Origin of the sequence: Bacteroides xylanisolvens XB1A (genome assembly GCF_000210075.1) — a bacterium.
Lineage (GTDB): Bacteria > Bacteroidota > Bacteroidia > Bacteroidales > Bacteroidaceae > Bacteroides > Bacteroides xylanisolvens.
This window is the reverse complement of record NC_021017.1, coordinates 2,344,706-2,402,376: the sequence shown is the minus strand read 5'-3', so window position 1 is coordinate 2,402,376 and position 57,671 is coordinate 2,344,706. Positions and strand designations below refer to the sequence as shown.

General features: G+C 41.5%; 34 protein-coding genes, 1 tRNA gene and 1 pseudogene (1 of these 36 cut by a window edge). 25 read left to right on the top strand and 11 right to left on the bottom strand.

What is annotated here, in order from left to right; all coding sequences use genetic code 11:
* The 7 genes from BXY_RS09720 to BXY_RS09690 form a co-directional block, all read left to right on the top strand.
* Positions 1–124, top strand: partial view of a beta-glucosidase gene (locus BXY_RS09720; RefSeq protein ID WP_015531778.1) — the 3' end only. It extends 2,327 nt beyond the left edge of the window; 124 of the gene's 2,451 nt are visible here — the last part of the coding sequence; the start codon falls outside the window, past its left edge; it ends in the stop codon at positions 122–124.
* Between the two features lie 29 nt (positions 125–153).
* On the top strand, positions 154–1,266 hold the full coding sequence (locus tag BXY_RS09715) for a glycoside hydrolase family 88/105 protein (protein ID WP_008023255.1): 1,113 nt from the start codon (positions 154–156) through the stop codon (positions 1,264–1,266).
* A gap of 53 nt (positions 1,267–1,319) precedes the next feature.
* Positions 1,320–3,188, top strand: coding sequence for an FAD-dependent oxidoreductase (locus BXY_RS09710; RefSeq protein ID WP_015531776.1), 1,869 nt, complete (start codon positions 1,320–1,322; stop codon positions 3,186–3,188).
* 7 nt (positions 3,189–3,195) lie between these two features.
* Entirely contained in the window at positions 3,196–5,262 is a 2,067-nt protein-coding gene (locus BXY_RS09705) for an alpha-galactosidase (RefSeq protein ID WP_015531775.1), read from the top strand.
* A 234-nt stretch (positions 5,263–5,496) separates the two neighbouring features.
* Positions 5,497–6,795 carry an acetylxylan esterase gene (locus BXY_RS09700; RefSeq protein ID WP_015531774.1) on the top strand — a complete coding sequence of 433 codons (1,299 nt, stop codon included), beginning with the start codon at positions 5,497–5,499 and terminating at the stop codon, positions 6,793–6,795.
* Between the two features lie 114 nt (positions 6,796–6,909).
* Complete coding sequence (locus BXY_RS09695) at positions 6,910–8,706, top strand: glycoside hydrolase family 2 protein (RefSeq protein ID WP_015531773.1); 1,797 nt, start codon at positions 6,910–6,912, stop codon at positions 8,704–8,706.
* A gap of 21 nt (positions 8,707–8,727) precedes the next feature.
* Entirely contained in the window at positions 8,728–9,582 is an 855-nt protein-coding gene (locus BXY_RS09690; protein ID WP_015531772.1) for a DUF4886 domain-containing protein, read from the top strand.
* 146 nt (positions 9,583–9,728) lie between these two features.
* On the opposite strand, the gene BXY_RS09685 is transcribed toward BXY_RS09690, so the two are convergent.
* Entirely contained in the window at positions 9,729–10,934 is a 1,206-nt protein-coding gene (locus BXY_RS09685; protein WP_015531771.1) for an ATP-binding protein, read from the bottom strand.
* 166 nt (positions 10,935–11,100) lie between these two features.
* Between BXY_RS09685 and BXY_RS09680 the strand changes: the two are divergent.
* A pseudogene (locus BXY_RS09680) lies at positions 11,101–11,223 on the top strand (N-acyl-D-glucosamine 2-epimerase); the annotation flags it as partial.
* Between the two features lie 274 nt (positions 11,224–11,497).
* Here BXY_RS09680 and BXY_RS09675 read toward each other — a convergent pair.
* Together BXY_RS09675 and BXY_RS09670 are read right to left on the bottom strand one after the other, a co-directional pair.
* Positions 11,498–12,508, bottom strand: a complete 1,011-nt coding sequence (locus BXY_RS09675; RefSeq protein WP_008642470.1) for a 2-oxoacid:ferredoxin oxidoreductase subunit beta — start codon at positions 12,506–12,508, stop codon at positions 11,498–11,500.
* Positions 12,509–12,511: 3 nt separating this feature from the next.
* Entirely contained in the window at positions 12,512–14,362 is a 1,851-nt protein-coding gene (locus tag BXY_RS09670; RefSeq protein WP_004317185.1) for a 2-oxoacid:acceptor oxidoreductase subunit alpha, read from the bottom strand.
* 203 nt (positions 14,363–14,565) lie between these two features.
* On the opposite strand from BXY_RS09670, the gene BXY_RS09665 reads away from it, so the two are divergent.
* Positions 14,566–14,637: transfer RNA gene (locus BXY_RS09665), tRNA-Arg, on the top strand.
* A 173-nt stretch (positions 14,638–14,810) separates the two neighbouring features.
* Here the strand turns inward: BXY_RS09665 and secDF are convergent.
* From secDF to BXY_RS09640, 5 genes are all read right to left on the bottom strand, one after another.
* Positions 14,811–17,822: a protein translocase subunit SecDF gene (gene secDF / locus BXY_RS09660; protein ID WP_004317186.1), complete on the bottom strand. Its 3,012-nt coding sequence runs from the start codon at positions 17,820–17,822 to the stop codon at positions 14,811–14,813.
* Positions 17,823–17,987: 165 nt separating this feature from the next.
* Positions 17,988–20,072, bottom strand: a complete 2,085-nt coding sequence (locus tag BXY_RS09655; RefSeq protein WP_134993088.1) for a M3 family metallopeptidase — start codon at positions 20,070–20,072, stop codon at positions 17,988–17,990.
* 31 nt (positions 20,073–20,103) lie between these two features.
* A complete protein-coding gene (locus BXY_RS09650) occupies positions 20,104–21,189 on the bottom strand; it encodes an endonuclease/exonuclease/phosphatase family protein (protein ID WP_015531769.1) in 1,086 nt (361 codons plus the stop codon).
* A gap of 4 nt (positions 21,190–21,193) precedes the next feature.
* Complete coding sequence (locus BXY_RS09645) at positions 21,194–22,099, bottom strand: rhomboid family protein (RefSeq protein WP_008642546.1); 906 nt, start codon at positions 22,097–22,099, stop codon at positions 21,194–21,196.
* Complete coding sequence (locus BXY_RS09640) at positions 22,080–22,754, bottom strand: rhomboid family intramembrane serine protease (RefSeq protein ID WP_008776855.1); 675 nt, start codon at positions 22,752–22,754, stop codon at positions 22,080–22,082. Before BXY_RS09640 ends, BXY_RS09645 begins: the two co-directional genes overlap by 20 nt.
* 221 nt (positions 22,755–22,975) lie before the next feature.
* Here BXY_RS09640 and BXY_RS09635 point away from each other — a divergent pair, with 221 nt between their 5' ends.
* From BXY_RS09635 to BXY_RS09625, 3 genes are all read left to right on the top strand, one after another.
* A complete protein-coding gene (locus BXY_RS09635; RefSeq protein ID WP_004296482.1) occupies positions 22,976–23,248 on the top strand; it encodes an HU family DNA-binding protein in 273 nt (90 codons plus the stop codon).
* Positions 23,249–23,331: 83 nt separating this feature from the next.
* On the top strand, positions 23,332–25,149 hold the full coding sequence (gene argS, locus BXY_RS09630; protein ID WP_015531768.1) for an arginine--tRNA ligase: 1,818 nt from the start codon (positions 23,332–23,334) through the stop codon (positions 25,147–25,149).
* A gap of 63 nt (positions 25,150–25,212) precedes the next feature.
* Positions 25,213–26,400 (top strand): low temperature requirement protein A, encoded by a 1,188-nt coding sequence (locus BXY_RS09625; RefSeq protein ID WP_004296480.1) that lies wholly within the window; start codon positions 25,213–25,215, stop codon positions 26,398–26,400.
* A 236-nt stretch (positions 26,401–26,636) separates the two neighbouring features.
* On the opposite strand, the gene BXY_RS09620 is transcribed toward BXY_RS09625, so the two are convergent.
* The 3 genes from BXY_RS09620 to BXY_RS09610 all read right to left on the bottom strand — a co-directional run bounded on the left by BXY_RS09620 (position 26,637) and on the right by BXY_RS09610 (position 35,288).
* Positions 26,637–28,661, bottom strand: a complete 2,025-nt coding sequence (locus BXY_RS09620; RefSeq protein WP_134993083.1) for an LruC domain-containing protein — start codon at positions 28,659–28,661, stop codon at positions 26,637–26,639.
* A gap of 72 nt (positions 28,662–28,733) precedes the next feature.
* Positions 28,734–31,079, bottom strand: a complete 2,346-nt coding sequence (topA, locus tag BXY_RS09615; RefSeq protein WP_004317201.1) for a type I DNA topoisomerase — start codon at positions 31,077–31,079, stop codon at positions 28,734–28,736.
* Between the two features lie 156 nt (positions 31,080–31,235).
* Positions 31,236–35,288, bottom strand: a complete 4,053-nt coding sequence (locus tag BXY_RS09610) for a hybrid sensor histidine kinase/response regulator transcription factor (RefSeq protein ID WP_015531766.1) — start codon at positions 35,286–35,288, stop codon at positions 31,236–31,238.
* 448 nt (positions 35,289–35,736) lie between these two features.
* On the opposite strand from BXY_RS09610, the gene BXY_RS09605 reads away from it, so the two are divergent.
* The 13 genes from BXY_RS09605 (at position 35,737) to BXY_RS09550 (ending at position 57,602) form a co-directional block, all read left to right on the top strand.
* Positions 35,737–36,336 carry an HU family DNA-binding protein gene (locus BXY_RS09605; RefSeq protein WP_004317206.1) on the top strand — a complete coding sequence of 200 codons (600 nt, stop codon included), beginning with the start codon at positions 35,737–35,739 and terminating at the stop codon, positions 36,334–36,336.
* Between the two features lie 549 nt (positions 36,337–36,885).
* Positions 36,886–37,974, top strand: a complete 1,089-nt coding sequence (locus BXY_RS09600; protein WP_004317208.1) for a hypothetical protein — start codon at positions 36,886–36,888, stop codon at positions 37,972–37,974.
* 12 nt (positions 37,975–37,986) lie between these two features.
* Positions 37,987–39,318, top strand: coding sequence for a DUF6055 domain-containing protein (locus BXY_RS09595; RefSeq protein ID WP_004323096.1), 1,332 nt, complete (start codon positions 37,987–37,989; stop codon positions 39,316–39,318).
* Between the two features lie 384 nt (positions 39,319–39,702).
* On the top strand, positions 39,703–41,844 hold the full coding sequence (locus BXY_RS09590; protein WP_004323098.1) for an alpha-L-fucosidase: 2,142 nt from the start codon (positions 39,703–39,705) through the stop codon (positions 41,842–41,844).
* A gap of 159 nt (positions 41,845–42,003) precedes the next feature.
* Positions 42,004–45,114, top strand: a complete 3,111-nt coding sequence (locus tag BXY_RS09585) for a SusC/RagA family TonB-linked outer membrane protein (protein ID WP_004317214.1) — start codon at positions 42,004–42,006, stop codon at positions 45,112–45,114.
* Positions 45,115–45,134: 20 nt separating this feature from the next.
* Positions 45,135–45,941 carry a RagB/SusD family nutrient uptake outer membrane protein gene (locus tag BXY_RS23535; protein WP_243442487.1) on the top strand — a complete coding sequence of 269 codons (807 nt, stop codon included), beginning with the start codon at positions 45,135–45,137 and terminating at the stop codon, positions 45,939–45,941.
* A complete protein-coding gene (locus BXY_RS23530) occupies positions 45,919–47,118 on the top strand; it encodes a RagB/SusD family nutrient uptake outer membrane protein (RefSeq protein WP_243442486.1) in 1,200 nt (399 codons plus the stop codon). The genes BXY_RS23535 and BXY_RS23530 overlap by 23 nt, the downstream gene beginning before the upstream one ends.
* A 21-nt stretch (positions 47,119–47,139) precedes the next feature.
* The gene (locus tag BXY_RS09575; RefSeq protein ID WP_004314235.1) at positions 47,140–48,570 is read left to right on the top strand and encodes a DUF1735 domain-containing protein; all 1,431 of its coding nucleotides are present in this window, start codon (positions 47,140–47,142) and stop codon (positions 48,568–48,570) included.
* Between the two features lie 26 nt (positions 48,571–48,596).
* Positions 48,597–50,720, top strand: a complete 2,124-nt coding sequence (locus BXY_RS09570) for a DUF1735 domain-containing protein (protein ID WP_004314236.1) — start codon at positions 48,597–48,599, stop codon at positions 50,718–50,720.
* Positions 50,721–50,756: 36 nt separating this feature from the next.
* Positions 50,757–52,427, top strand: a complete 1,671-nt coding sequence (locus BXY_RS09565) for a DUF6055 domain-containing protein (protein WP_015531763.1) — start codon at positions 50,757–50,759, stop codon at positions 52,425–52,427.
* A gap of 120 nt (positions 52,428–52,547) precedes the next feature.
* Entirely contained in the window at positions 52,548–54,581 is a 2,034-nt protein-coding gene (gene lacZ4, locus BXY_RS09560) for a beta-glucuronidase LacZ4 (protein WP_008016636.1), read from the top strand.
* A gap of 82 nt (positions 54,582–54,663) precedes the next feature.
* Positions 54,664–56,859 (top strand): alpha-galactosidase, encoded by a 2,196-nt coding sequence (locus tag BXY_RS09555; protein WP_004315086.1) that lies wholly within the window; start codon positions 54,664–54,666, stop codon positions 56,857–56,859.
* Between the two features lie 20 nt (positions 56,860–56,879).
* On the top strand, positions 56,880–57,602 hold the full coding sequence (locus tag BXY_RS09550) for a gamma-glutamyl-gamma-aminobutyrate hydrolase family protein (protein ID WP_004315087.1): 723 nt from the start codon (positions 56,880–56,882) through the stop codon (positions 57,600–57,602).
* The last annotated feature ends 69 nt before the right edge of the window (positions 57,603–57,671 follow it).

The window sequence follows — 57,671 nt, the reverse complement described above, 5'->3', positions numbered from 1 at the left end:
TGAGGATGCATTCTCTTTTTACGATATGAATCAACACCGCTTTGTAGTGGAAAAAGGAGACTTTGAGATCTTAGTCGGGCCTGCTTCCAGTCAATTGCCTTTAAAGGCTACAGTTGAACTGTAATGACCGAATGATAAACAAATAAATATATAATGAAAAAAACACTTTTATTGGGAGCGTCTCTGTTATGTTCCGTTTTTATAATGGCAACAGAGATTCCTTTTCAAAAAGCAGAAATAAAGTCTATTATGCGAAAGGTGGCGGATTGGCAGATTGCCAATCCACACCCCGCTCCTGAACATGACGACTTGAACTGGCCGCAAGGTGCTCTTTATGTCGGCATGGTGGATTGGGCAGAATTGGCTGAAAAAGAAGACAATGATGATACATATTATAAGTGGCTGACTCGTATCGGGCGGCGGAATTGTTGGCAGCCGGACAAACGGTTTTACCATGCTGATGACATCGCTGTATCACAGTCCTTTTTGGATTTATACCGCAAGTACAAAGACGAAGCAATGATTATCCCTACGCTCGCCCGTACGGAATGGATTGTCAATCATCCGTCCGAAGGCAGTTTCAAGCTGGTGGAGGGAGACTTAAAGACCTTGGAACGTTGGACTTGGTGTGATGCTCTCTTTATGGCTCCCCCTGTATATGCCAAACTGTATATGCTGACCGGAGAGAAAAAATATATCAAATTTATGAATCGTGAGTATAAAGCGACTTATGATTACCTGTTCGATAAAGAAGAAAACTTGTTCTACCGTGACTGGCGTTATTTTGATAAGCGCGAAGCCAATGGCAAGAAAGTCTTTTGGGGACGTGGCAACGGTTGGGTGCTTGGTGGTCTGGTTGAAATATTAAAGGAACTGCCCAAGAAAGATAAGAACCGCAAATTCTATGAGGAATTATTTGTAAAACTGGCTACACGTGTTGCCGGATTGCAGCATCCGGACGGTTTTTGGCATGCCAGTCTCTTGGATCCTGCCTCTTATCCATCACCGGAAACGAGTTGCACTACTTTCATTGTCTATTCCATTGCTTATGGAATAAACGAAGGTTTATTGGATAAGGAAATTTATCTTCCTGTAATGATAAAAGGCTGGAATGCATTAGTCTCGGCTGTGGAACCGAATGGGAAACTGGGTTATGTGCAGCAAATCGGTGCCGATCCGAAGAAAGTGACTCGTGACATGACGGAGGTTTATGGAGTTGGTGCTTTTTTGATGGCAGGCAATGAAATTTATAAAATGGCGAGATAATCTGTTCCCTCTGTGAAGATAGTAGACAATAATCATAAAAACGCTGTACTGTGATGAAAAAATTCTTATTGACATGCATAGCCGTAGCCTGTAGCCTTGTGGCTGTAGCCGAAGAACTGCTCATCGAAGCTGAAAGTTTCAGCCAGCGAGGCGGCTGGGTGCTCGACCAGCAGTTCATGGATCAAATGGGTTCGCCCTATCTCATGGCACATGGCATGGGCATCCCTGTGGCGGATGCTACGGCAGAAATCAACATTCCCCAGGCGGGCACTTACTACGTATATGCCCGTACCTACAACTGGACTTCACCTTGGACCGATGCCGAGGGCCCCGGAAAGTTCCGCCTGGCTTTAGGCGGCAAATTGCTGAAAGCTACATTAGGACATACCGGTAATTCCTGGCAATGGCAATTTGCCGGAAAGACAGTATTGAAAGCAGGGACTACCACCCTTGCCCTGAAAGACCTCACCGGTTTCGATGGTCGTTGCGATGCCATTTACCTTACGACCGATGCGAACACGCAGCCTGCTACCTGGGATGCGGCAGAGACAGCCGCACTTCGTACCCGCTTGCGACAACAACAGACGGTACCCGCTCATCAATACGACTTTGTGGTAGTAGGAGGGGGAATAGCCGGAATGTGTGCTGCCGCATCGGCCGCCCGGTTAGGCTGTAAGGTGGCACTAGTGAACGACCGTCCTGTATTGGGCGGCAATAACTCGTCAGAGATTCGTGTACATCTCGGCGGTATTATTGAAATGGGGCCTAATCAGGGATTGGGGCGTATGATACGTGAGTTCGGTCATGAACGTTCCGGTAATGCACAACCGGGTGACTACTACGAAGACCAGAAGAAAGAAGACTTCATAGATGCCGAAAAGAACATTACTCTTTATGCTTCTCAGCGTGCGGTAGCCGTGAAGATGCAAGCAGACCGCATTGCGTCAGTCACTATCCAGCATATCGAGACGGGCGAACAAACCGAACTTACCGCTCCTCTCTTTAGCGACTGCACAGGCGACGCTACCATAGGCTATTTAGCCGGTGCCGATTGGGCTATGGGACGTGAAGGTCGCGATGAATATGGCGAGAGCCTTGCTCCCGAACAGCCCGACTCATTGGTCATGGGCGCCTCTATACAATGGTATAGCAAGGACATGAAGAAGAAAACCTCATTCCCTCATTTTGAATATGGCGTGCGCTTTGACGCTGAAAACTGTGAGCCTGTAACCATGGGCGAGTGGAAATGGGAAACAGGTATGAACCGCAATCAAGTCAGCGAAGCTGAACGTGTACGCGACTATGGACTTTTGGTGATATATTCCAACTGGAGCTATCTGAAAAATCACTATAAAGACCATAAGAAGTATGCCAACCGTTCCCTCGACTGGGTGGCGTATGTTTCAGGCAAACGTGAATCACGCCGTCTCTTGGGCGACTACGTACTGTCACAGGACGATATAGACAAGAATGTGGCGCACGAGGATGCTTCGTTCACCACTACCTGGAGCATCGACCTTCACTTCCCCGACAGCGTGAATAGTGTACGTTTTCCCGGCAATGAATTCAAGTCGGCTACGGTGCATCGTTGGATTCATCCTTATGCCGTTCCCTATCGCTGCCTCTATTCTCGCAATGTGGACAACCTCTTTATGGCAGGCCGCAATATGAGCTGCACCCATGTAGCTTTGGGTACGGTACGTGTGATGCGTACTACCGGCATGATGGGTGAAGTAGTAGGTATGGCAGCCGGACTCTGCCACAAGCATCGTGTAGAGCCGCGCGACATCTATCATCATCACCTGCCGGAACTGAAGCAACTTATGCAAGCGGGTCTGGGCAAACGCGATGTGCCCGATAACCAACGCTTCAACGAACCCAACAAATTGTTGGAAGTTCCGGGAGCTTACATCAAACCGTAGACAAACTATGAGCAAAAAAAATATTATTACGATATTTCTATCGGCAATATGTACCTTGCCGCTTTGGGGAGGACAACAGTATTACGCTTTTCTGAAAGGTGACACGCTACGTATGGGCAATAACTATATGGAACGCGCCATGCTGTGGAATAACGGTGCGCCTGTTACCATCAGCCTTACTGACAAGCAACACGGAAAAACCATTCCGGCACAGGGCAAACAACCCGATTTCTCGATTGTGAAAGGTATCCCTACGGATGCTACACTTACCGTGAACGAGATACCGACGAACGGCATCCACGCCAGTTATCTGCAGGCTACCGTGGCTTGCACTATCGGTTCGCTGAATATAGAGCGTCGCTATCGCATTTATGCAGACTGTCCCGCCATTGCTTGCGACACCTATCTGAAAGGGCAAGTGGAACTTTATCAGAATAAGGAGGATAACCGCTCTAACGCCGACCGCAAAAATATAGAGCACACGGCCGATATGGCTACGGGGGTGAAAACTCCCACGCTCGACAGGTTGCAACTATCCGGCAATCATTGGAGTGCCCGCACAATCGAGTTTTTCGACTACACCGATTGGAACGACAATCTGGTGACCGGGCGTACCTGGCTTCCTTACCGTCGCAATACGTATCGTGGTAATTTGCTTTTTGCTCATGACGTAGTTACGCGTCAAGGCTTCTTTTTTTTGAAAGAGGCTCCTAGCAGCAGTACCCAATTACATTATCCGGGTTCTGACTTCGTGGCGGACTTTAGTGATTTTATGGTAGTGGGGCTGGGCATTGCGTCTCATGATGTAAAGCCGGATAGCTGGACCCGCGTTTATGGATGCGTTACCGGCATCTATACCGGTGGCGAGCAAGAAGCGCTTACTGCCCTGCGCCTCTATCAGAAACAACTGCGCCACCACACCGCCGCACAGGATGAGATGATTATGCTCAATACCTGGGGCGACCGTAGCCAGGATGCCAAAATAGATGAGGCTTTCTGTCTGGCAGAACTAGACCGTGCCGCACGCATGGGCATTACCCTCTTTCAACTGGACGATGGCTGGCAGAGCGGAAAAAGCCCTAACTCGAAGACTGCCGGAGGTAGTTTTAAGGATATCTGGAAAAGTGGCGATTACTGGACGCCCAACCCCACAAAGTTCCCTCATGGGCTGAAACCTATTGTAGAGAAAGGCAAGAAATTGGGTATTCGCATCGGATTATGGTTCAATCCCAGCATACAGAATGATTTTGCCGATTGGCAAAAAGATGCGCAAGCCATTATCGGACTTTATAAGAAGTACGGCATCTGCTGTTTTAAGATAGACGGCCTGCAGATACCTACCAAGACAGCTGAACAGAATCTACGCCGACTGTTTGATACCGTGTTGGAGCAAACCAACTATGAAGTGATTTTCAACCTCGATGCCACTGCCGGTCGTCGCGGTGGGTATCACTATATGAACGAGTACGGCAACATCTTCTTGGAAAACCGCTATACCGATTGGGGCAACTATTACCCTTATCGCACCTTGCGCAACCTCTGGATGCTGTCTCGCTATGTACCGGCGGAGAAGATGCAGATAGAGTTCCTTAATAAATGGCGCAATGCCGACAAGTATGACGCTGCCGACCCTTTTGCCCCCGCCCGTTACAGTTTCGATTACCTCTTTGCCATCACCTTGGCGGCGCAGCCGTTGGCTTGGATGGAGGCTTCGAACCTGCCCGAAGAGGCTTATATTACGGCATCTCTGCTCAAGAAATACCAACCTTTGCAACTCCGGTTTCATCAAGGCGTCATACTGCCTATTGGTGAAGAACCTTCGGGACGTTCGTGGACAGGATTCCAATCGACCGTCTCCGGCACGCAAGGCTATCTTGTGGTTTACCGCGAAGATAATGAGCAAGCCAGGGGGACTATTGACACTTGGCTTCCTGAGGGTAAGAAAGTTACTTTTACTCCTGTGATGGGAAGTGGCAAGAAGTTTGCTGCAAAAGTCGTCGCACAGGGTAGAGTAAGTTTCGAGCTAAATGACAAGAACTCTTTTGCACTCTATCAATACGAAGTAAAACCATAAAAAGGCGGCTATCTGCATTTTACGCTAATCACGAATGATGTGTTAACTTCTGATTCGCAGAGTGTTATGATGTGTGGAGAGGAGCATTAATATCTCTGCTGTTGGATGTTAATAGTTGAGTTGTCAGGTATTAATAGTTGGGCGGATAGGTATTAATAGTTGAGACAATGGGTATTAATAGCTGATAAATGGAATATTAATATAGCAATGACAAATGAAATAAAATAGGGAACTATGATAAAAAGTGTACGTTTTCTTCTTTTCCTGATAGTATTTGTCTCCATGCAGATAGTTGCATGGGGGCAGCCACAGGAAAGACTGGTTCAAGTGCAGGTCACTCCCGACCACACCAATTGGCTGTATAAACCGGGAGAAAAAGTGAAATTCAAAGTAGTGGTATTGAAATGCAATATCCCGCAGGATAATCTGGAAGTGCGCTATGAGATTTCGGAAGACATGATGAAACCTCATCAGACAGGCAAACAGCCTTTGAAGAATGAAAAGCTTGAAATTAACGCAGGGACTATGAAAAAAGAAGGATTCCTGCGTTGCCGCGCTTTCGTCACTTGCCAAGGGCGTGAGTATGAAGGCGTGGCTACCGTCGGCTTCTCTCCTGAGAAATTACAACCGACCACTCCGTTGCCCGCCGACTTTCTGGAATTTTGGAAAAGCACCAAAGAAGCCGCAGAAAAGTGGGCACTGGAACCGATAATGACTTTACTGCCGGAAAGGTGCACAGATAAGGTGAACGTATATCATGTCTCCTTCGCGAACAATGACTATGCGTCCCGTATGTACGGCATCCTTTGTGTTCCGAAGGCTTCCGGGAAATATCCGGCGATTCTGAAAGTGCCGGGGGCAGGTATCCGTGCCTATAACGGAGAAGCCGAACGTGCCGGAAAAGGTTTTATCATTCTGGAAATCGGTATTCACGGCATTCCGGTCAACCTGACGGGAGATGTGTATCATCGGCTTTATAACGGAGCTTTGAAGAATTACCACTCGTTCAATATGGACAATCGGGACAAGTACTATTACAAACGGGTTTATACAGGCTGTGTGAGAGCCATTGATTTCATTTACACACTTCCCGAATTCAATGGTAATCTGGCGACCTTTGGAGGAAGCCAGGGCGGTGCGCTTTCCATTGTGATTGCCGGACTCGATGATCGTGTCAAGGGATTGGTTTCTTTCTATCCAGCCTTGTGTGATATGGCGGGTTATACCCACGGTCGTGCAGGCGGTTGGCCGCATATGTTGAAGGATGAGAAGAACCGGACACCGGAAAAGATTAAAACCGTTCAGTATTTTGATGTGGTGAATTTTGCCCGACAGGTCAAAGTTCCGGGATTCTATACTTTTGGTTATAATGATATGGTCTGTCCGCCTACCACCACTTACTCCGCTTACAACGTGATTAATGCTCCGAAAGAGCTGTTTGTAGCTGAGACGACCGCTCATTATGCCTATGCCGAACAGTGGAGCGCAGCCTGGAACTGGGTAATGAATTTCCTGAAAAATAAATCGAAATAGCACGGATTACACGGATTAACACTGTTGTTTTACCTATTCTATTCTAAAAACCATGAAATCCGTATAATCCGTGCCTGAACTTATTATATACACTAATTATAACAACATACTTAAATGAAAACAGGTGAGAAATTAAGTCTATGTCTATTGTTGCTAATCGTTTTTGCTGGAAGCGTTGCGGCACAGGAGCTGATAACGAATGTATATGGTCGCAACATCCATTCGCTGAATGGTAAATGGAATGCTATCATCGACCTGTACGACCAGGGGCAACGGATGAAAATCTATGAGAACCGGCAACCGGAAGGAAATATTGATTTCTACGAATACGCGTTTGAAGGCGGGTTGCGTCTTAATGTTCCGGGTGACTGGAACTCTCAATCGCCCGAATTGAAGTATTACGAAGGCACTGTATGGTATGCTCGTCACTTTGATGCCAAACGCTTGGCAGACAAACGCCAGTTCCTTTATTTCGGTGCTGTCAGCTATCGTTGCAAAGTCTACCTGAACGGAAAAGAGATAGCAGAGCACGAAGGCGGTTTTACTCCTTTTCAAGTGGAAGTGACAGACCTGTTGAAAGACGGTGACAACTTCCTGGCGGTAGAAGTGAACAACCGCCGTACCAAAGACGCCATTCCCGCTATGGCATTCGACTGGTGGAACTATGGCGGCATCACAAGAGATGTGCTGCTGGTGAAAACTCCCCGGACATTTATAGAAGATTATTTTATCCAACTGGATAAAAATGCTCCCGACCGGATAATTGCCCGTGTGCGTCTTTCTGATGAAAAGGCAGGTGAGAAAGTAACAGTTGCCATCCCCGAACTCAAAATCAACGCGGAGCTCACCACCGACGCGGAAGGAAAGGCGGAAACCGTATTGAATGCGAAGAAGCTGCAACGCTGGTCGCCGGAAGAACCGAAACTCTATGGCGTGACTGTATCTTCAAGTGCCGACCGCGTGGAAGAGCAAATAGGCTTCCGCAATATCACCGTGAAAGGAACTGATATTTACCTGAACGGGAAGCCGACATTTATGTGCTGTATCTCTTTCCACGAAGAAATCCCGCAACGTATGGGGCGTGCTTTCTCGGAAGCCGATGCAGCTATGTTGCTAAATGAAGCGAAAGCACTTGGTGTGAACATGATTCGCCTGGCTCATTATCCGCAGAATGAGTACACGGTACGCCTGGCGGAAAAGATGGGTTTCCTTCTCTGGCAGGAGATTCCTATTTGGCAAGGCATTGATTTTACAGACGATGATACCCGTAAGAAAGCGCAGAGGATGCTTTCTGAAATGATTAAGCGCGATCAAAACCGCTGCGCGGTAGGTTATTGGGGTGTTGCCAATGAAACACAGCCTTCCAAAGAACGGAATGAATTCCTTACTTCCCTGCTCGAAACGGGAAAACAGCTGGACACTACCCGCTTGTATGTTGCCGCTTTCGACCTTGTGCACTTCAATAGCGAAAAACAGCGTTTTGTAATGGAAGATTCTTTTACTTCCCAACTGGACGTCGTAGCTATCAATAAATATATGGGCTGGTATCATCCGTGGCCTGTGGAACCGAAAGACGCTATATGGGAAGTCGTGACGGACAAACCGTTGATTATCTCGGAATTTGGCGGCGAAGCATTGTACGGTCAGTCTGGTGATGAGAATGTAGTCAGCTCCTGGAGTGAGGAATATCAGGCACGTCTGTATAGGGATAATATCCGTATGTTCGACAATATCCCGAACCTGCGTGGTGTATCTCCCTGGATTCTGTTCGACTTCCGTTCGCCGTTCCGTTTCCACCCCACCAATCAGGATGGCTGGAACCGCAAAGGACTCATATCCGACCAGGGTATGCGTAAGAAAGCGTGGTATCTGATGAGAGATTATTACATGAAAAAGAGAAATAACCGATAAGTTTAGCTATATTTGAATGTGATGAAGCAATATAAGATTGTAGTGATTTGTATGTGCATACTGCTCCTTCTTGCCGGAGGAGTGTATGCGCAGCAAAAAACGGTCAGGATACTTGCTATCGGCAACAGTTTCTCCCAGGATGCCGTGGAGCAATATCTGCATGAACTTGCCGAAGCCGAAGGCATTTCAACCATAATCGGCAATATGTTTATCGGCGGTTGTTCTCTAGAACGTCATGTGAAAAATGCCCGTGACAATGCTCCTGCCTATGCCTACCGGAAAATCGGTACGGATGGAAAGAAACGGGAAAAGGGCAAGATGTCTTTGGAAGCGGTGCTGGCAGATGAAGACTGGGATTATGTCAGCCTGCAACAGGCAAGTCCTTTTTCGGGAATGTATGAGACGTATGAAGCCTCTCTTCCCGAGCTCATAGAATATGTAAAAGTACGTCTTCCAAAAAAAACAAAGCTGATGCTGCACCAAACCTGGGCGTATGCGTCTACTTCCAAGCATAGTGGATTTAAAAACTACAACTGCAATCAACTGACCATGTATCAGGCTATTGCCGATGCAGTGAAGAAGGCGGCTAAGGTGAATAAGATAAAGATTGTCATCCCTTCGGGCACTGCTATACAGAATGCCCGTACTTCTTTTATCGGCGACCATCTGAACAGGGACGGCTATCATCTGGATGTGAAGATTGGACGTTATACCGCTGCCTGTACCTGGTTCGAACGTATCTTCAAACACAATGTAGTCGGGAATCCTTATGCCCCGGAAGGGTTGGATGAGGCGAGGAAAGCTGTTGCTCAGAAAGCTGCCCATGCGGCAGTAAAACATCCGTATAAGGTAACCGAGCTGTCTATTACTAACTAACAATAGACATTGCCGCCCGTCTTGCAGCAGAATCCATGGCATTATCGATGACTTGATTCAAATGTAAATGCAGCACACCAAAGGCGATTTGATTGCTCGTGGTAACCCGATGGTGTACTGCATTTATTTTTCGTATATCGTATGGTTTACTCCATTAAGAACTGGCGTATGGGACAATGGCGTATACCCTCGTAGCTGTTTCCGCTGAATGTATCTTCTGTTACCACTATTTTGGGATAGTTGTCCTGTATCTTTAGCAGGTTTCCAAATTCTCTTTCTGCTGTCTTGTCGCTATCTATTTTTAAAGCGACCTGTATATATAGTTTTTCTCCATTCTTTTCTCCGATAAAGTCAATTTCCTTATCTCCGTAATAGCCAACCTTAATATCGTAACCTTTGTATAAAAGGTGGTTATACACTAGATTTTCCAATATTTTGGCTTTGTCTGTAATGCGATATCCGATGACAATGTTCCGGATTCCCATATTTTCGAAATAATATTTCTCTCCTATCTCAAATACGCGTTTCCCAATTAAATCATACCGCTCTACCCGGTGGATCAGGAAAGCATTGTTTAAATATTCCGTATAGCTTTGTATTTGGTTAACTGATATGGTGGTATGTTGTGATTTTAAATAATCACTGATATTCTTTGCCGAAAAGAGATTGCCTATGTTTTCGGATAAAAATTGAATCAGTTTCTCAAGGAACAAAGTATTGCGTAACTTGTATCTACTGACAACATCACGAAATACAATCGTGGAATATACACTCTTCAAATATTCATTGACCGTTTCATCTTCGAGAGGGAGATTTAATAAATAGGGAAGTCCGCCATAACGGCTATATAATTCGTAACTCGTTTCACTTTCAGTTAATCCGTGGAATTCAAGAAACTCAGAATAGGAGAGACTATATATTTTGAATTCGATATATCTGCCACTTAAATAAGTGGCGAGTTCTCCTGAAAGCATCTTGGCGTTACTACCTGTAATGTATATATCATTATCTTCATTGAGCAGGAGCGAACGGATGACTTTTTCAAACCCGGGAATATCTTGTATTTCATCGATAAAGATATAATTCTTAGCTTTTTCTTTGCTATGAGAAATGATGTACGAGTGTAAATCTTCTGCTGTTTGCAGAGAACTGAATGTAAAATCTTCAAGATTGACATAGATAATATTCGCATCCGGTTCTTTTGCTAAAATTTCTTCAATAAGCTGGTAAAGGAGGAAACTTTTGCCTACACGGCGTTGCCCTGTTAACACCTTGACTACAGATTTTTGCATAAAAGGTTTTATTCGGTCAATATAACCTTTTCTTTTTTTGAGGATTCGAGGGAAGTTCATACGCCTGAAAGTTTTAATTATACTTTAAACTCTTGCGAATATACGGAAAAGTTTTAATTATACTTCAAACTTTTATAGATTTAATGAGATGTTTTAATCATACTTCAAACTCAGTGAAATGATGTAGGAGGCTTGAGTAACTCAAGTACATGGCTCGGCTTGCTTCGGTGAATGGTACTGGAGCCTTTCGGCTGATGGGACTGTCAACCGTGAGGATGATAAAGCCGGATTTTGGAAATGTCCTTACCATAACGGGCGTATGTGTATGGAGATAATGGAGCGCTTTTGATTTCATCGCAGTCGTTTAGTTCCAACCCTGTTTGGAACTGTTTGTTTCTCGGCGTGAAACACTTTGTTTCCCTGCTTGAAACATTTCGTTTCTCGGTGAGAAACAAATGGTTTCATGGCATGAAACAAATCACGGCTTGTGGGGTGACGCCCAGTATGCTGTGGGATGACTGAAGATGACCTTTAAGCAAACTTGAGGTGTATTTATAATGAAAGCTGGAGAAAGGGATTGTTTTATCCTTCCTCCAGCTTTTATATTATTGATGAGCAGTGAATTACTTCACTTCCCAAGTATCATTAGTCATCAACAGCTCCTGGAAATTGTGATATTTCTTCTTGCCTTTGATTTCTTCGATTTGTTCAACGACAGCATCGTTGTAAGTCGGAGCGTCTACATCACGGATTACACCGAGTGCAATCGGGAAGTCGGGACCTTCCATCAAAGCCAGCTTCAGTTGAAGCGTATTATCTTGGCAGTGTGCGTCGTGGATAAGGATATCCTTTTCTGTGATACCGTTCTCACCCAGTTTCACTACCTTCAGCCCGAAGCCTTCCTGCATCAATCCGAACTCCTTGTTTTCACCAAATAACATCGGTTTGCCATGTTCCAGATAGATAGCATTCTTGGCACGTCCTTCTTTGGTGGCAACGCTGGCGTGAGTTCCGTCGTTGAAGATCACGCAGTTCTGTAGAACTTCTACAACAGAAGCACCTTTGTGATTGGCTGCTGCTTTCAACACTTCTACAGAAGCGGCACCATCTACTGCAATGCAGCGTGCAAAGAAACGTCCGCGGGCGCCAAAAGCCAGCTCTGCCGGATGGAACGGGTCTTCCACTGTTCCGTAAGGAGATGATTTGGTGACAAGTCCGCGTTCTGAAGTCGGTGAATATTGTCCTTTTGTCAGACCGTAGATACGGTTGTTCAGAAGAATCATATTCAGGTCGACATTACGGCGTAATGCGTGGATGAAGTGGTTACCACCAATTGCAAGGCCGTCACCATCACCGGAAATCTGCCAGATAGTCAAATTGGGATTGGCTACTTTAGCTCCTGTTGCAACAGCAGCGGCACGTCCGTGGATAGTGTGGAACCCATATGTATTTACATAGTAAGGCAGACGGGAAGAACAACCGATACCGGAAATGACGGCAATATCATGCGGAGCTACTCCCAGTTCGGCCATAGCTTTGTGCAGTGAGTTCAGGAAAGCGTGGTCACCGCATCCCGGACACCAGCGTGGTTGGCCTGATTTATAATCTTGTACGGTATATACTTTATCGCTCATCTTTTATTCCTCCAATAATTTAGTGAATGCATCTATCAATTCTCTCGTAACGAAAGGCTGTCCTTTCACTTGGTTGAACTGGCTGATGTTCAATCCGGGCACTTTCATGCGCAAATAACCTGCGAATTGTCCCAGATTCTGTTCAGCTACCACGATTTTCTTGTATTTATGCAATACATCGGCTGTGTTCTTCGGCAGCGGGTTGATGTACTGGAAGTGAACGAAAGCCACTTTCTTTCCATGTTCGCGCATATAGTCCATAGCCAGACGGAGATGACCGTAAGTACCACCCCAACCCACAATCAATAAGTCTGCATCTTCGTCACCCAATACTTCGAGTTCGGGGATATAGTCTGCAATTTTATCCACTTTGGCCTGACGCAGATGAACCATCTTATTGTGGTTTTCGGGTTCGGTAGAGATAGCGCCTGTTTCGTTGCTCTTTTCAAGACCACCGATGCGGTGCATGAATCCTTCAGTTCCCGGAGTAGCCCAGTAGCGTACGCCTGTTTCCGGATTACGTTGGTAAGGAGTCCAGTTGCCGGCCATATCCGGGGTCACATACGGAGGATTGATGGCAGGATATTCATCCAGATTAGGGAGTTTCCATGCGGCAGAACCGTTAGCTACGAAAGCATCAGTCAGCAATACAACCGGAGTCATGTGTTCCAAGGCAATCTTGCATGCCATATAAGCGGCGTCGAAACAGTTGGTCGGCGATGTTGCAGCGATTACAGGCATCGGGCTTTCGCCGTTGCGTCCGTAAAGGGCTTGTAATAAGTCGGTCTGTTCTGATTTAGTAGGAAGACCGGTAGACGGACCGCCACGCTGTACATTGACAATCACCAATGGAAGTTCACCGATTACAGCAAGGTTCATCGCCTCACTCTTCAGGCAAACACCGGGGCCGGAAGTCGTAGTCACTGCCAAAGCACCGGCAAAAGCGGCACCAACTGCAGAAGCACAACCTGCGATTTCATCTTCGCACTGTACGGTTTTGATTCCCAATGATTTATGTTTAGCTAATTCGTGCAGAATATCAGTAGCCGGAGTGATAGGATAAGAACCTAGGTAGAGCCCCAGACCTGCTTTTTCAGCTGCGGCAATCAGTCCGTAGGCGGTTGCTTTATTACCGTTGATATCTGTATAAAGTCCTTTTGATTTCGGAGCTTTGCTTTCAATCTTATAAGTAGAGACAGAAGCATGAGTGTTTGCTCCGTAGTTGAAGCCATCGTTCAATACCTTAATATTAGCTTCTGCTATTTCGGGTTTCTTGGCGAATTTCTCGCGCAGCATTTTTTCAGCAGCAGCAAGGTTACGGTTGAACAACCAGCAAACCAATCCGAGTGCAAACATATTTTTGCAACGGAGAATCGATTTGTTATCTAATCCGGAGTCTTTCAGGCTCTCTTTGCACATGGAAGAGATAGGAACTTCCAATACTTCCTGTTTTATTCCTAATTCTTCAAAGGGATTGTTGGTTTTAAATTGTGCCTTTTCCAAATCTCTGGCTTCGAATGAGTCGGAGTCGGTGATGATAAGTCCTTGCGGTTTACAGAATTTGATTTGTGTTTTCAGTGCGGAAGGGTTCATAGCCACCAATACGTGGCAACGGTCTCCGGGAGTGTAAACTTGTCCGGCGCCGATGTGGACCTGGAAACCGGAAACACCGGTTAGCGAACCTTGCGGGGCGCGGATGTCTGCCGGATAGTCAGGGAATGTACAGATGTCATTTCCCACTGTAGCCGACACGTTCGAGAAGATGTTGCCGGCCAGCTGCATACCGTCGCCGGAGTCGCCGGAGAAACGTACTACTACTTCCTCCAATTCTTTAACCATCATTTCGTCTGCCATAACTTTAATTACTATATTTAATTTAAAAACTGATTTTACTTTCAATTTGTGAGCGCAAAGGTCGGAAAGTTAATCGAATTATCAAAATAAATCCTACTTTATTGTCCTATTGACGCCAATTATTTGAAATATCTGAAAGGAACCTGCATTTTTATTCTTGTTAAATCGACAGAAACCGTTATCTTTGCAAGCAAATTTGAAGCGGCCTTGTAGTTCAACGGATAGAATAGAAGTTTCCTAAACTTTAGATAGGGGTTCGATTCCCCTCGGGGCTACTACAGAAGAATCTATGAGAGTGGTGTTGTTTTGCTTTCATATTGTATCAAGTTTTAAGTGTAACAATAGCTTCTTTTAAGATGAACGTCTTATAGCTTCTATTTGTTTTAATAATCAATAGAAAAAGCCTCTACCGAATGTTCGGAAGAGGCTTTTCTATTTGTGGAGTTTATTATTCTTCCGTAGCTGGTACTACGACTTTCTTGTTCTTCATCATGTTGTATGCAATCGGAGATGCAATAAACAGTGAAGATAATGTACCGATAACAACACCCAGGATCATTGCGAATGCAAAGCTGCGGATTGAATCACCACCAAGGATGAAGATACACAGCAATACGATCAATGTACTCAATGATGTATTGATGGTACGAGCCAGCGTTGTGTTCAGAGAGTCGTTGAACAATACTCGTTTGTCACGTTTCGGATATAAACCGAAGAACTCACGTACACGGTCGAAGATTACCACCTTATCATTAATAGAGTAACCGATAGCTGTCAAGATAGCACCAATAAATGTCTGGTCGATTTCCAGAGAGAATGGCAGGATACCCCAGAACAGTGAATAGGCACCGATAATCATAATGGTGTCGCAACTCAAAGCTACGATAGAACCGATACTGTAAGCAATGTTGCGGAAACGGAGCAAGATATACAAACCGATGGCGAGCAGTGCCAATACTACAGAGTAGATAGCGCCTGTCTTGATGTCATCTGCGATACTCGGACCTACTTTCTGTGAGCTTACGATACTACCACCTGTGTGATTGTCACGGTCGATGAAAGTTTCCAATGTGATATTCTGAGTCAATACCGGCTTCAAGGTTTCATATAGATATGATTCGATTTCAGAGTCTACATTGTTGCCTTCATCTTCGATACGGTAGTTTGTACTGATACGTACGGTCTTTTTGTCTGTACCGATAGCAATAACGCTTACGTTGGCGTCGCCAAATTTGCTAGAGATCAATTCACGAACTTGTTCCGGTTCTACAGGATTCTCAAATTGTACCTTAAAGTTACGCCCACCAGTGAAGTCGATACTCTGACTCAAACCACGGATGGCAAATGAACCGATACAAACAACGATGATTGCACTGACGATAATAAGGGACTTTTTGTTTGTACCCATAAAATCGAAATGTGTATTGGTCATCAGATTCTTTGAAATCTTGGTTGTGAATGTCAGGTTCAACCACTTGTCTTTGTTCATGAAGTGTTCATAAACAATACGAGTAATGAACACTGCAGTAAAGAAGGATACCAAGATACCGATAATCAATGTCGTAGCAAAACCACGAATTGGACCGGTACCAAAGTTAAACAGGATGATACCTGTGATGATAGATGTTAAGTTAGAGTCGAAGATAGCCGAGAATGCATTTGAATAACCGTCGGCAAGTGCTTTCTTCACACCCTTACCTGCACGAAGCTCTTCTTTTGTACGTTCATAGATAAGTACGTTCGCATCCACAGCCATACCAAGTGACAATACCATACCGGCTATACCGGACATTGTCAGCGCAGCCTGGAAGGATGAAAGAATACCTAGCGTGAAGAAGAAGTTGAGGATTAACGCGCAGTTAGCAACCATACCTGGGATGAAGCCGTACATAGAGCACATGTAAATCATCAACAGAATCAGGGCTACAACGAATGAGAAAATACCCGCATTGATTGATTCTTGACCCAGTGACGGACCAACGATATCTTCCTGTACGATGTGAGCCGGAGCCGGCATCTTACCTGATTTCAATACGTTAGCTAAGTCTTTTGCTTGTTCAGGAGTGAAATGACCTGTAATCTGTGAACGTCCACCTGTAATTTCAGAGTTTACGTTTGGTGCAGAATATACATAGTTATCAAGAACGATAGCAATGGAACGGCCAATGTTCTGCTTAGTCAACTGAGCCCAGCGGCGTGCACCGTCAGAGTTCATTGTCATGCTTACAGCCGGTTTGCTGTATTGGTCGAATTCATCTTTCGCATCTGTTACTACGTCACCTTCCAACGGAGCTTTGCCGTTACGTTCGGTAGACTTGATAGCGTATAATTCGAAAGTCTGTCCTTTCTTGTCAAATTCAGAAGGAGAAACACCCCATTTCAGACGAAGGTCTTTTGGAAGATCAGCTTTGATTTCCGGCATAGCCAGATATTTGTTGATGTCAGCAGTATCTTTGTAGTTGGCATAACCAATAACGGGACCTTGTCCGCTAGAATTCAACTGAAGTATGGACAGCAAAGGATATTGCTTTTTGATTTCTTCCATATTTGCGGCAGACTTATCTTCAGCAGTTACGTCACCTTTCAGGGCAGCTGCAAGGCTGTCGGCAGCACTTACAGTTTTTTTCTCAACCGGAGTGGCTTCGGTAAGGACTGCTTCAATAGTATCTGTATCAGCTGTTGTTCCTTCAGCTAAAATAACACGCAATTTGGCGTCTGCAGATTGCATGGCAGGGAGAACTTCTCTAGCTGTATAAGTTTCCCAGAACTCCAGATTGGCAGAACCTTGGAGAAGTTTTCTCACACGTTCCGGCTCTTTGATACCCGGAAGTTCCACCATGATACGTCCCATTTTGTCTTCCAGACTTTGGATGTTCGGTTGAACAACACCAAAACGGTCGATACGGGTACGAAGAACGTTGAATGAGTTTTCAACAGCAGCTTTTACTTCTGCTCTCAGCACTTTTTCAACTTCTGCATCTGATGATTTCTGGTTAACTTTATCTTTCAACTGTTGTGTTGCGAAAAGTTCGGAAAGTTTTGCGTCCGGAGCAATTTTGTGGTATTCTCTGATGAACAGGGTGATAACATCATCCTGACTGTTGACAGCCTGTTTTGCAGCTGTCGCCAATGCGTTGTTGAAAGCTTCGTCAGGCTTGTTGTCTGCCAATGCTTTGATAACATCAGGTACGGAAACTTCAAGGATAACGTTCATACCACCCTTCAGGTCCAAACCTAAACTAATCTCCATCTCACGACATTGTTTCAGTGTCCAGTTCCACAGCATTACTTTCTCGTTAGAGAGAGAGTCGAGGTAGTCTTGTTCCACTTTCGGGTCGCCGTTCGCAATTTCTTTCGCCTTGTTGGTATAATGGCGTGTTACGAAGGAGAAGGAGAGGTAGAACACGCATACCAGCGTGAGTAATACCGCAAAAACCTTTACAAATCCTTTGTTTTGCATTTTACTTTTAATTTATGATGATTACTTTTTTAATTTAATTTTCAGTTAAATTCTGTCGTACACAAGTTCTTTTTGCCGTATACAAGGCTGCAAATATAGTTTTTTTTTCACATTCATGTGTAATAAGCCCTCAAATATTTGATGTTTAAGGGCTTTTTTACTGAATTATTTCATTCCTCTGTTTTTCAGTAGCGGTTCCAAGCTTGGTTCCGCTCCACGGAAATTCCGGTAAAGCACCATCGGGTCTTCGCTGTCTCCCTTCTCCAATACGTTGTGACGGAAGAGGTCGGCGGTGTTTTTATCAAAAATACCATGTTCTTTAAAGGCTTCAAAAGCATCATTATCCAGTACATTGGCCCATAGGTAGCTGTAGTATCCGGCTGCGTAACCACCAATGATATGATTGAAGTAAGTCACGCGATAACGCGGTGCTATTTCGGGGATGAGACCGAGCTTGTCCATGGCTTCTTTTTCGAATGCAAGCATGTCTATATTCTTTACATCTGTTACGGTGTGCAGGTTCATGTCGAGGATGGCGGCAGCCAGTAATTCGGTAGTCATGAAGCCCTGATTGAAAGTCTTCTGTTGCAGTATCTTTTCGATGATTTCGTCGGGTATCACTTCTCCTGTCTGATAATGTTTGGCATACATTTTCAGTACTTCCGGTTCAGTAGCCCAGTGTTCATTGATTTGAGAAGGAAGTTCTACAAAATCGCGTACTACATTAGTGCCTGATGTTCCTTTGTATTCACATTTTGTCAGCAGTCCATGCAGAGCGTGGCCAAATTCGTGGAACAAAGTTTCTACTTCATCCATTGTCAATAGAGAGGGAGTATCGCCTACCGGTTTGGTAAAGCTGCAAACATTGCATACTAACGGACGGGTATCTCCTTGTTGTTCGCGGTAGTTGCTCATCCATGCGCCGCCACTTTTTCCGGAGCGTGGGAAATAATCGACGTAGAAGATACCGAGTTGCGAACCGTCTGCGTCTTTCACTTCAAAGACTTCCACATCCGGATGATAGGTAGGGATACCTTCGAGCTTGGTAAGGGTGATGCCATATAGTTTGTTGGCTACGGCGAAAGCACCATCGCGCACATTCTCCAATTTGAAGTAAGGTTTTGTATCCTCTTCAGACAGGTTGTACTTTTCTTTTCGTAGTTTTTCGGTATAATACCACCAATCCCATGCTTCCAGTTTTTCTCCTTTGCCTTCCTTATCCATTAATTTTTGAAGTTCGGTAGCTTCTGCCTTTGCTTTTGGCAGTGCATAGCTCCAAAGGTTGTTTAGAAGGCTCATTACGTTGTTGGCGTTCTTTGCCATCGTTTCGTCGAGAACGAAGTTTGCATAGCAGTCGAAACCTAATAATTTAGCTTTTTCCAGGCGGAGAGAAACGATCTTACGGATATTTTCCTTGTTATCGTTTTCGTCGTTGTTGTTACCGCGGTTGATGTAAGCTTTGTATATTTGTTCCCGAAGCGGGCGATTTTCTGAATATTGCAGGAAAGGCAGGCGGCTGGCATTATGCAGGGTGAATAGCCATTTTCCGGGTTGTCCGGCTGCTTTTGCTTCTTCCGCGGCGCTTTGGCGGAACCATTCGGGCAATCCTGCCAGATCTTCTTCTTTGTCAACGAAGAGTTTGAAAGCATTATTCTCATTCAGTATATTGTTGCTGAAAGTAATGCCGAGTGTAGAAAGTTCCTTGTTGATTTCGCGGAGGCGGGTTTGGTCTTCGGCATTAAGGTTTGCTCCGGAACGGACAAATCTTTTATAAGTCTTGTCCAGCAGACGTTCTTGTTCCGACGTCAGGTTCAATGAATCTTTCTTTTGGTAGACATCGTTCACCCGTTTGAATAGTTTCCCATTCAGGGAGATATTGTCATTATGTTCCGAAAGAACCGGTGCCAGTTTGATGGAAAGTGCGGTCAGCGAATCAGTAGTTTCCGCATCTGTCATATTGAAGAAAATGATGCTTACCCGGTCTAAGATGGGTGCGCTGTTATCCAAAGCCACAATCGTATTTTCGAATGTCGGAATTTCCGGGCTTTCGATGATGGCTTCGATATTTTGATTCTGTTCTTCTATACCTTTTAGAAAGGCAGGTTCATAGTGCTCTAATTTAATCTTGTCGAAAGAAGGAACACCATACTCGGTTTGAAACTCTGTAAAGAAAGGATTGCTTTCTGTTTTCGTAGCACAGGAGTACATCATACAACTTACTGCTAAAATGGTTAGTGTCTTTTTAATCATCATAAGTGTTTTTTATTAGAGTTTTCAGTTCTTATCGTTTACTGATATAGCACCAGATCGGGTAATGGTCTGATGCCTTGATAGACCGGTCTACCGTGCAATTGTAGGCTTTCAGGTTGGGGCTGATCAAGATATTGTCTATGCGGAAATAGAACTTGTTCTGATTGTAGGAAATACCCAATCCTTTACCGGACTGTGTGAATGCATCGTCTAGTTTTTGAGTCAGGATGCGATGGGTATATGAGATAGAACCGTCGTTGAAATCGCCGCATACTATGGTTGTCGGATATTTACTTTCTGCAATGGTTTTAGCCACAGAATCTGCTTGTGTAGCCCGGATAGCCGATGCTTCCGCCAGTTTTCTTATTAATTGCCTAAGTCCGGTTTTTACTTTCTTGGCATTCGGGTCTTTAATCATATCCTCATACATCCCTCTGTCTTCTTTGGTGAGTTTGTTGGATTCCAGGTGGTTGTTGATTAATGTAAGAGTGTCGTTATTCACATTCAGTACATATTTCATGGAGCCGTTATAATTACTTTCATATTCGATGGGATGTATCGAGAGTATGGGGAACTTAGAGAAACAGGCAAGTTGCACATCTCCTTTCCCTTGTTGGTGGACGGATTGGTAAGGATAGGCTTTGAATGCTTTTTTAATGTCCTGTTCCGTCAGGTATTTCTTGTTGGTAGCGGTGTTATATTCTTGCAGACAGATAATATCGGCGTTACTATCTACAAGATAAGACAATACCGGGTTTTTCCCATCTTTCTTCTCCAAATTGTTGAAACTCATTACGTTGTAGGATAGGATTTTGATGCTTCCTTCCGGTATGGTTTTAGTGGTGGAGTTAAAAGGAATATAAGTCCGTATCTGCGGAATACAAATTAGAAAACCGATGGCAGGCAAGAGCGCATAGCGGTAATTGACAAATGCCCAGAAGCCGATAAAAATCAGATTAATCGTCAGGAATATCGGAAATGCAAGTCCCAAGCTGGAAGCAAGTGGATTTATTTTCGGGTTAAGGTAAGGGCTATAAGCGCTTAATATCAACGTTCCCACGAAGAGAGCGTTGACAGCAAGTATCAGATATGCGACAAATTTGCCAATATGTTCCATTCCTTTATCTTTTGCTTGCGTCGAACAAGCTTTTCTTTTCTTCAGTTGTCAGACTGTCGTAACCGGATTTCTTTAGTTTTTCCAAAATACGGTCCACTTCATCAGACTGTGCTTTTTTGTGGGCATTGTAATCATAATCCTTCTCGCGACCGGTGGCACTGTTTCCATAGTGTACCTTCATTTTCGGTTTCCGTTTCCATGTTTTCTTTTGAAACAAGGAGGCGAAACCATCCAGAATCCAGTTGATCCAGGAAGTCAAATCAGTTCCTTTACTTAGGCTGGCGGCAAACCAAAGTCCTGCAAGAGCACCGCCCAGGTGGGCGATATGTCCTCCGGCATTACTTGAGGTGATGGATAATACATCGATTCCGATAACAACCAGTGCCAGATATTTGAGACGGATAGCACCGAAAAGAAAAAGTTGCACCCTGTAATTTGGTTCACGATAAGCCGTAGCAGCTACGATGGCTAATACGGAAGCTGATGCTCCTACCAATGTTGCACCCGCCACTTGCGAACTGAATAAAGGAAATACATTGTAGGCAACCATATACAGTAAACCTCCACAGATACCTCCTAATACATATAGTCCTCTTAAATGCTTGGCCGAGAAAAAGTAGAGAAACAAACTTCCGAACCAATACAGCCAAAGCATATTGAATAGAATATGCAGGATACCGGCATGCATAAACATATAAGTAAATAACGACCACGGCTGATGAATAAATCCGATAAAGGATGCCGGCAGGGCAAATATACCGAATATATCGGGGGTACTTACTTCAAACAGTCGCAAGAAAACGTTAATCAACGTGCCGATCAGAAAGATGCCTACGTTGATATAAATCAGTTGGATGAAAATATTTCCTCTTCTGAATGTCTCCTTTAAATCAGCTATAATATGTCCCATTGTTATTGCTTTTTTTTCTCCAATACAAAATCAGGATCAATCCAAATAACATTCCTCCCAGGTGAGCAAAGTGAGCGACATTGTCTCCGGCGCTATTGGCAAGTCCTGACCATAATTCAATCGCGGCGTATCCTATCACGAAGAACTTCGCTTTGATAGGAAATGGCAGCGGGAAGATAAACAACCGGTTATTGGGAAATAACATACCGAATGCCAGCAATATGGCGTAAACGGCTCCCGAAGCACCTACGGTGGTCATCATGTTCAGATACTCTTCCATTGGGATAACACCTGTACCTATATTCACTTGTGCGTAGTGGCTAAGTTCCGTTACATATTGAATATACTGTACCCCTTCCTGGATAAGTCCCGCACCGATACCGCAGAGAATATAGTAAAAGAGGAAACGTTTGGGTCCCCAGGTTTGTTCGAGAATCGGTCCGAACATAAAAACGGCAAACATATTAAAGAAAATGTGGCTGAATCCGCCGTGCATGAACATATAAGTGATAAGCTGTGCCGGATTAAAGTCACTTGCGAGGAAAAAATGTAATCCTAGATAATTCGTTAAATCCAGGCCGTAACGTTGGGCTACGATTGTCCCGAAAAATACTAGTACATTGATAATTATCAGGTTTTTAGTTACAGTTGGCATCATTTTAATTTCTGAATATTTAGATAATAGACGCAAAAGTACGAATAAATTCTGTTTTAAAGCATGAAAAACGCTTCCTATTAGCTCTTTTTCAATAATTTGCTGCGTTTTTTTTATGTTTTTATTTGATATGTTGTTTTGTTCGGCTATATTTGTGGAATCAATCCATTGTGGGATAATCTTTTGTGTAACAAATATATTAATTAATCATTTTACGTATTATGAATAAGTCTGATCTTATTAGCGCAATGGCTGCTGAAGCTCAAATGAGCAAAGCCGATGCAAAAAAAGCACTTGATGCTTTCATCACTTCAGTTACTAATGCTATGAAAGCTGGTGACAAAGTATCTCTCGTAGGTTTTGGTACTTTCTCAGTAAGCGAAAGAGCTGAAAGAACTGGTATTAACCCTTCTACAAAGGCAACTATTACTATTCCTGCTAAGAAAGTAGCTAAATTTAAAGCTGGTGCTGAATTATCTGCAGCTGTTGAATAAGATAGATAGTTGAAAGAAATTAGGAGAGGAGACGCGATGCGTCTCCTTTTTTTGTATCTTTGCGCGCAAGAAATAACTTGATTATGAAGATAGAAGATAAACTTGTAGCGTCCGTTATCAGCGGACTGAAAGCACTCTACGGTCAGGAAGTCCCTGAAAAAATGGTGCAGATGCAAAAAACGAAGAAAGAATTTGAAGGACATTTGACACTGGTCGTGTTCCCTTTCCTGAAGATGTCAAAAAAAGGACCGGAGCAAACGGCACAGGAAATCGGTGAATATCTGAAGGCAAACGATCCGGCTGTAGCAGCGTTTAATGTGATAAAAGGGTTCTTGAACCTGACTATTGCATCGGCTACATGGATTGAGTTGCTGAACGAGATTCAGGCAGATGAACAGTACGGCTTAGTGCAGGTCACTGACGCTTCTCCATTGGTGATGATTGAATATTCTTCTCCGAATACAAATAAACCGCTTCACTTGGGACACGTGCGTAATAACCTTTTAGGTAACGCATTGGCTAACATTGTAGCGGCAAACGGCAATAAGGTAGTCAAAACAAATATTGTAAACGACCGTGGTATCCACATCTGTAAGTCCATGCTGGCATGGAAGAAATACGGAAACGGTGAAACTCCTGAAACTTCGGGTAAGAAGGGTGACCACCTGGTAGGTGATTATTATGTATCTTTCGATAAGCATTATAAAGCGGAAGTAAAGGAGCTGATGGCTAAATTTACAGCGCAGGGAATGAGTGACGATGAAGCGAAAGCAAAGGCTGAAGCTGAATCTCCATTGATGCAGGAGGCCCGCGAAATGTTGGTGAAGTGGGAAGCCGGTGATCCGGAAGTACGCGGATTGTGGGAAATGATGAACAACTGGGTATATGCAGGATTCGACGAAACCTACAAGAAGATGGGTGTCAGCTTCGACAAGATCTATTACGAATCCAATACTTACCTCGAAGGAAAAGAAAAGGTAATGGAAGGTCTGGAAAAAGGTTTCTTCTACAAGAAAGAAGACGGTTCCGTATGGGCCGACCTGACTGCCGAAGGACTGGATCATAAGCTCCTTCTCCGTGGTGACGGTACTTCTGTCTACATGACTCAGGATATCGGTACGGCTAAACTTCGTTTTGCCGATTACCCGATTAATAAGATGATTTATGTAGTAGGTAACGAACAGAACTATCACTTCCAGGTGCTTTCTATCTTGCTCGATAAACTTGGTTTCGAATGGGGTAAGAGTCTGGTACACTTCTCTTACGGAATGGTGGAACTGCCGGAAGGTAAGATGAAATCCCGTGAGGGTACGGTAGTTGATGCTGACGACTTGATGGAGGAAATGATTGCCACTGCTAAAGAAACTTCACAAGAACTAGGCAAACTGGATGGTTTGACACAGGAAGAAGCTGATGATATTGCCCGTATTGTGGGTCTGGGAGCATTGAAATATTTCATTCTGAAAGTCGATGCCCGTAAGAATATGACATTCAATCCGAAAGAATCTATCGACTTCAATGGTAATACAGGTCCGTTTATTCAATATACTTATGCACGTATCCAGTCTGTACTTCGGAAAGCTGCCGAATCAGGTATCGTAATTCCTGAACAGATTCCGGCTGGTATTGAATTGAGTGAAAAGGAAGAAGGGCTGATTCAGATGGTTGCCGACTTTGCTGCTGTTGTAAAACAAGCCGGTGAAGATTACAGCCCGTCTATTATTGCTAATTATACTTATGACTTGGTGAAAGAATACAATCAGTTCTATCATGACTATAGTATTCTGCGCGAAGAGAATGAGGCAGTGAAAGTATTCCGTATCGCTCTGTCTGCTAATGTAGCTAAAGTTGTTCGCTTGGGAATGAATTTGCTGGGTATCGAAGTTCCTTCCAGAATGTAAGACTTTCTCTGAACAAAATAGACTTCTGCGGGGTTTCTTTTATATATATAAAAGGAACCTCGTATGTTTTACTCCCCCCATCCATTGCTTCGGAAGAGAGAAACGGAAACTGCTACTGTCTCTTATTCCGAACTGCTGTTTGACCTGATTTATGTTTTCTCGGTCACGCAACTTTCACATTATCTGCTTCATAATCTCACTTGGGAAGGATTATTGAAAGAAACAATCCTGTGGTTTGCAGTCTGGATGTTGTGGCAACATACCATCTGGGTGACTAACTGGTTCAACCCGGATACCCGGCCGATACGTATTCTTCTTTTTATCAGTATGCTGGTGGGGCTGGTGATGGCGGCTGCCATTCCTTATGCCTTTACTTACCGGGGATTGATATTTGCTGTCTGCTATGTTCTGATACAGGCAGGGAGAACACTTTATATTATCGGGGTGTTAGGAGATCATCATCTGGCTGCTAATTTTAAGCGAATTATGGGCTGGTTCTGTATATCTGCCGTCTTTTGGATTACGGGTGCCATATTGCAGGGAGAATGGCAAATTCTACTGTGGATTATAGCCGCCATCTGTGATTATACAGCCCCGATGCACGGATTTGCTTTACCTCGTCTGGGACGTTCGGACAGTAGCAAGGAATGGACTATTGAAGGGCATCATTTGGTGGAACGTTGCCAGTTGTTTGTGATTATTGCTTTTGGAGAAACTCTATTGATGACAGGAGCTTCTTTGAGTGAAGTAGAAGAATGGACGCCTCTCGTGATTATTTCTGCTGTCATATCTTTCATTGGTAGTTTGGCTATGTGGTGGGTTTACTTTGATGTGAGCAGTGAAGCCGGTAGTCGGAAAATACAGGAAGTGAAAGATCCCGGAAAGCTGGGGTTGATTTATAATGCAATTCATATCGTACTGGTGGGAGCATTGATTATTTGTGCGGTAGGAGACGAACTGATTGTTGCCCATCCCGAACAAGAAATGAGAGCGGAAGTTGTTTTTGTTCTGATTATCGGACCAATCGTTTATATTCTGGCAAATAGTATCTATAAATATGTCACGTGCCGTATGCTTCCTTTATCACATATTATTGCTGTAATAGCTTTGGCTTTACTGCTTCCCTGGCCTTATCACATTTCTTTATTGACGATGAATATCTTGGTAACATCTGTTTTTATATTCGTGATTGTGTTTGATATGCTATTCCCTAATAAAGGTTTTAAGATAAAATGGGAGCCGAAGATTTAATGATGAAAGCCCATTCATAACGGATAATACTTATATCCTATAATATTGTGGCTTAAAATAAAAACACAGTTCACACGAATTCTTGGTGAGTATTCAAGAAGTTGTGTGAACTGCGTAATTCGCGCCTTTCTAAACGGATGTCTATTATGTCTTTTTCATCGATGGTTCGCAATGCGAAGTCCCGATAGCGATTCCGTACAATATCCGGGCTGCTCTTATTTAAATCGTATCAATCTTTATTTGTACCAATCTTTATTTTGTTTCCCATTCGATGATACCCATCCAGAGAACTTGGGATATGATTGATCGATTCGTTTCCCTTCCTCTGGAACCGGGAGATTACTTACTGGCATATTGATAGCAAACGGCATCAAGTCTGCAGAAACATAATACATCCCTTCTTCTGGTCTGTAGATGTCTTTTCCGGTTCCCAGTAACGATAAGTCGGCTTTGTCAGTCGGGGGATAATTTATCAGATGTAATTCTTTGCCTCTACCCTCGTTGGAACTGATGAAGATAAACGGGTTGTAAGGAGGTACCACCTCTTTCTCACTAGCTCCATCAAGCGTGATGGTTACAGTATATTCTTTCTTTGATTCATCAGTGATATTTTTGAATTTTGTCATGTCGTCATACAACAATATGGTTGGGTGAGACTGTCCAGGCTCTGTTTCTTTTCCTTCCATGTATATAGAACTTGATAAACCACTGGCATCAGGCCCCGTTATTTTTACACTCTTGACATTGCTGTTTGAGAGCTTGTGTAATTGATATCCAAATCCGTTTTGCAGATAACCGCCACAGTGCTGTAAGATAAACTTGTCTTCTATTTCGTAAATGCGATTGTCAAGAGCATTTCGGGTCATCGTACTGGTGTACTTTACCATTACGTCATTCATATCGTAATCACCTAACTTAGGCCATAAGTCTTCAAAAGCCAGTGTACCGGAATAAGAAATTTTATATTGCTCGGGGATTGCTTCGGGGTCTTCAGGCAATGGAGGCAATGTCGGGTCAATAGCATTCTTTTCTGACGTATGAATATAGAAGATGGCATCTGCATAATCGAAGTCAATATTATCTTCGAATCCTACTGCTACAATCTGCCCGGACTTGGAATCACGGAGAGATACAGTTCTTTGTGTATTATTCGTGTTTAGATTCCTGGTGGAGTAGCGTGCCCCCATACCTTTTATGATATCGCCCACTTTGTCTTTATCTGTTTCTGAGGTGAGTTTGCTCTTGAATCCCATACCTTGCAGGCACCAGCCAATTGTGACTCCTGCAGGAAATTTGTCTTCGTATTCCTGCGTGTCTTCATTCCAATATTTGAGTTTTATTTCTTCGCCACACACTAATGCTCCTGTTCCTAAAGTCTTGTAAATAGGAGAGGTGTTTGGAAATGCGATTATTTGTTTTATATCACTCGCGCTCTGGGGCGGATTGTTGGTAGGGTAGGTGTAATATCCAACTGTATTGTACCATGCAGCAGAGCTGGTTATAAATACGAGACTCACTTCAGTCGGGTTAACAATTGGAATATCTGAAGTCATTTTGATGGAACCATCAAAAAACTCCGGATAATTCTGACTGATGTTCATAACCTTGCTTTTACCGCTCTCATCTTTGACTGTAACCTTTCTGAAAACATACTTGATGTTGTATAGTACGTCTGCCGGAGGTATATTTATTTTAGGTTCCAGGTTGGTTGGTCTTCCGCTGTCATCCCAGTCTGCATCGGGAAGAACATGCCATTCTTTTAGATAGGTATGTTGGTTCACGGTCACTCCTCTGGTTTTTGATGCCGTTTGTGAACGTAAGGTAGCGATATATGCATCTTGATTAAATGAAAGCCGACGACTGTCGTCAATCGTTAGTTTAAGAGGAGATACGGTGGCTAAATAGTCCGATGATAACCATACTTCCGAGAGGTCCGCCGGAATATTCATCTCTCCGCTGAATTTGCCTTCTTCGTCTGTAACTGCACGGTAGATAGGCTCTATGTCCTTTTGGGACACGCTGCCGTCAGCTGAGTATTCAATGGGATCCTGATCGTAAATGTCAAAAAGGACACGATAATTTTCGCTTTTGAAACAATAATTGATATCCAAAGCAACAGCTTGGGTCATGTTGAAGTCGAAGTATGCTTCTTTTGGCATATGCCTTCTCTCCCAAGATAAGTCACGCTCTTTGTCCATACAACTGATGGAAGCTATGGTAAGCACTCCTATCATTAAATACTTTAAATTTGTTTGCTTCATAAGTTTGTGTATTAAAAGATAAAGAGCAAATATATACATTTAATTATATAATTTGCTCTTTTTCTAGTTTTTTTATTTCTTTTTTGCGAATCGTCCTTTTTTTGTGGTCGCTGGTCCTTTTTCATCTTGTAATTTGATGAGTTCCAAACAGCTAGCCAAACTCAAATCCTGCGGGACGATATCTTTAGGAATTTTATAATTGGAACCCTTATAGGTAATATAAGGTCCGTAACGTCCGTTCAGAATCTCAAGTTCCGGCTCCTCTTCAAACTTCTTGATGTGGCGTTCCGTTTCTTTTTGGCGTTTCTCCAGAATCAGCTGTTCTGCCTCTTCCAAAGTAATTTCCATTGGATCAAGTGTTTTCGGGAGCGATACATATACCTTATTGTGCAGGACATACGGACCGAAACGGCCTACGCCTACACTGACTGATTTTCCTTCATATTCGCCCAGTGTACGAGGTAATTTGAATAATTCCAGTGCTTCTTCCAAAGTGATGGTTTCCATGGATTGACCTTTCTTCATTTGTGCGAAGCGTGGTTTTTCTTCATCTTCTACAGTACCAATCTGTACAACAGGACCGAAGCGACCAATCTTAACAGAAACAGTCTTGCCTGTTCCCGGTTCTTCTCCCAGAATACGTTCGCCTACTTTATGTTCCGTCTTGATAGCCAATGTGTTTTCTACAGATGGGTGGAATTTATCATAGAAATTCTTCATGATAGAAGTCCATTTCACTTCTCCTTCTGCAATCTCGTCAAATTCCTTTTCTACACTGGCGGTAAAGTTGAAATCCAGAATGTCTGGGAAATATTCGGTAAGGAAATCATTTACCACAGTGCCGGTATCCGTTGGGAACAACTTCGCCTTTTCTGCACCGGTAATTTCAGTATGGTTTTCATCCTTAATCTGACGATCTTTCAATGTCATGACATTAAACTGTCGTTCTTCCCCGTCTTTATTACCTTTCTCCACGTATTCGCGTTGTTGGATGGTAGAGATAGTAGGTGCATATGTAGACGGACGTCCGATACCCAGTTCTTCCAACTTGCGTACAAGACTTGCTTCCGTATAGCGTGGAGGACGTTGGGTGAAACGTTCGGTTGCGATAATAGGCCCATGTTCCAACTTTTGGCCTTTTTTCAGAGGAGGAAGCAGGTGACTCTCATCTTCTTGTTCGTTGTCATCATCATAAGATTCACGGTATACGCGCAAGAATCCGTCGAACTTAATCACTTCACCGATAGCTGTAAATACATCGCTGCTGCCACTTATTGTTATGGTAGCAGTTGTCTTTTCCAGTTCCGCATCTGCCATTTGTGAGGCAATGGTGCGTTTCCATATCAAGTCGTACAGTTTCTTTTCCTGTGCTGTTCCTTCAACGGACTGGTTTTCCATATAGGTAGGACGGATAGCCTCATGCGCTTCTTGTGCACCCTTAGTCTTTGTTTCGAAATGACGGAGGTGTACGTAGCGGTCACCCATCATTTTGATGATAGCGTCTTTACTGCCTGTTGTCGCAAATTCCGAGAGGTTGACAGAGTCCGTACGCATATAAGTGATGAATCCCGATTCGTATAAGCGTTGCGCGAGCATCATGGTCTGCGCTACGGTATATCCCAGTTTGCGTGCGGCTTCCTGTTGCAATGTAGATGTTGTGAACGGAGCAGGAGGCGTTTTCTTGACCGGGCGGGTAGTAATATCGTCGATAGCAAAGCTTGCTCCCTGACATGCGTTGAGGAAGGCTTTTGCTTCTTCTTTTGTTTTAATGCGGCGAGCCAGTTCAGCTTTCATTTCTACCAGTTTTCCATCCGTGTCCGGGACGAGGAATACGGCAGTGATGCGATAAGCAGCTTCCGTTTGGAAAGCATGTATTTCACGTTCACGTTCAACGATCAGGCGGACAGCAACTGACTGAACACGTCCGGCAGAAAGTGCCGGTTTCACTTTTCTCCAAAGCACGGGAGAGAGTTCGAAACCTACGATACGATCCAGAATCCGTCGTGCTTGCTGTGCATTTACGAGGTTGAGGTCAATGTCGCGTGGTTGTTCAATTGCTTTTAAAATAGCGCTTTTCGTAATTTCATGAAATACGATTCGTTTTGTGTTTTCCGGTTTTAGTTTTAAGACCTCATACAGATGCCAGGCTATCGCTTCTCCTTCGCGGTCCTCATCGGATGCGAGCCATACGGTTTCTGCGTCTTTAGCTTCTGTCTTCAGTGTGTTAACCAGAGCCTTTTTGTCTGCCGGGATTTCGTAGCTGGGTGTAAAATTCTTCTCTACGTCGATGCTGAATTCTTTTTTCTTCAGATCGCGTATGTGTCCGTAACTAGAAAGGACTTTGAAATCTTTCCCAAGAAACTTTTCAATCGTTTTTGCTTTTGCCGGAGACTCGACAATGACAAGGTTTTTCTGCATAATTCTTTCTTTTATAATGGCTTGTACCACAATATTCGGGGACAAAAGTAAAAAAAAAGATTCTCCTTACCTTATATTATAAGGAGAATTTAATAAAATCTTAAGATTTACCAATGTTGATGTTAACTTTTACATCTGTAAATCTTAAGATTTAGCTTAAAGGGAGGATGCTTGCCGGCTTATTTTGTTGCGGATGAGGGGTCTTCCTTTATTTTTTTTGAGAAACTCTGTCGGTAACATTCCAAATTGTTTCTGAAAACATTTGGCAAAGTAGGAAGAAGAACTGAACCCGACGAGGAATCCTATTTCGGTAACCCTATATTCTCCCTCCACCATCATTTTGCAGGCTTTCTTTAATCGAGTGACCTTGATGAAATCATTGGGAGTCATGCCAATAATGCCTTTGATTTTGGTAAATACAGAGGTACGGCTCATTCCCAGTTCCTGTGCCAGTGTATTTACCGAAAATTCGGAGTCCTCAATATTATTCTGGATGATTTCGGTACATTTATTCATAAATTCTTCATCCAGTTTATTGTGGACAGCGGAGTGCAGATCGGACAACGGAGTAGAGGCATACGTTTTCTGCTGACTTTCCCTTTTCTTGAGTAAGTTCAGCAATTGTGCTTTCAGGTGGAAAGGTGAGAATGGTTTCTCTATATATGCATCCGCACCGGCTTCCAGTCCTTTGATTTTACTTTCCGTATCCGTTTTGGCTGTCAGCAGAATGACAGGAACATGGGAAATATTGATGTTACTTTTAATTTTCCCACAGAGTTCGAACCCGTCCATTTCCTCCATCATCACATCACTGATGATGAGATCGATGTTGTTCTTTTCAAGAATTTGCAACGCTTCCTCTCCACTTGAAGCCGAAATGACGAAATATTCCTCGGACAGAATTTTGGAAAGGAAATCCAGAATCTCCGGGTTGTCGTCCACAACCATAATGGCATATTGTTTTTTCAACGGTTCACCGGGAAGAGTGCTTTCCAGTTCATTTTCTTCTATGCTGTTTTCTGGAATAATCGTATCTTCCACTCGTTTGGCCACTTGTGGCAAAGCAGTGATGGCCGCTTGTTTGGGGAAATATACAGAAATAGAAACACCGTTTTCACCGCCTTCCCTATCGCTGACTTCGATCTTTCCGTTCATCAATTGGACGAGTGAGCGTGTCATGTGAAGCCCGATACCAATGCCCAGTTTATTTATTTCACTGTTGTTCTTAACCTGATAGAATGCGTCGAATATTTTAGTCTTTTCTTGATCGGTGATGCCTATACCGTCATCGGTCACGGTGACTACTATCTCGGAATCCTTTTCTATAGTCGTAATACGAATCGTGCTTTTGGCATATTTCAAGGCATTACTTAGTAGATTGCTGATAATCTTGGTAAAAGCTTCTTCATCTATGACAATGCTCAGTTCTTCCGGGATAGAGGAAGTGTCAATCGCCACTTTCTTTTGTCTGGCAGATAATTCAAAAATGCAGCTTACTTTGCAGATTATTTCTTTAATCCGGTAACAGTCATACGATAGTTTATAAGATCCCGTATCTACTTTGCGGAAATCCAGCAATTGGGTGACAAGCGCATACAAGCGTTTGTAATTCTGTTCAATAATACTTAGGTATTCCCCATACACATTGTTGATACTTGAAGTTTTCATCAGGTATTCCAATGGGCCGATAATAAGGCTCAATGGAGTTCGAATCTCATGAGCAATGTTAGTGAAGAAATCTATTTTGGAGTTATAGAGCTCTTTTTCTTTTTCATCGTTCAGCCTCTTGATACGTTCTTTCTGACGTTTCTCCGTGCGTTTTACGTAATACCATACGGTTAACATAATCGCAATCAACAGGACGAGGGCATAGATCAGATAAGCCAGTTGCGACCGGAAGAATGGAGGCAGCACCTTGATTTTTAGCTGTACTTCATTGCTGCTCCATAGTTTATCACTGTTCGTTCCCTTGATCCTTAATACATATTCACCGACGGGTAAGTTTGCATAGGAAAGATGGTTGTTACTTCCTTTAGTGAACTGCCATTCGCTGTCCAGACCTTCCAGCATATATTGATAATCATTCTCTTTGGGAGCAATGTAACTTAGTGCGGCAAAATCGAATCCGATCATGGACTGGTTATATTTCAACACAATCTCATCTGTATATCCTATGGACTGGTGAATAGGTGAATTGGGCGTGTCAGCCTGTATGTCTTTTCCGAAAATGGTCATATTAGTGAGGATGACAGGTGGATTGTATGTATTTTCTCTCAAGTCTTGCGGAAAGAAATAGCAGAAACCGTCTGTCGAACCCAGAAATAGTCTACCGTCAGAAGATTCAAAGCCGGAGCAGGGTGTGAATTGTTCATTGTATAGTCCGTTTGATTTCGAATAGGTTTTTATATGTTTCGTGTCCGGGTTGTATACAACAAGCCCTTTATTGGTACTTATCCATAGTAAGTCTCCTTTGGGGATAATTGAATTGATGATTTTATTTGGCAATTTCAGGTGATCATATCTGGTGAAATCGTCCGTTTCATCATTATATCTGCAAAGCCCTTGGCCATACGTTCCCACCCATAGCTGTTTTTTGCTGTCGATAGCTAATGTGGTGATTACATTCTTTGTTAGTGAATTCGGATGGTCCGAACGTTGATAAGATGTTATCTTTTGGGTTCTGACATTGTATGAATATAATCCACTGATGCTTGTTCCTATCCATATTCTTCCGAAGTAATCTTCAATGATATCCGATATTTTGCCTGTAAAAGAACCGATTCTGATGAAATTGTTTTTTTCGGGGTTATAGTAACAGAATCCTGCAGAAGTGCCCACGTAAATACATCCATTACTGGCTTTATATAGAGTGAATACCCGTGAGGAGGGGATAGATGTTGAATCTTCCGGATTATTGAGAAAACTTTCCACTTTTCCTGTTTTTAAATCAATCACCTCCAAACCTCTTCCATAAGTGGCGGCATATAGTTTATCTCCGTCTACCAGCAGATCGTGTATACAATAGTAAGTTGTGCCTATACTGGCTGCATCCCGGAAAGGGGTAATTTCTTGAGTTTTGGCATCAAATCGGAAAATGCCATTGTCATCCGTACCTATCCAGTATTTATCATCTTTGTCTTCTTTGATAACATTGATTACTTTTCCTGATTGTGGCGTGGACGATGATGAACAGCTATAATATTTGAAATTATTCTGAAATGCCGAATAGAATTTGATTCCATCGAAATAGGAGCCCAGCCAGAGGCTTTCTTCCTTATCTATATAGATGGTATATATAAACTTATTGGCTCCGGTTCTTATTTTCAGATTCGGATTGTCGGATTGTATAATTTCTCCTTTGTCTGCTTTAAAAATTCCCATACCGTTGTCGGATGAAATGAACAACTCGCCAGGTCTGTATTCTTTAATGTCGTGGATATGATATAATAGGTTGTTCGGACTTCTGTCCCGGTAGTTGGTGAAAGTTTTAGCCACAGGATCGAACAGGTCGAGCCCGTTCTGAAAAGTTCCTATCCATAAATTGCCGTGTGAGTCTTCAAACACTTTCTGAATGGAATTATCTGATAAACTATTAGGGTGATTGCTCTTTTTGTAAGTGACGAACGTGTTTTTCTGTTTGTCAAAGCAGCATAATCCTTCCGAATAGGTTCCTATCCAAATGTTTTGTTTACTGTCTTGCTGCAATGTCATGATAATGTTTTGGGAGATGCTATTAATCTTTCCGGGAATATTCCGGTATACTCTAAGCCTGACTTTATCAGATGGAGAAAAACGGTAAAGCCCTTCTCCACTCGTTGCAATCCATACTTCTCCGTCACTGTCTTCTATCATATCGGTGACGTAGGTTTGTATCATTTCTCCAGTTTCAGTTTTGGCATGGAAAGGTTGGAAAGTGTCTGTTTTCGAGTCGTAAATGACAATTCCGGTATCCAATCCTATCCACATTCTGCCCCTGCGGTCGATAAATATTTTCTTGACGCTGTTACTGGTTGTTGCGTTGATATATTCTGATAGATAGTAGTTCTTGAATGCAATACCGTCGAATCTGCTTAATCCATCATCGGTACCGAACCACATGAATCCACATGAATCTTGCAAAATGCTGTATACTCTGTTGGCTGCCAGTCCATCATCCATTGTATAGGAGGTGGAGAAGATACGCTGCGCATTCACGACAAATGAATGCATGCACAGGATTTGTATAGTTATCAAAAGAACGATTTTTTTCATGGGGGATTCTTTATGTTGTATTAGTTTTCATTAGTATAGGACAATATTAGGAAGAATTAGTAGCAAAAGCAAATGATAGGCTGTCTTTTTAGGTGTGGAATAAAACTTTTGAAAGTGAACAAAAAAATCGTTCAAATCTTGGATAATTATTGGTTAATATGGTTGTGGGCTTTGGGATAATTCATTAGTTGAAATTAAATCTCGCTTTGCATAGATTAGTATCTGTATATTCTATGTACATTTGTCTCGTTAGCATATCGGTTTTCGTTTGACTTAAGTTAAACGAAAGGATGACTTAAGTTGAACTATCGCCTGACTTAAGTCAAACGAAAATAGGAATGCGTTTTAGAAAATTAATCCATAGGAGAGAGGAATTTAATCTTTCCTATTGAAAAACTAATTGATAATGAGTGTAAATTATGATCTTTATGAAACTCCCGATCTTGCTAAAAGTGGGGAAGAACAGCCTTTGCATGCACGTGTCGTTTTGAAGGGCAGTTATACAGCCGAAGAATTTGTGGAACAAGTGACCGTATTTCAGCATATGCCCCATGCACAAGTGGTCGGCGTTATAGAAGCTATATCAAAAGAACTACGTCATTTGCTTTTGAAAGGATTTTCGGTAGAGCTGGGCGATATCGGTTATTTCTCCCTTTCATTGAGTGTTGACAAGAAAGTGATGGATCCAAAAGACTTGCGTTCACCGTCCGTATCTCTGAAAGATATTAATTTCCGTGTCAATCGGCAGTTTAAAAAGGATATTGAGAGTGAGATTGAATTACAACGTTATCATTCTCCTTTTCGTGTGAAGAACCCCTTGGATAGGGAGAGATGCTTACAACGGTTGGAAAAGTTCTTGGAAGACCATCCGTGCATCAACCGTCAGGATTATGCTATGCTTGTGGGAAAAACGAAGATACAGGCATTGCAGGATATCAATGCTTTTATCAAAGATGGTGTCTTGAAGAAGTATGGTTCAGGGCGTTCTGTAGTCTATATAAAGTAGGAATTGGTATAGTGACGGTATATGTATGGAATAGCGTCACTATCTAGTTGGTATACCGTCACTATATCGAAAGGATACCGTCACTCTTTTGAAAGATGTTTCTGCTTCCGTACAAGTGTCAGCGAATGTGGGGAGCGGAAGTAAGACAGCCAAATATATTGTAGGCAAGCAAATTTTGCAGGCAACTATTCTATTCTGTAGAAATATGGGACAGGGCATTCTGTGGTATATATAAAAAGCGACCTGATATTTTATAATAATTCAGGAGTCTATTATAAGAGGGGATTCTTTGGAATATCCTCTTTTTTGTGACTTCCGGATAAATTTAGTATAAAATTAAATATTCAATTTTTCTTTTTACGATATTGTTGCTCTTTTGTACATAATTAGCCTTGTTAAAGTGTTCTATTGCATACTTTTGTTTCGAAAAGGATAAAAACATAAGTTAACCTTACTGGAGTTTGGCAATAGCGGATGATATTCTGGTAAAACGTATTTTATCAGGGTATCAACTGAATTATAATACGGTATAAATCTAAAAGAAAATCTATGGGTATTCTAAAGTGTATATTAATAGCATGCAGTTGTCTGGTTTGGGCGACTCATGCTTTTTGTGTGGAGGTGAAAGATACGATTGAGTATCGTGCGCAAGTATGGGTGGATAAAATCGATTTGGAACGTTATGGCGGAGAAGCATCTTTTAAAAAGAATTTGCAGCAGATGTTTCATAATACAACCCGCTTTTGGAATGAAAGTCCCAATAAGTTTAACTATTATTTCCGGTTTGTTCCTGCTGACGAATTGTGTGTGTATGATATTCAGGGAGATAAAGACAGATACGGAGAGTTTCAGAGAAAGGCTTTCGGTCGGCTTGATTTGTCGAAATATGACTTTGTGTTGTTTCTGGCGTTGGGCGCAAAGAATGAAGGACTATCTTGTGGTGGCGGTGGAGCCAGTGGGCAGTCGGTGGTGATGTGTTATGTTCGTGAAGCTCATAACATTTTTACAGATGCGCTATATCCCGATCAGGGGACATATAGTAATCTAGGGCACGAGTATGGACATGTGCGTGGTGCTACAGATTTATATCAATATATGATTGCTGCAGAAGATAATCCGGTAAGTCATGAGAAATTAACTCCTCCTAAATGTAATATGGGGACTGGATATCGCGTCTGGAGTGATTATTGTTCGGCTTTATTCAATTATACAGCAAAAATGAGACCACTGGATAAAGACTTGTCGGACAAAGTCTTTCCTCGTAAACTAGTGATTAAAGTGGGTAAAATGGGGAAACCGTTATCTAATTGTACAGTGAATTTTTATGGAACTCGTGCCGGTGGTAAATATAATAAGCGGGATGTATATCCGAAAGCTTACAGAACATACACTACCAGTAAACGAGGCATAATTGAGATAACTGATTTGTATAAGTTGTATCATCCGGATATGACAGATGCCAATATTCCTCCCAAAGAACCACAAGATTTATTCCCATATTCTTATTGGTTTAGTTTTCTAGTAGAAATAATAGATGAGGTGGGACAAAAGAAATATGTATGGCTTCCTGATGTGGAACTACAGAGAGAGCATTTGGAAACAGGTAATGATACTTATACGGTTAATGTAACATTTTAAAAGTAAAGTAATATGTGCTGTAGTAAGCGAAATTTTATCTATTTGTTTTGTGGATTGATGTTGGCCCTTAATATACAAATGTTGCAGGCTAAGTTGGGAAATAAAATTATTTTTATTCCGGAAGATGATCTTAAAAAGCACGGTTTTGATGTTCCTGATGGTAGATTTGGCTATGATTGTATGGCAGAATCTGATAATCTAGTTATTTTCTGGGAGAGGTCTTTTGGCAAGGAACCTGCTGTAAACATGGATGAGAGTAAACGATTTTATCCGAATGAAATATTGAGTGAGGGCGAACGGTACTATCGTTATTTTGTAGACAAATTGAAATTTGTGCAGAAAGGGAAATCTTATACTGATAAGTATAAGATGATTATATGGATGTATGATGACAATGAGAAGACAGTCTATGGTGGTGCTCATGACAATGTCGGAATGACCTGGTTTCGTCCGTGCAGAATAAACGGGTATCCTTACTGTACACTTGCTCACGAGTTAGGGCATTCTTTTCAGTTTATGGTTGAGGCAGATGGTGGCAAAGGATTTCCGGGGACGACACTCTATGAGTATACTTCTCAATGGATGCTATGGCAGGTACATCCAGACTGGGTGACTATTGAGAATTATCATTTGAATAATTACATGAAACAGACACATTATACATTGTTTCATAAAACGAACCAATATTGCGCTCCGCAGTTTATGGAGTACTGGTCTTATAAGCATGGATTGCCGGTGATAGGCAGAATGTGGAGTGAAGCTTTAAAAGAAGAGGACCCAGTGTCCACTTATATGCGAATAACGAAGACTTCTCAAGATTTGTTTAATGAAGAAATCTATGATGCGGCAACTCGTTTTGTAACTTGGGATCTTCCCCGCATAAAATCAGTTTGTAGTTCTTATGCTAATGAGCATCGTTGTAAATTAAAGAAAATGGGGAACGGATGGTATCAAATAACAAAAGAATATTGTCCACAAAGTTATGGTTATAATGCAATTAGATTGAAGGTTCCTAAAGGAGGGACAGTCATAGACTTGACTTTTGAGGGAATGGCTGGAAATGAAGGTTTTTATTCGGAAAATAAGGCGTATGCAGGGTGGCGTTACGGCTTTGTTGCCATGCAGAAGAATGGAAAGAGAGTTTATAGTAAGATGAATAGAGCTGTAAATAGCGTGAATCAAACTGTTAATTTTATAGTTCCTGACGATACCCAGTTCTTGTGGCTTGTCGTGACAGGAGCACCAGATAAACATACGAAATATCATCAGAAAATGGAGCAAGTTGCTGAATGGCCATATCGGATAAAGATCAGTAAGACTTCATTTCATCCAGATACTTTGTAATGGAATGATTGAAGTATCTGGTTATGGAGGTTATTATTTGAGATGGGAAAAGTGTGGTATCGGATTGAAAAATATGATAATAAAGTACTTGATATTTATTCTATTTAGATGAAAGTGACCTGATAGTGAAAAGAGATTTGTTTGTAGAAATAAAATATGAGCAATAAAATGGTACATGATCTAGGATAATAATTGGTGAAATACAGAGCAGTAAGTGAAAAGATCTCACGTTTTACTATATTGTTGTTCTTTTGTACGCAATTTGCCTTGGTTTTACTGGCATACGTCTACCTTAGTGGCGCAGAAGATGATTTGATTGTTTTTTAAGACTAAGCTATATCTCTTTTGTATTAACCTTATTAATCTTTTATAATACTAATATTTATGAGTTGTAAATTATCTTTCACGTTGTTATGTATAGCTATGTTAGCTTCTTGTATCTCCACTAAAATGGATCCACCGCAACCGTATGGGGTATTGCCTACAGATCGTCAACTAGCTTGGCATGAAATGGAAATGTATAATATGATTGAATTCAATCAGAACAATGCACTTGATATTCATTGGGGATGGGGTAATGAGTCTCCGGAACTAGTGAACCCTGTAGATTTTGACGCAGAAAAAATAGTTCTTCTTGCAAAAAAAATAGGTTCGAAAGGATTTCTCATCAATGCAAAGCATCATGGTGGGTTCTGTATGTGGCCAACGAAAACCACTGATTATAATATTTCTAAATCACCTTGGAAAGATGGCAAAGGAGATTGGGTTGGCGAATGGGCGAAGGCTTGTCGTCAGCATGGGCTTAAACTCGGACTTTACTTATCGCCGTGGGATAGAAATGCTGCATGTTTCGGAACGCCCGAATATCTGAAAATGTATAAGGAACAACTAACAGAATTGTGTACCAATTATGGAGAACTGTTTACTCTTTGGTTTGATGGTGCTCCAGGTGCCGGTGGTTCGGGATATTACGGAGGTGCTAATGAATATCGTGGCGGATTCATCGAATATTATGACTGGGATAATATTTATGCGATTGTCAGAGAACTCCAACCCAACGCTGTCATTTTTAATGACCCCGGACCTGATATCCGTTGGGTAGGAAATGAGGATGGATATGCCGGAAGATATAAAAAAACTTGTTGGGCAACATTATTCCCTGAAGGAAATTGGAACATGAGACCACGCCCTAATAGTGACGGTGAGCGGATTAAAATGTTGAATGAGGGACAACGACATGGGAAATATTGGATTCCGGCAGAGTGTGACTTTTCGCTAAAAAGGCGTTTTGCTTATCATACTACAGATAGCTTGACTACTAAAAGCCCTCAAAAATTATTTGATATCTATCTTGCGAGTGTTGGGTTGGGGCAGGGATTTGATATGTGTCTTCCTTTAACTCCAAAAGGAGTAATGGAGTGGAGAGATGTCAAATCTTTGGAAGGTTTCGCTGAATTAATGAATAAAACTTTTAGCAAAAATTTTATTAAAGGAGCACGTTTGGTGCCATCTAATGTGCGTGGGAATATAACTAGGCATTATGGTACTGCAAAGCTTACAGACAATGACCGGTATTCTTATTGGGCGACTGACGATACAGTAACAAATGCATCATTGATGATAGAACTTCCAAAGAAACAAGTTTTTAATCTGATAAAAGTGCGTGAAAACATAAAATTAGGTCAACGAATCGACTCTATGAAAGTCGATGCTTGGGTAGATGGTGGCTGGAAAGAAATAGCAGAGGCTACCAGCATAGGGGCGTGTCGAATTATTCGTCTTGAGAATGATTTGAATACAGACAGAATCCGTTTACGCTTTTTTGCCCCAGTAGCATTGGCTGTGAGTGAAGTAAGTCTGTTTAAAGAACCTGATAATTTAGAAGCACCAAAAATTTATAGAAAGAAGGATGGAATGGTGAGTATAAGAACAGACCGGCCTGTAATTTCTATCCGATATACAACAGACGGAACCGAACCGTCATTTACCTCAAATGAGTATAAAGAGCCATTCCTTTTTGATAAACAGGGAGTTGTAAGAGCAGCAGTTTTTACATCTGATAAAAAAAGTGGAGAGATTACTTCAGTGATTTTTGATCAGTGCAAGAAGAATTGGAAAATTATATCACCTGTTAAATCTGGTGTTGATAATATGATTGATGATAATGTAGAGAGTTACTTCCATACGTATGATGCTGGTAATAAGAAAGAATTTGTACCCGACGAGGTTATTGTTGATATGGGAACTACTATTCCTGTGTCCGAGATCATTTACACACCACGTCAGGATATGTATAGAAATGTGGATGGAGTCATTGAAAATTATGAAATTTATTTGAGTGAAGATGGACTGAAATGGGAAATGGCTTCAAAGGGTGTCTTTCAGAACATTAGGCAGACACTTGTGCCTCAAGAAATTAAGTTAAATAAGGTTTATCGGTCACGTTATCTGAAATTTGTGGTCAATGGTGTGTTGGAGAAGAATTTTATAAGTGTAGCTGAAATTGGAGTGCGAACTGTTGACTAATTTCTTTGTAGTGTAGAAAGGAATATTCGCTTTTGATGAGCATTGTGTAAATACCCCTTTCTGTATGTGAATAAAAAATGATTTTTGGGTGATAATTGATGAATTTTAAATTTAAAAAATATATAGTTAACTGATGTCTAATTTTATAAGAAAAAGCTTATGAAGTATTATTTAAGAAGGATTGCTTTTGTAACGTTGGGAGCTTTTATAGTTGCCGGCACTACGAGCCTACCGGCGATAGCTGACTCCGGAGTTAAGGGGGCAGTGTCTGCTCAACAACAGCAAAGCAAAAGACAAGTAACAGGCACTGTCACGGACGCTTTGGATGGCAGTCCCATTATTGGTGCCAATATTGCATTGAAAGGCACTCAAACAGGTGTAATATCAGATTTGGATGGTAATTATTCTATTCCAGTTAATAGTACCAAAGATATCTTAGTCGTTTCTTTTATTGGCTATAAAACTCGGGAGGTTCCTGTAGAGACTTCAGGTATTATCGATATCAAGTTGACTTCCGATAATGAGATGCTGGACGAAGTAGTGATTGTCGGATCGGGAACACAGAAAAAAGTAAGCGTTACGGGGGCTATTTCTACCGTGAAAGGATTGGAACTTAAAGCTCCTAGTTCTTCGTTGACTAGCTCTATGGCCGGTAAATTGGCCGGCGTAATCGTTAATACCAAAAGCGGAGAACCTGGAACAGCTTCTGAATTCTTTATTCGTGGTGTATCGACTTTTGGTGGACGAGCTACTCCCTTGATTTTGCTAGACGATGTGGAAATTGCTACAGGGGATTTGGACAATATTCCAGCCGAAACCATCGAAAGTTTTTCTATCTTAAAAGACGCATCTGCAACTGCCATTTATGGTGCTCGTGGTGCGAATGGTGTGATGCTCATCACTACCAAGAAAGGACAAGAGAATTCAAAAACCCGTATTAACATCACTTTGGAAAATTCATTCAATAAACCAATGAACTTTCCAGAGTTTGTAGATGGAGCCACTTGGATGGAAATGTATAATGAAGCTGAACTTACTCGTAATAAGTCAATTAGGCAAGGAAGATATAGCAGACAGCAAATTGAAGGAACTCGTTATGGGTTAAATCCATATGTTTATCCGGATGTGAATTGGGGTGATTTGATATTCAAGGATTTTGCGACTAATCAACGTGCGAATATCAATATATCTGGTGGTGGTCAGAAAGTAACTTATTATATGAGTTTAAATGTGAACCACGATACTGGTTTGTTGGACTCACCCAAGTATTATTCATGGAACAATAATATCAATAACATGGGGTATAACTTCCAAAATAATATCTCTGTGAAAGTGACATCTACAACTACAATCGATTTGAACATGAATACGCAGATTCGTAATAATCGCGGTCCTAAGAATTCGGTCGATGATTTATTTAAAATGATGTTATCTTCAAACCCTATAAACTTTCCGGCCGTGTTTCCTGCACAGGAAGGCGATCAGCATGTGAAGTATGGTAATTCCATTCTTACAGCCAATTACACAAGAATAAACCCTTATGCATATATGGCCACCACTTTTAAACAAGTGGACTCAAATATGCTACATACTACATTGAAAATTAAGCAGAACTTGGATTTTGTTACAAAAGGTTTGAGTGCAAACGCATTGGTGAACTTTAAAAACTGGTCCAGTTCTGAATATAACAGAACGATTGAACCTTATTATTATCGAGTGAAAGAAAATTCTTACGACCCCAAGAATCCTGTCTCATACGAATTAGAACGTTTAGGCACTTCAGGCAAGCAATATATTGCTGAATCCGGTATAACCAGATCTGGTGATCGTACTATTTTTATGCAGTTCCAGATAAACTATACACGTCAATTTGGCAAACATAATGTAGGCGGTATGTTGATGTATATGCAGCGTGATTTTAAGAAGGATGTGCTTCCTAATCGTAACCAAGGTTTTTCCGGTCGTTTTACATATGATTATGGTCAGCGCTATTTACTCGAATTCAACTTTGGTTACAACGGCACAGAGCGTTTGGCAAAAGGTGACCGGTTCGAGTTTTTTCCGGCTGCTTCTTTAGGCTGGGTAGTGAGCAATGAAGCTTTCTTTGAACCCTTACGTGACAAAATCGATAATTTGAAGTTGCGTGCATCTTATGGATTGGTAGGTAGTGATGAAACAGGCACTGACTTTGGTCATTTTCTTTATTTGGATAAAGTGGAACTAGACAACATCAAATATAGTACCGGTTATGATTGGCAAACTACATTTGGTGGCCCGAAAATTTCAAGCTATTATGTATTGGATGCTGGCTGGGAACGTTCTAAGAAGTTGGATGTCGGTTTAGAAATGACACTTTTCCGTCATTGGAATATTACGGCAGATTATTTCTACGAAAAACGTTCGAACATTCTGATGCAAAGAAAAACATGGCCAAGTCAATTGGGATATAGTGCCACACCTTGGAGTAATGTCGGGAAGGTAGACAACTGGGGCTGGGAGTTCAGTACCAACTATCATCATTCCATTAACAAGGACTTGTCTATGGACTTTCGTGGTAACTTTACGTATGTGGAGAACAAATATGTGTATAGAGATGAACCCTATACACCGTACCCATGGAAAAGAGAAACCGGACGTCCTTTGAACTCGACATGGGGTTACATAGCAGAAGGATTATATCAGACCGAAGATGAAATAAAATACGGTCCTAAGGTAGAACTAGGAAGTACCGCTCAAGTGGGAGATATCAAATACCGTGATTTAAATGGTGATGGTGTAATCAATGCAGATGATCAGGGAATGATTTCAGAATATGGTGGAAATCCACGTATACAATACGGATTTGGTTTGAATATAAACTATAAGAAATTTGATCTTGGAGTGTTCTTTAACGGTTCGGCTATGCGCAAGATTATGTTAACAGGTATTCATCCGTTCGGAGAGTCTGATTACAACATTTTCAAATTTGTAGCGAAGGACTATTGGACAGAAGCTAACCCTAACCCTAATGCAGCATATCCGCGTCTTGGACTACAAAAAGCAAACTCAGACAATAACGTTGTACCGAGTACATTCTGGATGCGTAATGGTAATTTTTTACGTTTCAAGACGTTGGAAATCGGATATCGTTTCTGCAGATACGGTAGAATCTATGTGACCGGGGATAATCTGGCTGTTTTCAGTCCATTCAAAGAATGGGATCCAGAGTTGGAGTGGTATAAATATCCGTTGCAACGTACATTCAATATAGGATTGCAATTAAATTTCTAAACCTTTAAAAATTGTCATATATGAAACTATTAAATACAATTAGAATACTAAGTGGGGCATTGTTCATCTCGCTATGCTGCTTAACAGCCTCCTGTAATTTCCTTGAGATTGTTCCGGTAGAACAAGCTGATTTGGATGACGCAACACAAGATTTCAACAGCACTTTGGGGTTCTTGCATTCTTGTTATGCAGGAATACAATCGCCTGTAGCTTTTGAAAATACAGAAGCCTCTGCAGACGAATATGCTGTTCCGCTTGAGTATAGTTTGCAAGGTTATAATTCACTCAAAGTAGCTCATAATCTATTTACAGGTAATAATAATGATGGTGGTAAATGGAGTAACTATTACAGATATATCGGGCAAATTCATCTGTTCCTACAGGAACTGAAAAAGGCACCGGTAAGTGATTTGATAAAAGAGGAGTGGGAAGCAGAGGCTTATTTCCTGATGGCCTATTACCATTTTGAGGTGCTGCGTTGTTATGGACCTTGTCCCATCAGCGACAGATTACTTCCACAGACCGCTAGTGAAAATGAATATCCGGGTCGTATGCACTATGATTATGTGACGGATTGGATTGTTCGGCTATTGGATGAAAAGGTACTTGCAGGTGATAAGTTGAGGAATACTCGTTCGAACACAGAAGTGGGTAGAGCTACTCGCCCTATCGCTCTTGCACTGAAAGCAAAAGTATTACTTTATGCAGCTTCTCCTTTATGGAATGGAAAGTTCCCCTACCCAGAGTGGAAAAACGTAAAGTTAGGAAAGGCCATGGAAACTCCGGGATTACGGTACAGCGTTGGTGAGTACTACATACGATCGTGAGAAATGGGTACGCGCAGAGGAAGCTGCTCAAGAAGCATTGAATGCAGCTTTGGATGCAGGACACTATTTATTTGGCACAAGAGCTGGCGATGAAAGTTTGCAGGAGCAGAAAGGACTTCCGATGCCCTATATTCCTAATATAGAGGGGACCGATACTGAAGTTAAGGCATTTCAGAATAAAGTATTGACTTTGCGTTATATGATGACAGCCAAAGGCAGTGATGGCAATCTGGAAATTCTGTGGGAGTTACACAAAACTACCAACTTTGTCTTCGGAAGTATACCAAACAACATAATGAAACTTAACAATGGTTCTGAATATGGAGGTTGGAGCTCAACTTCTCCTTATTTATATGCTGTAGAACATTTCTATACCAATAAAGGGACCTTGCCCAAAATCGCTGCATCAAAGAATGAATATCCTGCTGAAAGTAAATGGTTGGACCCGGCGGGTGTTACTGGCCGTTCGGAACTCTTTAATATTTGTGTAGCTCGTGAACCTCGATTTTATGCATGGTTGGGATTCCATCAAGGCGATTATTCTTCTCGTCTAGCCAATGGACAACCGATTCAAATAGATACGAGAGATCCTGATAAACAAGGATATAATCCGGCAAAGTATAACCGTAATCACTTGGTGACCGGCTTTGCTATCCAGAAGTTCCTGGATCCTAACACGCAACTGGACTTATCCGGTGGTGGAGGAATTCCGAATCCTGCCTATCCATTGATTCGTATGGCAGATCTTTATCTGATGTTAGCAGAATGTCAGGCCAATTTGTCTTCGGATGGTAAATCGGATACTTACGCGACTGAAGCGCTTAAGAATCTTAATGCGGTGCACCAACGTGCCGGTTTGAAGGCCATTACTAAAGAGGATTTAACAGATATGCCATTGATGGAATGGATTAAGAACGAACGTTATGTAGAGTTCTATGCAGAAGGACAGCGCTACTTTGACGTACGACGTTGGGTAGAAGGAGGTAAATATTTGGCTGCTGGAAAGCGTGAAGGATTGAGAGCTGAAGAAAAAGGATTGGAGTATGACGAATTCAGGCAACGTATTAAGGTGAATCAACCTTATGAATGGAATAATAGACAGTATATACTTCCAATTTACTATGTTGATGTGAATTCTAATCCGCAATTGGTTCAAGCTCCCGGTTATGGCAATTAATTAATTAAAAAGATATACAGTATGAAAAATATATATATTTTATTTCTTCTCGGAGTAGTGGTGACCACTCTCTCTTGTGAAGATGGTAATAAAAACTATACGGAGGAATTTGACTCTGTCTACTATTATCTGAAAGAGGGGGTTAATGAATTTGACTTCTATAGTGTGAATAGTGCCAAAGTTCAGACCATCACTGTTGGAAGAGGAGGACATGGGTTGAATGGAGTCAGCACTATCAATTTGGTTCCTTTTACTCAGGCTGAAATGGACGAGTATAATGCAACTATAGATGGCGATTATAAACTTTTAGCTCCGGAATACTATGATATGCCTGCTACAGTAGCCTTTGAGGATGGTGTCGAATATAGAAATGTAGATGTGGTATTCAAAGGAAATATGAGTGAACTGGCTAAGACCGGCGAGTATATGCTCCCCATTCGTTTAGAAGCTGATAATGGAACGGTGAATGATAACAAAAATATCATTTATTTCAAGCCGAACATCATCGTACCTAGCATCATTACGGATCCTACGGGGGTTCATGTAATCAGAATGGAAGAGGGTAAGAGAGAGAAACAAAGTTTTGAGCTTGCTTTCTATTTAGACGTGAAAAATGAGTGGGATCTCAAATTGAGAATAGAGAACAACGAAGATGAGTTGGAAAAAGCTGTAAGGCAATATAATGAAACGATGGGAGTTGATTATCTTCTTTTACCTAAGGAAAATCGTTCGTTTGAATCAACAATACTTTTTCCTGCAGGCGAGGCACTTGCTTCCTCTTTTGTGGAGGTGAATAATAATAATCTCATGATGGATGATTACCTGCTTCCAATTATTCCGAAAAAGGTGGTGGGTATGCCGTTTGATGTAAGAGAAGCAATCTGTTACATTCATGTGATGGTTACCGGTGAATTGAAATTAATTTCTTTGGCTGATGATATGTTGAGTTCCAATAGTATACATCCTGGTCAACCACTCAGAAATATGCTTGATAATGATATTAAAACATATTATGAATCTATTTGGACAAGCAATACAGACCCTAAGCATGATTCGAAATATGGTGTGTATATAGATATTGACGTATCTGATGTTACTCCTATGATAGAGAAGCAAATTAAGATTGATTATTCGACTAGAGAGTATGCAAATGCTGTACCTAATCAGATTATTCTTTATGTAGGAACGAGTGTGGATAATTTGAGAAAAGTGGGTGAGTTGAGTGCAACGAAAAATAATTTGCCTAAAAAAGGTGGAGTTTGGACAGATGACTCTGAACAAAATGTAGATATGCCTCAATTCTCGGTAGGACGTCAAGAGATATCTTTAATTCGTGTCTCTTTCTTGTCTAGTGCTAATGGTACACAAATTAAAAACCTGACACAATCCGGAGCCATAAGTGGAGACCAAAACTCGGTCGCAATATCAGGATTTAGATTGTATGGTAAATAATTGTGAAGGAATAAAAACGAAAATATATGGAAGCTTTAATGAAAAATATATGGAGAATCATTCCCGTGCTACTATTATCTGTAGCAATGGCAGGTTGTAGTGACGATGATGATACAACTTCGTCATTCTTCGAACTTTCTTCAACGGATTTGGAATGTAACAGTAATAATGTTATCGATGTTGTAGTACCTATAGAGGGCCAGACATATAAGTTGACTGTAAAATCTTCTGTGGATGTAATTTGGACAACTAAGCTTGAAGGTGGCAGTTGGATAGTAGCCACACCTGTGACTAAGCAAAGTGGGGACGGAGAGATTTTGATTGTTGCATCGAGCAACCCGACTAATATAAAAAACAGAGTAGCTACAGTGACTATTAGAAACAGTGTTAACGACGAGATTTATAGATATGCGTTTACACAGTCGTATGATCCGAATCAAATGGCGCAAAAAGAAGAATTATATGCTTACATTCATTATAATGAGGACAGATATAACAAAGAAGAACTTATTTATACTACTTCTATAAATAAGGTAGAGGGTAATGTTTCAATTTCTTCACTTGGCCAAGAAGAACTGGATAAATATAATGAGGATAATCTCACTCTGTATAAACTTCTCCCTACTGATTGCTATACTTTGCCAAATTCGATAAGTTTTGATGGAGAGGTATCTGCCTTATTGGATATTAAATTCAATAAGAAAACAGGAGATTTGAGTACAAGTGAAGAGTATATGTTGCCCATAATAGTTTCTGTAGATGATAGAAAGGCTGAATTGATTTGGTTGGTAGTGAACATATACGATCGGAATATCTCAAGGAGCGTGAAACAATTTGATTTTTATAATGCCAATCAGGATATCACTACCTTATTGACAATTAATAAAGAAGAGGGTGAAGTGACTCTTTCTGCATTCACAGAAGAGGAACTGAACGCACATAACTCTTTGTATGGTACAAGCTACATGTCTATTCCTGAAGATTATATTGTAATGCCTGCTTCTGTTGATTTTGATGATTCGGATCTGTCGAAAGATGTAAAAATAACATTTAAAAAAGAAGTAGGAGAGTTGGATGAGGATAAAGAATATGTTTGGGGTATTCGTGTTTATGTAGATGGTTTCCCTGTCTCTGAAATCTTTATGAAACCTCGTATTGCAACTCCTGTTGTTACTATGGAGTCGAAAGAGTACAAGCATATTCTTATTTTGGACCAAGGAGAGAAAAAGGCATCTTACGGTTTTAATCTTTCTCTTGATGTAATCAATCAGTGGGAATTTACGGTGGAATTTGAAGAGAACGAAACTGCTTTGAAAGCTGCGGTTGATAAATATAATGCGGATAAAGGTACTTCCTATACATTATTACCCAAAGGCAACTGCGTTTTATCATCTTCCGAATTTACACAGGAAGATAATGAGAAATTAGTGACTGCTACATTGTCAGGGGATGGTTTGACTTTAGATAAGGATTATTTGTATCCGATTATTCCAATTGGATGTGGTAATAGTCCTTTCGAAGTCAAAGAAAAGATAACCTATGTTCACGTGATTATGGAAACAAAAGTGGAGTCGATCAGTGACTTGAGAAGTATAAATCTAGAAGCGAATATGCTAAAGGCAAGTGCTACTGACGGAGGCAATAATGTAGGTAATCTACTTGCATATAATAATTATTGGCAATCCATTTGGTCACCTAACGGAGGTAAAAACGATCCTAAAATAGATCCGGTATATGGCGTGTATCTCGATATTGATTTCTCAAATAAACCTCTTTCCCAAGCATTCTCATTCAACTATTTGCCGAGGAATTGGCCTAATGCTGTTCCTAATGAAATTGTTGTTTATGCTGGAACAAGTAATGATGATTTGAAGAAGATTGGAGAATTGAAATATGAGGATAACCAACTGCCGTTTGCAGACAAAACTTGGATTGGTCGTGTCAGCGAAGAAGATTTGTCCAAATTGTCACTTTACAGTTTGAAAGAGAGTGGAGCGACTTTGGTACGATTGTCATTCATATCTAGTCGTGATAAGACTTATAGTAACAATAGTGTAAAGAATATATTGGGTTATGATTATACGAAGTGGAATAATAGTGGTGATTACCCGTGCGTTGCCCTTCAACAGTTGAAGATATATGGTAAGTGATAAATTTTATAAGATCAAATCATAAAAGAAACAAATATGAATATTTTAAAATGGATGTGGAAGATTCTTCCTATAATGTTATTAGCAGTTAATGCAACAGCTTGTAACGATGATGACGATAGCGGAAAGAGAGAAAGGCCACTTACTTTTGAAGTGACCTTCTTGAGCTTGGTTTGCAATTATACCCGACCGGTTGTTGTAAATGCTCCTTTTACTGGTAAAGATTATCACTTGACGGTTACAGCTTCACCGGAAGTGACGTGGAAAGTGGAAGTGGTAAGTGGAGATTTGGTGACTGCTACTCCCTCGGGCGAGCAAAGTGGTAGTGGAGAGATTACTCTTACGGTAGCTGCCAATCCAGCTAAAGACCCTGGGAAAAAAAGTGAAGTCGTGATAACTAATAACGCAAATGATGATACTTATAGGTTTGTATTTACACAAGTAGAAAAGGTGTTACTTATTCCGGAACATACTATGATCGGACAAAGCGGACCTGAACTTTTTGAAAACGAAAACAGCAAATTTAATAAGCACTACATGAAAGAAAGCGACAATGTGGCTCTCTTTTGGGAAAAATCATTTGGTACCAATCCACAAAATGCAGAGCGGAAGTTCAATCCGGATGATTTGCTGAAAATGACGGAGGAAGTATATGACTTCATGAAATATGATTTGTACTTTGGAAATAAGGAAGAATCCGTGACGAATAAATACAAGCTCATTGTGTATGTGATAAATGATAGTGAGGGTGGTGCTACAGGAGGAGGAAATTATCCGGTAGGTGAGTTGGCTATTCGTCCACATCATTCGGGAAATCCTAATATGGTATATCATGAGGTGTCTCACAGTTTCCAATATTTGGCCTTGTGGGATTCAGGTATTAAAGATGCTTGGTTCCCTGGCCCGATATTTGAAATGACTTCGCAATGGACATTGCTTAGACGTTCTCCGGAATGGATTGATCAGGAATTTAATCATTTTACGAATTATATTAGTGGCACGCATCGATCATTGGGGCATAATGACAATGCATACAATAACCCGTATATGTTTGAGTATTGGGCGAATAAGCATGGAGTGGAAATCATGAGCAGAATATTTCAGGAGACTACTTTGGACGATAAGACAGAATCGGGCCAACTCAACTTTATTAAAACCTATAAACGTTTGACTCACATTAATCAAGAACAACTCAATGAAGAAATGTATGATGCTGCATCCCGTTTCATTACCTGGGATTTGCCGCGTATTGAAATGGCATATGCTGCCAGAGGAGCTAATGTGCATACTTGTCAGCTTGTTCAATTGGGAGTGACTTATCGGATCTCACCCGAACGTTGCCCAAGCAACTATGGATATAACGGTATTAAATTAACAGTACCGGAGGCCGGAACTACAGTAAAAGTTAATTTTAGAGGTATAATAAACAGTTCAGAGTATAATATTCACAAACCGAATAATGCTCAATGGAGATATGGATTTCTGGCTGTGCTGAAAGATGGTTCACGTGTATATGGCGAGCCAAGCAAAGAAGATATAGGATCTGCAAGTCTTCAGGTTCCCGAGAATACGGAACATCTTTGGCTGGTAGTGGCTGCTACTCCCAAAGAAATCTATGATACGGGGGCTGACAATCAGTGGCCTTATCAGTTTACATTGGATAACACAGAACCAGATGGTGACAAATGTAGAGTAATTAAGAAGTAAGGTCTCAATAAACGAATGATTATTTCTGAGAAAGTTACCTTAAGTAGCTCTTTAAAGATAATCATTCGTTTTTGTTAATGGATATTGCTATTCGAAACCGTAATTTAAGTCTTGGTAAATATGAAACATCGTTTATGGGCATTTGTTGTTGCTTTTTTGTGTTATAGTTCGATAGTCTTTGCTGAAAGACAGGATATCCTGCTAAATAATCAGTGGAAATTCCGTTTTTCTCATCAAGTACAAAAAGGTACGGAAGTTCGAGTGGATCTACCTCATACTTGGAATGCGCAGGATGCCTTATCTGGTAAAATAGATTATAAGCGAGGAATTGGCAATTATGAGAAGAAGCTATTTGTCCAGTCACAATGGAAAGGGAAACGTCTCTTTTTACGTTTTGAAGGAGTGAATAGTATAGCTAATGTGTTTATTAACCGTAAACATATTGGTGAACATAGAGGAGGATATGGAGCTTTTGTGTTTGAAATCACAGATAGAGTAGAGTATGGAAAGGACAATTCTATTTTAGTACGAGTGAATAATGGTGAACAGTTGGATATAATGCCTTTGGTCGGAGACTTCAATTTTTATGGAGGAATTTATCGGGATGTGCATTTATTAGTTACCGATGAGATTTGTATTTCTCCTTTGGATTATGCTTCTCCGGGCGTTCGACTGATTCAAGATAGCGTAAGTCATGAATATGCTTGTGTACGTGCTCTTATTGATTTGTCTAACGGAAGTGACAAATTACGGGAACTGGAACTTAACATTATTCTCTCGAATGCAGGTAAAGTAGTGAAAGAAAAAAACGAAAAGGTTACACTTTATCCTGATTCTGTTTCACAAAAAGAAATGAGGATAGAGTTGAATAATCCACATTTATGGAATGGACGACAAGATCCGTTTCTGTATCAGGTAGAAGTCTCTCTTTTGCATAACGGAGAGATACTAGATCAGGTAATACAGCCTTTGGGACTTCGTTTTTATCGAATAGATCCGGATGAGGGTTTTTTCTTGAATGGAGAACATTTGCCACTTCGAGGAGTATGCCGTCATCAAGATAGGAGCGAGATAGGTAATGCTTTGCATCCCGAGCATCACGAAGAGGATGCGGCATTGATGCTGGAAATGGGAGTGAATGCCGTGCGACTGGCTCATTATCCTCAAGCTACTTATTTTTATGACCTCATGGATAAGCTTGGTATAGTGGTATGGGCTGAAATCCCTTTTATCGGTCCTGGCGGGTATGAAGATAAGGGTTTCGTTGATTCACCGTCTTTCCGTGCCAATGGAAAAGAACAGCTTAAAGAATTAATTCGTCAGCATTATAATCATCCTTCTATTTGTGTTTGGGGATTGTTTAATGAGTTGGCAGAATATGGAGATAATCCGGTGGAGTACATTAATGAGTTGAATGTACTGGCACATCAGGAAGATACTACTCGCCCCACCACTTCTGCCAGTAACCAATCAGGAAAAATAAACTTTGTGACCGATCTTATTGCCTGGAACCGCTATGATGGATGGTATGGTGGTACCCCACAAGATTTAGGAAAATGGCTGGACTGGATGCATAAAGAATATCCTGAAATTCGTATTGCTATTAGTGAATATGGTGCCGGCGCAAGTATATATCATCAACAAGATTCGCTAGTGAAAACAAATCCCACAAGTTGGTGGCATCCGGAAAATTGGCAAACTTATTATCATATAGAAAACTGGAAAGCGATAACCGAACGTCCTTTCGTTTGGGGAAGTTTTGTGTGGAATATGTTTGACTTTGGTGCTGCGCACCGCACCGAGGGTGATCGTCCTGGAGTTAATGACAAAGGGTTGGTTACATTTGATCGGAAAGTGCGAAAAGATGCTTTTTATTTTTATAAAGCGAATTGGAATAAAGAGGATCCTATGATTTATTTAATAGGTAAACGTAACATAATACGTGTGCAGCGACAACAAACGATTATAGCCTTTTCCAATCAACCTGAAGCAGAATTATTTGTCAACGGAAAGAGTTGTGGTAAAGTGGAAACAGACCGGTATTCTATCTTGGAGTGGAAACATGTGATATTGACCCCTGGAAAGAATAAAATAGAAGTGAAAACTACAAATAAGAAACAGACACTGACAGATATGTATTATTGCATTTTATGAAAAGTATATATTATACTGGGTTGAATACATCTAATGGTCAGGAAAAGGTAATACTTAATATCAATATAATAAAAACAAATCTATGATTATAAATATGAAGCAGAGCTTAATAGCCGCTATTGGTTTGTTATTATCAAGTTCTTTATTTGCTAAAGATTATTTGATTTCGACGTCCAAAACGTCATTGTTGATTACAGCAAATGCAGGTGAACCATCAAAGATGCAATATTATGGAGTCAGTATTGCTCCCGGGCAGATACAAAGTATCTATGATGCCGGACTGGTATTGAATGCGAACAGCTATCCCGCTTTCGGTCTCCAGACGGTAGGGGAGAAAGCGATTGCTATTACTCAACCGGATGGCAATATGTCACTTGACTTGGCGGTAGATGCGGTTACTCAATACACTTCCAAGGATGGAGAGATAACCGAAGTTCTTTTGAAAGATAAGATATATCCTGTTTGGGTGAAACAATGTTATAAGGCTTATAAAGGAACGGATATAATTACCACTTGGGTTGAGATTGGCAATGCAGGTAAGAAACCAGTAACACTGTTTCAGTTTGCTTCCGCTTATTTGCCGATGTTTCGCGGGGACAACTGGCTGACTCATTTTCATGGAGCCTGGGGTGCGGAACATACGATGGATGAAGAGAAACTGACGAACGGGCAAAAAGTGATTGCTAACAAAGACGGACTGGCGAATACGGAAACGGATAATCCTTCTTTTATGTTGTCGTTGGACGGCAAACCGCAGGAAGAAACAGGAAAAGTCTTTGGGGGCGTTTTGGCTTGGAGTGGTAATTATAAGTTGAAGCTGGATGTTCGCAACACAGCACTGAATATAATAGCCGGTATGAATGAGGAAAGTTCACAATACATACTGGAACCGAAAGAGACATTCGTCACTCCTGAATTTGCCATGACATATAGTACCAATGGCAAAGGTGGGGTGAGTCGTGCTTTTCATCATTGGGCACGCCAATATAAAATGAATCGGGGTGAAAGGCTGCATGACATCTTGTTGAATAGCTGGGAAGGTGTTTATTTCAAGGTGAACCAAAAAGGGATGGATGAGATGATGGAAGCTTTCTCTGCCATGGGTGGAGAGTTGTTTGTCATGGACGATGGCTGGTTTGGAAATAAATATCCCCGTAATGGTGGAAACAGTAGTTTGGGTGATTGGGAAGTCTGCAAAGAAAAACTGCCTGAAGGTATTGAAGGACTGCTTGCGTCTGCCAGGAAGCATCATATAAAATTCGGTATCTGGATTGAACCGGAAATGTCGAATACCAAGAGCGAGCTGTTCGAAAAGCACCCGGACTGGATTCTGAAAATTGATAACCGTCCTTTATCTACCGGGCGTGGCAAAACGCAGGTAGTTCTGGATTTGACTAATCCGAAAGTACAGGATTTTGTTTTTGGAGTGGTCGATAATTTGATGGCGAACTATCCGGAAATTTCCTATATGAAATGGGATGATAATTGCAGTTTGCTGGATTATGGTTCTTCCTACTTACCAAAAAACAAGCAATCACATCTCTATATTGAGTATAATAGGGGTTTACAGAAAGTACTTCAGCGTATTCGTGCCAAGTATCCTGAACTCGTGATGCAGCTATGTGCTGGTGGCGGTGCCCGCGTCAATTATGGATTGCTTCCATATTTTGATGAGTTCTGGACGAGTGATGATACGGATGCTTTGCAAAGAATTTATATGCAATGGGGAGTTTCCGGTTTCTTTCCGGCTATTGCTATGGCATCTCACGTAAGTGCGGACAAGAATCATCAGACCGGACGTCGTATTCCATTGAAATTCCGTTTTGATGTGGCAATGTCCGGGCGATTGGGAATGGAAATTCAGCCGAAGGACATGAATGATGTTGATAAGGCATTCGCCAAGCGTGCTATTGCAGCGTATAAAGATATTCGTCCTGTGGTTCAGTTCGGTGATTTGTATCGGTTGGTGTCTCCATACGATAATAAAGGAGTATCCTCTCTGATGTATGTCACTTCCGAAAAGAATAAGGCGGTCTTTTATGCATATAAGATTTCTCATTTCATCAATATGGTTATTCCGAAGGTTTGTATGAATGGATTGGATCCGTCGAAGAATTATCGTTTGGTAGATTTGACACCTGTGGACAGTAGCAAACCTTGTGACCTGAATGGTAAAATCATTAGTGGAAAGATATTGATGGAAGAAGGCATTGCATTAAAATCATTGCTGAAAAGTGAATATTCAAGTTTGGCTTTACAACTACAGGCTGTGGATTAAGTTGATAAAAGACAATGAGAATGATAAAAAGAGAAATTCCTGTTATTGGTATTTCTACTGAAATTGATATTCCGGGAAGAATATCTGTGAAAAGAAAATATGTGGATGCTGTCCTTCAAGCGGGCGGCATCCCTTTTATTCTTCCGTTTACCGACAATGTACAGATTTTACAATCTGTGGTTTCTTTTATTGATGGTTTACTCCTGACAGGTGGGGGAGATATATCGCCTGTGATATACGGAGAATCGACTCTTCCTGAATGTGGAGAATGTTGCCGGGATAGGGATGACTTTGATTATGCTTTGCTGCGCTTAGCATCCGAAAGGCAAATTCCCGTTTTAGGTATTTGTCGGGGAATGCAGATTATTAATACTTATTTTGGTGGAACATTATATCAGGATTTGCCTGCTCAATATCCCTCGGAAATTAATCATCGGTCACCGGATGCGTTTATGATATTACAGCATAATGTGCGATGTTTGAGGACCGGAAAATTGTATTCTGTTACAGGCAAGGAAAGTTTGAAAGTCTCCTCCATTCATCATCAAGCCGTTAAGAAATTGGCTTGTGGATTCAAGGCATCTGCTTTCGCTGATGATGGAGTCATAGAATCAATCGAATCTGATTCCGAACATATTTGGGGTGTTCAGTTCCACCCAGAGTTGCAGGCTGTGGAAGGGGATGAAGCTATGAAAAAACTATTTGTGTATTTTATCAGTCAGGCAAGGACATTATCATGCTGATAGTGATATAAAAGAGATGATACACAGTATCTTTTACGATATTATTGTTTTTTTGTACGGGATTTGTCA

Bases quoted from the DNA above. Each gene is read 5' to 3' on its own strand.
- BXY_RS09700 (WP_015531774.1), top strand. From the start codon at position 5,497: ATGATAAAAAGTGTACGTTTTCTTCTTTTCCTGATAGTATTTGTCTCC.
- BXY_RS09635 (WP_004296482.1), top strand. From the start codon at position 22,976: ATGAATAAGTCTGATCTTATTAGCGCAATGGCTGCTGAAGCTCAAATG.
- lacZ4 (WP_008016636.1), top strand. From the start codon at position 52,548: ATGAAACATCGTTTATGGGCATTTGTTGTTGCTTTTTTGTGTTATAGT.
- BXY_RS09640 (WP_008776855.1), bottom strand. From the start codon at position 22,754: ATGCCAACTGTAACTAAAAACCTGATAATTATCAATGTACTAGTATTT.
- BXY_RS09650 (WP_015531769.1), bottom strand. From the start codon at position 21,189: ATGGAACATATTGGCAAATTTGTCGCATATCTGATACTTGCTGTCAAC.
- secDF (WP_004317186.1), bottom strand. From the start codon at position 17,822: ATGCAAAACAAAGGATTTGTAAAGGTTTTTGCGGTATTACTCACGCTG.
- BXY_RS09605 (WP_004317206.1), top strand. From the start codon at position 35,737: ATGAGTGTAAATTATGATCTTTATGAAACTCCCGATCTTGCTAAAAGT.
- BXY_RS09620 (WP_134993083.1), bottom strand. From the start codon at position 28,661: ATGAAGCAAACAAATTTAAAGTATTTAATGATAGGAGTGCTTACCATA.
- BXY_RS09655 (WP_134993088.1), bottom strand. From the start codon at position 20,072: ATGATTAAAAAGACACTAACCATTTTAGCAGTAAGTTGTATGATGTAC.
- BXY_RS09600 (WP_004317208.1), top strand. From the start codon at position 36,886: ATGGGTATTCTAAAGTGTATATTAATAGCATGCAGTTGTCTGGTTTGG.
- BXY_RS09565 (WP_015531763.1), top strand. From the start codon at position 50,757: ATGAATATTTTAAAATGGATGTGGAAGATTCTTCCTATAATGTTATTA.
- BXY_RS09675 (WP_008642470.1), bottom strand. From the start codon at position 12,508: ATGAGCGATAAAGTATATACCGTACAAGATTATAAATCAGGCCAACCA.
- BXY_RS09625 (WP_004296480.1), top strand. From the start codon at position 25,213: ATGTTTTACTCCCCCCATCCATTGCTTCGGAAGAGAGAAACGGAAACT.
- BXY_RS09695 (WP_015531773.1), top strand. From the start codon at position 6,910: ATGAAAACAGGTGAGAAATTAAGTCTATGTCTATTGTTGCTAATCGTT.
- BXY_RS09610 (WP_015531766.1), bottom strand. From the start codon at position 35,288: ATGCATTCATTTGTCGTGAATGCGCAGCGTATCTTCTCCACCTCCTAT.
- BXY_RS09710 (WP_015531776.1), top strand. From the start codon at position 1,320: ATGAAAAAATTCTTATTGACATGCATAGCCGTAGCCTGTAGCCTTGTG.
- topA (WP_004317201.1), bottom strand. From the start codon at position 31,079: ATGCAGAAAAACCTTGTCATTGTCGAGTCTCCGGCAAAAGCAAAAACG.
- BXY_RS09555 (WP_004315086.1), top strand. From the start codon at position 54,664: ATGATTATAAATATGAAGCAGAGCTTAATAGCCGCTATTGGTTTGTTA.
- BXY_RS09690 (WP_015531772.1), top strand. From the start codon at position 8,728: ATGAAGCAATATAAGATTGTAGTGATTTGTATGTGCATACTGCTCCTT.
- BXY_RS23535 (WP_243442487.1), top strand. From the start codon at position 45,135: ATGAAACTATTAAATACAATTAGAATACTAAGTGGGGCATTGTTCATC.
- BXY_RS09575 (WP_004314235.1), top strand. From the start codon at position 47,140: ATGAAAAATATATATATTTTATTTCTTCTCGGAGTAGTGGTGACCACT.
- BXY_RS09670 (WP_004317185.1), bottom strand. From the start codon at position 14,362: ATGGCAGACGAAATGATGGTTAAAGAATTGGAGGAAGTAGTAGTACGT.
- BXY_RS09550 (WP_004315087.1), top strand. From the start codon at position 56,880: ATGATAAAAAGAGAAATTCCTGTTATTGGTATTTCTACTGAAATTGAT.
- BXY_RS09705 (WP_015531775.1), top strand. From the start codon at position 3,196: ATGAGCAAAAAAAATATTATTACGATATTTCTATCGGCAATATGTACC.
- BXY_RS09595 (WP_004323096.1), top strand. From the start codon at position 37,987: ATGTGCTGTAGTAAGCGAAATTTTATCTATTTGTTTTGTGGATTGATG.
- BXY_RS09645 (WP_008642546.1), bottom strand. From the start codon at position 22,099: ATGGGACATATTATAGCTGATTTAAAGGAGACATTCAGAAGAGGAAAT.
- argS (WP_015531768.1), top strand. From the start codon at position 23,332: ATGAAGATAGAAGATAAACTTGTAGCGTCCGTTATCAGCGGACTGAAA.
- BXY_RS09715 (WP_008023255.1), top strand. From the start codon at position 154: ATGAAAAAAACACTTTTATTGGGAGCGTCTCTGTTATGTTCCGTTTTT.
- BXY_RS09585 (WP_004317214.1), top strand. From the start codon at position 42,004: ATGAAGTATTATTTAAGAAGGATTGCTTTTGTAACGTTGGGAGCTTTT.
- BXY_RS09685 (WP_015531771.1), bottom strand. From the start codon at position 10,934: ATGAACTTCCCTCGAATCCTCAAAAAAAGAAAAGGTTATATTGACCGA.
- BXY_RS09570 (WP_004314236.1), top strand. From the start codon at position 48,597: ATGGAAGCTTTAATGAAAAATATATGGAGAATCATTCCCGTGCTACTA.
- BXY_RS09590 (WP_004323098.1), top strand. From the start codon at position 39,703: ATGAGTTGTAAATTATCTTTCACGTTGTTATGTATAGCTATGTTAGCT.